General features: G+C 44.6%; 50 protein-coding genes (2 of these 50 cut by a window edge). 40 read left to right on the top strand and 10 right to left on the bottom strand.

What is annotated here, in order from left to right; all coding sequences use genetic code 11:
* Both IAE45_RS10075 and IAE45_RS10070 read right to left on the bottom strand, forming a co-directional pair.
* On the bottom strand, positions 1-1020 hold the 5' portion of the coding sequence (locus tag IAE45_RS10075) for an FAD/NAD(P)-binding protein (RefSeq protein WP_200126356.1). 822 nt of this gene lie to the left of the window's left edge; only the first 1020 of its 1842 coding nucleotides appear in the window; it begins with the start codon at positions 1018-1020; its stop codon lies off the left edge, out of view.
* Between the two features lie 37 nt (positions 1021-1057).
* A complete protein-coding gene (locus IAE45_RS10070) occupies positions 1058-2053 on the bottom strand; it encodes an ROK family protein (protein WP_200126354.1) in 996 nt (331 codons plus the stop codon).
* Positions 2054-2225: 172 nt separating this feature from the next.
* Here IAE45_RS10070 and IAE45_RS10065 point away from each other — a divergent pair, with 172 nt between their 5' ends.
* Complete coding sequence (locus tag IAE45_RS10065; RefSeq protein WP_200126352.1) at positions 2226-3032, top strand: Cof-type HAD-IIB family hydrolase; 807 nt, start codon at positions 2226-2228, stop codon at positions 3030-3032.
* Positions 3033-3117: 85 nt separating this feature from the next.
* Here the strand turns inward: IAE45_RS10065 and IAE45_RS10060 are convergent, their stop codons facing one another.
* Together IAE45_RS10060 and IAE45_RS10055 are read right to left on the bottom strand one after the other, a co-directional pair.
* Positions 3118-5268, bottom strand: coding sequence for a GH92 family glycosyl hydrolase (locus IAE45_RS10060; RefSeq protein ID WP_200126350.1), 2151 nt, complete (start codon positions 5266-5268; stop codon positions 3118-3120).
* Positions 5269-5273: 5 nt separating this feature from the next.
* Entirely contained in the window at positions 5274-6326 is a 1053-nt protein-coding gene (locus IAE45_RS10055) for a GntR family transcriptional regulator (RefSeq protein ID WP_010747776.1), read from the bottom strand.
* Positions 6327-6481: 155 nt separating this feature from the next.
* Here IAE45_RS10055 and IAE45_RS10050 point away from each other — a divergent pair, with 155 nt between their 5' ends.
* From IAE45_RS10050 to IAE45_RS09970, 17 genes are all read left to right on the top strand, one after another.
* Complete coding sequence (locus IAE45_RS10050) at positions 6482-7771, top strand: glycoside hydrolase family 125 protein (protein WP_142967119.1); 1290 nt, start codon at positions 6482-6484, stop codon at positions 7769-7771.
* Between the two features lie 73 nt (positions 7772-7844).
* A complete protein-coding gene (locus IAE45_RS10045) occupies positions 7845-10523 on the top strand; it encodes an alpha-mannosidase (RefSeq protein ID WP_200126348.1) in 2679 nt (892 codons plus the stop codon).
* A gap of 3 nt (positions 10524-10526) precedes the next feature.
* Positions 10527-11402, top strand: coding sequence for an ROK family protein (locus IAE45_RS10040; RefSeq protein WP_200126346.1), 876 nt, complete (start codon positions 10527-10529; stop codon positions 11400-11402).
* Complete coding sequence (locus IAE45_RS10035; RefSeq protein WP_200126344.1) at positions 11395-12786, top strand: glycoside hydrolase family 1 protein; 1392 nt, start codon at positions 11395-11397, stop codon at positions 12784-12786. Before IAE45_RS10040 ends, IAE45_RS10035 begins: the two co-directional genes overlap by 8 nt.
* 240 nt (positions 12787-13026) lie before the next feature.
* A complete protein-coding gene (locus IAE45_RS10030) occupies positions 13027-13908 on the top strand; it encodes an ABC transporter permease (RefSeq protein WP_086294872.1) in 882 nt (293 codons plus the stop codon).
* A gap of 13 nt (positions 13909-13921) precedes the next feature.
* A complete protein-coding gene (locus tag IAE45_RS10025; protein ID WP_200126342.1) occupies positions 13922-14842 on the top strand; it encodes a carbohydrate ABC transporter permease in 921 nt (306 codons plus the stop codon).
* A 27-nt stretch (positions 14843-14869) separates the two neighbouring features.
* Entirely contained in the window at positions 14870-16339 is a 1470-nt protein-coding gene (locus IAE45_RS10020) for an ABC transporter substrate-binding protein (RefSeq protein ID WP_005225517.1), read from the top strand.
* 278 nt (positions 16340-16617) lie between these two features.
* On the top strand, positions 16618-17238 hold the full coding sequence (locus IAE45_RS10015; protein WP_115232105.1) for a DUF624 domain-containing protein: 621 nt from the start codon (positions 16618-16620) through the stop codon (positions 17236-17238).
* Positions 17231-18979 (top strand): sensor histidine kinase, encoded by a 1749-nt coding sequence (locus tag IAE45_RS10010; RefSeq protein ID WP_015509311.1) that lies wholly within the window; start codon positions 17231-17233, stop codon positions 18977-18979. Before IAE45_RS10015 ends, IAE45_RS10010 begins: the two co-directional genes overlap by 8 nt.
* On the top strand, positions 18972-20456 hold the full coding sequence (locus IAE45_RS10005; protein ID WP_005225520.1) for a response regulator transcription factor: 1485 nt from the start codon (positions 18972-18974) through the stop codon (positions 20454-20456). Before IAE45_RS10010 ends, IAE45_RS10005 begins: the two co-directional genes overlap by 8 nt.
* Before the next feature lie 107 nt (positions 20457-20563).
* Positions 20564-21163, top strand: coding sequence for a YczE/YyaS/YitT family protein (locus tag IAE45_RS10000; protein WP_005225521.1), 600 nt, complete (start codon positions 20564-20566; stop codon positions 21161-21163).
* Positions 21164-21351: 188 nt separating this feature from the next.
* On the top strand, positions 21352-22572 hold the full coding sequence (locus IAE45_RS09995; RefSeq protein ID WP_200126340.1) for an MFS transporter: 1221 nt from the start codon (positions 21352-21354) through the stop codon (positions 22570-22572).
* Positions 22573-22694: 122 nt separating this feature from the next.
* Entirely contained in the window at positions 22695-24026 is a 1332-nt protein-coding gene (locus tag IAE45_RS09990; RefSeq protein WP_010747783.1) for an APC family permease, read from the top strand.
* On the top strand, positions 24023-24982 hold the full coding sequence (locus IAE45_RS09985) for a D-2-hydroxyacid dehydrogenase (RefSeq protein ID WP_200126338.1): 960 nt from the start codon (positions 24023-24025) through the stop codon (positions 24980-24982). Before IAE45_RS09990 ends, IAE45_RS09985 begins: the two co-directional genes overlap by 4 nt.
* A gap of 168 nt (positions 24983-25150) precedes the next feature.
* Entirely contained in the window at positions 25151-26182 is a 1032-nt protein-coding gene (locus IAE45_RS09980) for a YibE/F family protein (RefSeq protein ID WP_074932165.1), read from the top strand.
* Entirely contained in the window at positions 26179-26940 is a 762-nt protein-coding gene (locus tag IAE45_RS09975) for a YibE/F family protein (RefSeq protein WP_128488198.1), read from the top strand. Before IAE45_RS09980 ends, IAE45_RS09975 begins: the two co-directional genes overlap by 4 nt.
* A gap of 17 nt (positions 26941-26957) precedes the next feature.
* Positions 26958-27479 (top strand): GNAT family N-acetyltransferase, encoded by a 522-nt coding sequence (locus tag IAE45_RS09970; protein ID WP_200126336.1) that lies wholly within the window; start codon positions 26958-26960, stop codon positions 27477-27479.
* Positions 27480-27561: 82 nt separating this feature from the next.
* Here the strand turns inward: IAE45_RS09970 and IAE45_RS09965 are convergent, their stop codons facing one another.
* Positions 27562-28560: a LacI family DNA-binding transcriptional regulator gene (locus IAE45_RS09965; protein WP_123834121.1), complete on the bottom strand. Its 999-nt coding sequence runs from the start codon at positions 28558-28560 to the stop codon at positions 27562-27564.
* 254 nt (positions 28561-28814) lie between these two features.
* Here IAE45_RS09965 and IAE45_RS09960 point away from each other — a divergent pair, with 254 nt between their 5' ends.
* From IAE45_RS09960 to IAE45_RS09945, 4 genes are all read left to right on the top strand, one after another.
* Entirely contained in the window at positions 28815-30086 is a 1272-nt protein-coding gene (locus IAE45_RS09960) for an extracellular solute-binding protein (RefSeq protein WP_200126334.1), read from the top strand.
* Between the two features lie 139 nt (positions 30087-30225).
* Positions 30226-31461 (top strand): carbohydrate ABC transporter permease, encoded by a 1236-nt coding sequence (locus tag IAE45_RS09955; protein ID WP_016608233.1) that lies wholly within the window; start codon positions 30226-30228, stop codon positions 31459-31461.
* Positions 31462-31464: 3 nt separating this feature from the next.
* Positions 31465-32319 carry a sugar ABC transporter permease gene (locus IAE45_RS09950; protein ID WP_010747791.1) on the top strand — a complete coding sequence of 285 codons (855 nt, stop codon included), beginning with the start codon at positions 31465-31467 and terminating at the stop codon, positions 32317-32319.
* A 9-nt stretch (positions 32320-32328) separates the two neighbouring features.
* A complete protein-coding gene (locus IAE45_RS09945; RefSeq protein WP_200126332.1) occupies positions 32329-34395 on the top strand; it encodes a beta-galactosidase in 2067 nt (688 codons plus the stop codon).
* Between the two features lie 83 nt (positions 34396-34478).
* On the opposite strand, the gene IAE45_RS09940 is transcribed toward IAE45_RS09945, so the two are convergent.
* A complete protein-coding gene (locus IAE45_RS09940; protein WP_200126330.1) occupies positions 34479-35993 on the bottom strand; it encodes a flavocytochrome c in 1515 nt (504 codons plus the stop codon).
* Between the two features lie 574 nt (positions 35994-36567).
* Between IAE45_RS09940 and IAE45_RS09935 the strand changes: the two genes are divergently transcribed.
* On the top strand, positions 36568-37290 hold the full coding sequence (locus IAE45_RS09935) for a metal ABC transporter ATP-binding protein (protein WP_060791832.1): 723 nt from the start codon (positions 36568-36570) through the stop codon (positions 37288-37290).
* A gap of 1 nt (position 37291) precedes the next feature.
* Positions 37292-39049 (top strand): metal ABC transporter permease subunit, encoded by a 1758-nt coding sequence (locus IAE45_RS19285; RefSeq protein WP_005225531.1) that lies wholly within the window; start codon positions 37292-37294, stop codon positions 39047-39049.
* A gap of 28 nt (positions 39050-39077) precedes the next feature.
* On the opposite strand, the gene IAE45_RS09925 is transcribed toward IAE45_RS19285, so the two are convergent.
* From IAE45_RS09925 to IAE45_RS09915, 3 genes are all read right to left on the bottom strand, one after another.
* Positions 39078-39251: a hypothetical protein gene (locus tag IAE45_RS09925; RefSeq protein WP_010747796.1), complete on the bottom strand. Its 174-nt coding sequence runs from the start codon at positions 39249-39251 to the stop codon at positions 39078-39080.
* A 134-nt stretch (positions 39252-39385) separates the two neighbouring features.
* Positions 39386-40246 (bottom strand): metallophosphoesterase, encoded by an 861-nt coding sequence (locus IAE45_RS09920; protein WP_200126328.1) that lies wholly within the window; start codon positions 40244-40246, stop codon positions 39386-39388.
* Positions 40247-40419: 173 nt separating this feature from the next.
* On the bottom strand, positions 40420-41136 hold the full coding sequence (locus IAE45_RS09915) for a hypothetical protein (RefSeq protein ID WP_200126326.1): 717 nt from the start codon (positions 41134-41136) through the stop codon (positions 40420-40422).
* Between the two features lie 185 nt (positions 41137-41321).
* Between IAE45_RS09915 and IAE45_RS09910 the strand changes: the two genes are divergently transcribed.
* The 15 genes from IAE45_RS09910 (at position 41322) to IAE45_RS09840 (ending at position 55562) form a co-directional block, all read left to right on the top strand.
* Complete coding sequence (locus IAE45_RS09910; RefSeq protein WP_074932156.1) at positions 41322-42092, top strand: TatD family hydrolase; 771 nt, start codon at positions 41322-41324, stop codon at positions 42090-42092.
* Positions 42085-42657, top strand: a complete 573-nt coding sequence (rnmV, locus tag IAE45_RS09905; protein ID WP_118214878.1) for a ribonuclease M5 — start codon at positions 42085-42087, stop codon at positions 42655-42657. Before IAE45_RS09910 ends, rnmV begins: the two co-directional genes overlap by 8 nt.
* Positions 42654-43541 (top strand): 16S rRNA (adenine(1518)-N(6)/adenine(1519)-N(6))-dimethyltransferase RsmA, encoded by an 888-nt coding sequence (gene rsmA / locus IAE45_RS09900; protein ID WP_005225536.1) that lies wholly within the window; start codon positions 42654-42656, stop codon positions 43539-43541. The genes rnmV and rsmA overlap by 4 nt, the downstream gene beginning before the upstream one ends.
* A 117-nt stretch (positions 43542-43658) precedes the next feature.
* Positions 43659-44270: a hypothetical protein gene (locus tag IAE45_RS09895; protein WP_005225537.1), complete on the top strand. Its 612-nt coding sequence runs from the start codon at positions 43659-43661 to the stop codon at positions 44268-44270.
* Between the two features lie 138 nt (positions 44271-44408).
* Positions 44409-45179, top strand: coding sequence for a C39 family peptidase (locus tag IAE45_RS09890; protein WP_015509325.1), 771 nt, complete (start codon positions 44409-44411; stop codon positions 45177-45179).
* A gap of 399 nt (positions 45180-45578) precedes the next feature.
* Positions 45579-46547, top strand: coding sequence for a homoserine O-succinyltransferase (locus tag IAE45_RS09885; protein WP_010747802.1), 969 nt, complete (start codon positions 45579-45581; stop codon positions 46545-46547).
* Positions 46537-47736, top strand: coding sequence for a MalY/PatB family protein (locus IAE45_RS09880; protein WP_200126325.1), 1200 nt, complete (start codon positions 46537-46539; stop codon positions 47734-47736). Before IAE45_RS09885 ends, IAE45_RS09880 begins: the two co-directional genes overlap by 11 nt.
* Entirely contained in the window at positions 47726-48820 is a 1095-nt protein-coding gene (locus tag IAE45_RS09875; protein WP_015509328.1) for an aminotransferase class I/II-fold pyridoxal phosphate-dependent enzyme, read from the top strand. Before IAE45_RS09880 ends, IAE45_RS09875 begins: the two co-directional genes overlap by 11 nt.
* Positions 48821-49076: 256 nt before the next feature.
* Complete coding sequence (locus IAE45_RS09870; protein ID WP_002307592.1) at positions 49077-49907, top strand: MetQ/NlpA family ABC transporter substrate-binding protein; 831 nt, start codon at positions 49077-49079, stop codon at positions 49905-49907.
* Positions 49908-49958: 51 nt separating this feature from the next.
* The gene (locus tag IAE45_RS09865) at positions 49959-51539 is read left to right on the top strand and encodes an ABC transporter substrate-binding protein (RefSeq protein ID WP_081116608.1); all 1581 of its coding nucleotides are present in this window, start codon (positions 49959-49961) and stop codon (positions 51537-51539) included.
* A gap of 72 nt (positions 51540-51611) precedes the next feature.
* Complete coding sequence (locus IAE45_RS09860) at positions 51612-52571, top strand: ABC transporter permease (protein WP_200126323.1); 960 nt, start codon at positions 51612-51614, stop codon at positions 52569-52571.
* On the top strand, positions 52571-53401 hold the full coding sequence (locus tag IAE45_RS09855; protein WP_002314376.1) for an ABC transporter permease: 831 nt from the start codon (positions 52571-52573) through the stop codon (positions 53399-53401). Before IAE45_RS09860 ends, IAE45_RS09855 begins: the two co-directional genes overlap by 1 nt.
* 3 nt (positions 53402-53404) lie before the next feature.
* Positions 53405-54283: an ABC transporter ATP-binding protein gene (locus IAE45_RS09850; RefSeq protein WP_060791841.1), complete on the top strand. Its 879-nt coding sequence runs from the start codon at positions 53405-53407 to the stop codon at positions 54281-54283.
* Positions 54283-55173 (top strand): ATP-binding cassette domain-containing protein, encoded by an 891-nt coding sequence (locus tag IAE45_RS09845; protein ID WP_002316738.1) that lies wholly within the window; start codon positions 54283-54285, stop codon positions 55171-55173. Before IAE45_RS09850 ends, IAE45_RS09845 begins: the two co-directional genes overlap by 1 nt.
* Positions 55170-55562 carry an OsmC family protein gene (locus IAE45_RS09840; RefSeq protein ID WP_200126321.1) on the top strand — a complete coding sequence of 131 codons (393 nt, stop codon included), beginning with the start codon at positions 55170-55172 and terminating at the stop codon, positions 55560-55562. The genes IAE45_RS09845 and IAE45_RS09840 overlap by 4 nt, the downstream gene beginning before the upstream one ends.
* 54 nt (positions 55563-55616) lie before the next feature.
* Here the strand turns inward: IAE45_RS09840 and IAE45_RS09835 are convergent, their stop codons facing one another.
* Positions 55617-56273: a Crp/Fnr family transcriptional regulator gene (locus tag IAE45_RS09835; RefSeq protein ID WP_015509334.1), complete on the bottom strand. Its 657-nt coding sequence runs from the start codon at positions 56271-56273 to the stop codon at positions 55617-55619.
* A gap of 222 nt (positions 56274-56495) precedes the next feature.
* Here IAE45_RS09835 and IAE45_RS09830 point away from each other — a divergent pair, with 222 nt between their 5' ends.
* Positions 56496-57671, top strand: partial view of an MFS transporter gene (locus tag IAE45_RS09830; RefSeq protein ID WP_200126319.1) — the 5' portion only. 90 nt of this gene lie beyond the right edge of the window; only the first 1176 of its 1266 coding nucleotides appear in the window; the start codon lies at positions 56496-56498; the stop codon falls past the right edge of the window.

Raw genomic sequence — 57671 nt, 5'->3', positions numbered from 1 at the left:
CTGATCTTTGTCCAGCAGCTGTTTTTCTAAAAGCAGCGTCTCATAATAGACGAGTTCTGCCTCTTTTTTTAAATAGAAGAGCAGGGTCTTACCAGCAACCGTTTTGGCTGCTTGCCAAGCAGCGAGGCGTTCAGGGGTCAAAAAAACGGGCTTTCGCTGCTGCGTCGGTGTTTTTTGATTGCGGCCACGAGGATGATACGGGACACCCCGACGAGAACCTGCGATGATTTGCGGTTCTTCACCAGAAGGTTGATAGACGAGGGATCCATTGACTTTGACGAAGGTTCCGCCCCGACCGCTGGTCAAGCGGGTGACGTAATCGTAAAAGGCAAGTCCTAGTCCCCGTAAAATCACAGGTTCGCCAGCTTTCACCGCCGTTAGATCCGTATCTGCCGCATTGGCTGGCGGTGTATAAAACCAGCCATTATTTTCTGCGGCCGCCGCCAATCGTTGTTCTGCTGCTGACAGTTGGGCTTGTGAATGGCCTGTAGCTAAGACGACGGCATCAACAAGAAATGTGTGGTGAGCCGTCGTCAACTGGTAGCGATTTTTGGAAAGAGGGGTCAAGGAGCTGACACTGTCTGACAGATGGTTGACGGTAATGGATTCAGGCAGCTCTTTTAATAGCTGCTGATAAAACCACTGCTGATAGAGGCCATATAACGCCCGCGAGCAATGCCCGTTAGGATCAAGTGAATCAAGTGCTGTGCATTCCGCAACGAGCTCAGGGGCATGCGTGGCTGCGAAATGTTTCCCTTCTGTCACTGCCCATTCGTATAAGGTAGGTCCTTTGACCACGGGACCGCCGGTGCTTAATGTGTCATCCGTGAAAAGGGTGACTTGACTGGTTACAGAATTCAATAGCAGATCCGCCGATTGGTCCGTGCGCCAAACTGCCCCAGGAAGAAAGGGATCAAACAGCAGCAAGTCGATGGCTTGTTTGTTTTGTTTGCTATGAGCGATCAGTCGTTCTGAAAGTGAAAGTCCACGAGGACCAGCACCAATGATAGCTATTTTCATATCACACCGCCTCAATTATTCTATGGTCTTTGTGTCATCAACGGGCTAAGTCAAAAGGTGTCTTGCGGAAAATCAGCCAGTGCATGCCTAGCACCATGGCTTCCTCGATGGCATCGATATAATGAAAAGCAGGCTGATTGGGTTGTTGCTGCAGCAATGGATTTTTTTGGATCGCGTCTAAGAGATCGGTTTTTACTGCATCACTGCTGGCTAAAATAATACAGTGGGGGGCAAAAGCTGCATTATAAAATGGCAGTAAGCTTGTCAGACGCTGAACCAAAGCCGTGCGGTCTTGCGGTGCCCCTTGATCCAAGTAGCCGGGCAAAAATTTTGCTTCTCCTGCTAGGGCATCTTTTCCTTCTAAAAGTGCACCATTGACCAGGAGCGTGATACCAGGCATGCTTTTTTCGGGATTGTACATGCCGACGATGGTTTGCTGCAAAGAGATCTGTTGGGCGATGCAATAGCCGATCGTTAAAATATGGGCATCGTTTTGACAGTAGAAGGGCAGTGCGGTGACCTCTGCCACGAGAGCTGCCAGCTGCCAGCCATTGAATTTTTCATACCAGCTGGAAGTCACGGTTCCTCCACTGATTTTTCCTGGTAAAAAGAGGGCGATCTGTTCCACAGAGGGAAATAATGCTAGCTCGTTCGTTACACATTCTTGAAAGCGATGAGGGGCAACATCAGGAAACGGCTGGTCGTGTTTTGCCAAAACCTTCCCCTTGCGGTCGATCAGCATGGACCAAAGAGCCAAGGAACCATCGTGATCAATAAAGCTAAGCAAAAGAGAATGGCCTCGGTCTTGGTTGAGCTGATAGGTCACAGCAGGCCGCCCTAGCTCTTTTTGCTCCAGCGGACCTTTAGTGATTTCTTCCTCTGCCAACAATTCTTTTAATAATGAGTTAGTGGTGACCATGCTGATGCCGGTTTTCTTTACTAAATCGGAGGCGAATAATGCGCCGTTTTGAAATAAGGTTTTTAAAACCAGCTGTTTGTTTTGCTGGCGAATGGAATGGTTGGTAGAAGCCATAGGTGTTCTCCTTAATGAAGTGATTTAATTAAGTATACCGACGGGATGAAACGATGTAAAGTTTTTAAAAGACTGACTTGACGGAAAACTTGAAAATAAGTATACTTAATTAACAACGTTAATTAAGTGATTCGCCATAAAGAGGACGCGAGGTAGAGGGGAAGAGAAACGTATGATCAAATTAGTCATCACAGATTTAGACGGCACATTTTTGAACAGCCAAGGCAGTTTTGATCAGCCTTATTATGAACAAGTCAGCCAACAAATGAAAGAAGCGGGTATTGCTTTTGCTGCGTGTACCGGCAAACAGTGTGAACGAGTGGAAGAACTGTTTGGTGAAGCAGCAGCGGATGTTTGGATTCTTGGGGATAGCGCGACCCGCATCAAACATCAAGGCGAATACATCTTTGAATCACTGCTGCCAAACGAATTAGGGCGGCGGATCATTGCGAAGCTCGCTGCGATTGCGCAAGATCATGTGATCATCGCCTGTACACCGACTGCGGCGTACATTGCTGAAACGACCAATGAAGCAGATGCCCAGAAAGTTCGGGGCTCTTATCGGGTGGTCAAAACGGTGACGGATTATCAAACCATCACCGAAGATTTTGTGAAGCTCACTATTTTTGATCCCAAACTACGTTGCTTTGAGCATGTCCAACAGTTAGGTGAGTTTACAAACGACGCCTACATCGTGGCTTCGGAAGCCGCTTGGATCGATATCACCAATCAAGGCGTCCACAAAGGAACGACTGTGGCACACTTGCAAGAATTGCTGCACGTCACACCAGAAGAGACTATGGTCTTCGGAGATGGCTTGAACGATTTGGAGTTAATGGCAGCTGGCACGTTTAGTTTTGCCATGAGCAATGCCTTTGAGGAAGTCAAGGCAGCGGCAGCGTTTGTGACCAAGTCAAACGATGAAAATGGCGTGCTGAAAACCATCGAACGTCTGTTACCGCTACAAATGAACCAATAAAAAAACCGCTCCCTAGCAGGGATAGCACGTACTTTCATTTGACTGAAAGTAGACTGCTGCCTGTTGCTAAGGAGCGGTTTTTTCGTTATGCATGTGGTTGACTGACGCTATAAGGATAGGCATCGGCTGACCACTCTTTGTTGCGAGGGACGATACCTAGCTGGAAGTTCAATGTACCACCGGCAGTCAATTCTTGGTGGGTGAAAAACAATCGCTCGAAGGGTTCTTCGTTCAATGTGATTTTATCCACGAAGAGCTGTTGCGGCGCATTGGGCTTGCTCTTGACCACTAAGTCTTTGCCTGAAGCAAGATGTAGTGTTGCTTGATCAAATAATGGCATACCGATGACATATTCCCCCGTCCCTGGTGTGACTGGATAAAAGCCCAAGGAGTTGAAAATGTACCAACCAGCCATGCTACCGTTGTCTTCATCGCCAGGAAAGCCTTTGGGCGAGTCATTGAAGCATTGTGTCAATAGCTGCTTGATCAAGGGCTGTGCCATTTCTGGTTTGCCCAAATAGCTGAATAGATACGGATAGTGGAAGCTTGGTTGATTGGAGATCGCTAGCTGACCAAAATCGAGTGCAGCCATCTCGCTCATTTCATGGATCTCAAAGCCGTAGCCTTCTGTCGTATAGCGAGGTTCTTGATTGCACAAGTCGATCAGTTTTGCTTCAAAGGCCGCTTTGCCGCCGTGTTCGGCGATCAAGCCAGCGAAATCATGGTAAACAGCAAAACTGCTTTGCCACGCACTGCCTTCTGCATAATCTAAGCCCCAGCGTATGTCACTGAATTCTGGACGAAAGGCACCATCGGGATCTTTTGCCCGCATAAAGCCAGTTTCCTGATCGAAAATGTTGCGGTAGTTTTGCGATTGCTGCTGATAATAGTCTGCTTGCTCGTCACCCAGCTGTTGTGCGACTTGTGAGATACAAAAATCACTGTAACAATAATCAAGGGTGTGATTGACCGATTCATGATGCGTCAATGGCACATACCCGTAAGTCAAATAGTCCGTCGTGCCGCGCCGACCATAATTGGGATTTTCACTTTGGACGGTGGCGCCTTTTTTCATCGCTGCTAAAAATTCGGGCATCAAATCGAGACGAATGCCTTTTACTGCGGCATCAGCGATCACGGCATCGATCAGCGTCCCAGGCATCAATCCACGCTCATCTGGCGATAGCCATTTTGGTAAAAAGCCGCTTTCGCGATAACTGTTCAAAAAGCCTTCCAGCATGTCTTCCAATTGTTCGACAGCCAAGAGTGAAAAGAGCGGGTAGACAGTTTTATACGTATCCCAAAAGCCGTTGTTTGTATACAGTGGTCCTGGTTTGATTGCTTTTGCCAAGGTATCCCAATGCATTTTGCGGCCCTCTTGATCGATTTCGAAGAAGGTTTGAGGAAACAAGAATAAGCGATAAAAATTATGATAAAAAGTAGAAACTTGTGTTTGATCGTGATGCTCAATCTCGATTTTTTGCAAAAAATGATTCCATTGCTGTTGGACAGAAGCCAGATAATCGGCAGGAGCCCATTGCTGTTCCCGTTGCAAGTTCAAACAAGCTTGTTCGCGACTGAGAAACGAGGTCGCAAAACGGATCGTCTGTGTTTGGCAATCATCAAAGCGTAGAACGACGAAGGCTTCTTTGCCTGTCAAGGTACCTTCGATCGCCGTGATGGGTGTTTCAAAACGATAGACGAAATGGAAGGTGAAGCGTTCATCTTCGCACCCTGAAAATACGATCAGTTGACCAGCCATTGTTTGTTCATCCAACTGTTCTAAGACATAGTCACCCGGCAGTGACAAGCCAAGACCTGGCTGATCCCCGCAGTTTTCAATAGTCAGCACACCGCCATACATACTGGGGATCAAAGTCGTTGTTGTTAAATACCGCTGCGTCTTGATTTTAAGAAAGGCTGGATTAAAGGTGCTTTCTTCGGGACGATACGAGCTTTGCGCATGGAAAAGGGTATTTTCAGAAAGCGTGCCGTTTAGCGGCAGCATCGTCAGATGGCTGAAATCTCCCATCCATGGGCTAGGCTGATGGGTGATGCGAAAGCCCTGAAAGGTTCGATCTTCTGGATGAAACCACCAACTGCCGCGTTGATCGCTGGTTTGCGGGGCAAAGTAGTTCATGCCAAAAGGAACCCCTGTATAAGGCAGGCAGTTGCCGTGGGAAAAACTATATTGGTTGTCTGTTCCGTGTCGTGTGTCGATCATTGATACGTTCACTTGGTTCACTCCTTTAATTGGGTTGATTCTCTTTTGATCAAAGAAACCGCCACTAGATGGGTGGTCGTCTCCGTTGGTACTGGGGTTGCTGCCTTCGCAGCGTTGATTTTCTCAATCACTTGGTTTCCTGCCAAGCGCCCCATCTCGGCAAAATTCTGCCCGATAGTCGTTAGTGCTGGATCAACGAGGGCTGCGGCTTGGATATTATCGAAACCAACTAGGGAAATGTTGGCAGGGACGTGCAAATCTGCTTGGCGCAAAGCACGCATCAATTCAATGGCGATCAAGTCATTTTCACAGACGGCTGCCGTGACCTGATGTTCTTCCAAGTAGGCAAGCGCATTTGCGATGCTGGCAGCCGTGTCGTCGAGCTTGGTGCGAAAGGTTCTTTGGGCTTTTTTCAGCGCATCGATGTAACCTAGATAACGCTGACGGACGGATTGCGGATGATGGGTATCACCAAAAATATAAGCGATCCGGTGATGCCCCAACGCAAGTAAATGCTCTGTGGCTAGCTGTCCACCTTGAAAGTTATCTGGCATCACCGCTGGGAAATTAAACTCATGCAGCTTTTTATCTAAGGTCACGATAGGAAAGTGCTTTTCAGCACATTCGAACAGCAAGTCATAGTAAGAAAACGTATTGCTGGCGTAATAGATCAGGCCGTCGAATTCTTGCATCAGCTCAGCTGCCGTCGTTTTTTCCAAATAATCCACTGGTGTCATCAAAAGTTCAAAGCCGTGTTCTTGCATCACGGGGTAAATGCCTTCGGTAAAGTTTCCTAAAGAGAGATCATTGGCAAAGGGCAAGACAAACAAAATTCGTCCAGTCGCTTTTTTTTCCTTCAATTCTCGGACAAAGCTGCCGCTGCCTTGCACGCGATAGATCAGCTGATTTTGTTCCAGTTCCGTCAAGGCTCTTTTAGAGGTGATCCGACTGACTTGGTATTGTTCAGATAGTTCTTTTTCAGTAGGGACACGACTGCCAGGCGCTAATCGCCCTTCAACGATGGCTTCGTGAAGCTCCGCGTAAATTTTTTTATATAATGGTTGTTTCATAAGAAAACCCCTTTTGATATATCATATTTGTTAGCATACCATAAACCAATAAAAATGAAAACCCTTTAATTATTTTAAAAAAGCGCTAGACATTCAATTAATTCATGATATACTAGGTTCGTAAATTGATATATCAAATCAGGGAAGGTGATGGAATGGTTTATAAAGAAATACCAACTTCAGTAGCAACATTTATGGAAACGATTACGGATCTATGCGGAGAAACGCATGCCGATTGGGCGAAAAATTTTAACGCAGCTTTCGCCAATACACTATTAACGACGGTCAAGCGTCATGAGGATGGCACGACCTTTTTACTGACGGGGGATATTCCAGCGATGTGGCTGCGAGATTCCACTGCACAAGTTCGTCCGTATTTGGTGATCGCCAAAGAAGATGAAGACTTAGCAAGCATGATCAGCGGGTTAGTTAAAAAGCAATTCTACTATATTACGATCGATCCTTACGCAAATGCCTTTAACGAATCAGCCAATGGCGCTGGCCACCAAACAGACGATACAGAAATGAACGATTGGATCTGGGAACGTAAATATGAGATCGACTCTTTGTGTTATCCGATCCAACTGGCCTATCTGCTCTATAAAAACACAAGCAGAACCGATCAGTTCAATGATGATTTTGTAACAGGTATCAAAAAAGCCTTGGAGGTGTTTGTGACAGAACAAAATCATGAGGAATCTCCATATCGCTTTGAACGGGATACCTGGCGAAAAGAAGATACCTTGACTCATGACGGCAAAGGCGCACCAGTGAAACCTGTCGGCTTGACTTGGTCAGGCTTTCGACCAAGTGATGATGCCTGCAAATACGGCTATTTGATTCCCTCCAATATGTTTGCGGTGGTGGTCTTAGGCTATATCCAAGAAATTTTTACGACGGTTTTAGAAGACGCAGCGATCGTGGCACAAGCGAAAAAACTACAAGCAGACATCGAAGCAGGGATTAAAGCATATGGGTTGACCACGAACCAAGCTGGCGAAGAAGTCTACGCCTATGAAGTGGATGGATTCGGCAATGGCACCCTGATGGATGACAGCAATGTGCCGAATTTGATCGCCGCCCCTTACTTGGGGTATGGCAGCATGGAAGATCCCCTTTATCTTCAAACCCGTAAAACGTTGTTGAGCAGTGAAAATCCGTATTTCTATGAAGGGAAATACGCCAAAGGCATTGGTAGCTCTCATACGCCAGAAAATTATGTGTGGCCGATCGCCATGGCAATGGAAGGGATGACCACCACTGACAAAGAAGAAAAGAAACGAATTTTGGATCAGTTAGTGGCGACAGATGCGGGTACAAATTTGATGCATGAAGGGTTCGATGTCGATGATCCTTCGCAATACACGAGAGAATGGTTCTCGTGGGCGAACATGATGTTTTGTGAATTGGTTATGGATTATTTCGATATCCGAGTGGAAAAATAAGCAGCACGACCCACCACCATTCGAATGACACAAAAAGCAGTCCAACGACGCAAACAGCGAGGAGTAAAAATCAATGAAGAAACAAGTTTATATCATCTCACACAGCCACTGGGATCGGGAATGGTACATGCCTTACGAACAGCATCACATGCGGCTAGTGGAATTGATGGATGATCTTTTAGAATTAATTGAAAATGACCCTGAGTTCCACAGCTTCCATCTAGATGGACAGACGATCATCTTGGATGACTATTTAGAAGTGCGGCCTGAAAAACGCGAGGCGGTCAAAGCGGCCATCAAACAAGGGAAATTACAGATCGGTCCGTTTTATATTTTGCAAGATGACTTTTTGATCAGTGCCGAATCAAACACCCGTAATATGCTGATTGGAATGGCAGAAAGCAAAAAGTGGGGCACCCCCGTTATGTTGGGGTATTTCCCAGATACCTTCGGCAATATGGGACAAACTCCGCAAATGATGCTGCAAGCCAATCTTGAAAGTGCTGCATTTGGGCGTGGTGTCAAACCGATCGGCTTTGACAACGAAGTTTTACCCGATGATCAATTTACTTCCCAATATTCTGAAATGCATTGGGAAGGTCCAGATGGCAGTCAAATCTTTGGTCTACTCTTTGCCAACTGGTACTCCAATGGCAATGAGATTCCAGTGGATAAAGCAGAAGCCAAAGCTTTTTGGACGCAAAAACTGCAAGATGTAGAAAAATTTGGTGCCACCAATCATTACTTAATGATGAATGGGGTCGATCATCAACCTGTCCAAAAAGACATTTCGGCAGCGATTCGTACAGCCAACGAGCTATTCCCAGAGTATGAATTCAAACACGCCAGCTTTACCGAATACCTTGAAGCGGTGCAAGCAGATCTGCCAGATGACCTAGGAACTGTCACAGGTGAATTGACCAGTCAAGAAACCGATGGTTGGTATACTCTAGCCAATACCGCCTCTTCCCGAGTTTATCTAAAACAATGGAATACAAAGGTTTCCCGCCAATTAGAAAATGTTGCGGAGCCATTAGCAACTATGGCTTATGAAGCAAGCGGCAGCTATCCTCACGATATGTTGGATCATGCGTGGAAAACCCTAATGCAAAATCATCCTCACGACAGCATCTGTGGCTGTTCAGTGGACGAAGTACACCGAGAAATGATGCCGCGCTTTGAAAAAGCCAATGAAATCGGCAAGTTCGTGGCAGATGAAGCGTTACGCAATTTAGTAGCAGCCATCGACACGAGCCAGTTTCCTGAGGAGAGTCGCCCCTTCGTGGTCTTCAACACCACTGGCAGCACCCGTTCTGGTTTAGTGGAAGTCGTGATCGAACTTGAGCGTAAAACATTCCGTGAAGGATTGCCAAGCAAGCTTTACCACGAATTGTTGGCGAAGCCAAAAGGTTCTTATTCGGTGATCGATGAAGAGGGGAACCCTGTTGCTGCGATCATTAGTGAAGAAGAGGTTCTTTTTGACTATGAATTGCCTAAAGATGCTTTTCGGATTCCTTTCATGAAACGCTTTGTCAAGGTCCAAGTTGAAGCAAATCAGTTGCCAGAATTTTCATGGCAGACCTTTGCCCTAGTAGAAAAAGCCGCTACGCCAGTAGAGAGCGCCCCGATCGTTTCAGAAGGAGGGCGCAAACTTGCCAACGCACATTTGGAAGCCGTCATTACTGAAAACGGCAGCTTGACGATTACAGACAAAGTAACCCAAAAAACGTATCGCAATTTACTGGTTTTCGAGGATGTGGGGGATATCGCCAATGAGTACATCTTCAAACAACCAGAAGGGGATCAAGCAATCTTATCGACACAATTTCCGCATCACGTGACGATCGAACAAAACGATCCACTGGTGGGGATCGTGCGACTGACGCAAGAATTGCAGATTCCCGTTTCAGCAGATGACCGTTTGTTAGAAGAACAAAAAGCTGTCGTCGATTTCCGTTTCCGTAAGGCACAGCGGAGTCAAGAATTGGTTGCTTTCAAGATCGAGACGGAGATCCGTTTAGAACGAACCAGCAACCGCCTGGCATTTAAAACCACCGTCAACAACCAAAGCAAAGATCACCGACTGCGAGTGTTATTCCCAACAGGGATCATCACGGATTTCCATGAAGCTGACAGCATTTATGAAGTCGTAAAACGGCCGAATCAGGTTTCCAGTCATTGGGAAAACCCAACAAATCCGCAGCATCAGCACGCCTTTGTCAACTTGCATGATGAAACTAGCGGCATGACGGTTTCTAATTTTGGTTTGAACGAATATGAAATCGTGAAGGATCAGATCTGCTTGACCTTGTTGCGCTGTACGGGAGAGCTAGGCGATTGGGGCTACTTCCCAACACCAGAAGCGCAATGCTTAGGCAGCCACACCTTTGAATACGGCGTAGCCTGTCATGGGGCTCCTGAAGAACGTTATGAAACGTATCGCCAAGCACAAGCTGCCCAAGTTCCTTGGACGGCAAGTCAGACCGACAAGCATCAAGGCAAGCTAGCCAGCAGCAACCAATACATGGAAGCTCATGGATCGACGGTAGCTATCACCGCCTTAAAACGCAATCGCCAAGACCAGCAGATCGTTTTGCGGGGCTATAATTTGGCGGATCAAGCCACTGCCTTTCACGTGCAAAAAGAGCAGGCGACGCTCTGTCTGTTGAACCTTTTAGAGGAAGAACAAGCATCGACCGTCAATCAGCAATTACACCCATATGAAATTCGTACCATTGGAGTAAAGGAGTGAGTAATGATGGTTTATGGAGGAATTGAAGCCGGCGGCACAAAAATGATTTGTGCCGTTGCCGATGACCAGTTGACGATCATCGCCCAAGAGTCGATCCCAACGACAACACCAGAGGAAACGTTAGCGGCGATCTTTGCCTTTTTCGATCCCTACGATCTCGTGTCATTAGGGGTCGGTTCCTTTGGTCCGATCGGGATCGATCCAACCCAAGCGACCTATGGCCACATACTAGCGACGCCGAAACAGGGCTGGCAGCAGTTCGATTTTCTCGGTGCATTGAAGAAGCGCTACTCAGAGACAGCATTTGCTTGGACAACAGATGTCAATGCTGCCGCTTATGGCGAATTACGCCAAGGAGCTGCGCAAGGCAAAGACAGCTGTGTCTATTTGACAGTAGGAACCGGCATTGGCGCAGGAGTCGTTCGTGAAGGAAAGATTTTCGAGGGGATCGGTCATCCAGAAATCGGTCATACCTATGTCAAACGCCACAGTGAAGATACGTATGCTGGTACCTGCCCTTTTCACGGCGACTGTCTGGAAGGATTAGCCGCAGGGCCTTCTTTAGAAGGACGTACGGGGATCAAAGGACAAGACTTGCCGCAAGCGCACGAGATTTGGGGGTTGCAGGCCTTTTATCTAGGGCAAGCGCTGGTCAATATCACGTTGACCTTAGCACCTGAGAAAATCATTTTAGGCGGCGGGGTCATGAATCAGCCGCATCTACTCGCTCAAATCCAACAAGCCTTCCAAAATCAAATGGCAGGCTATATGGAGACACCACCAGTGGAGGACTACATCGTCACTTGGGGCTTGCCGAACAAAAGCGGGATTATCGGCTGTCTCTTGTTAGGCAAAGAGCAGGTGACTGCCCATGACTAACCTGCATTTTCCTAAAGATTTTTGGTGGGGAGCCGCCGCCAGCGGTCCGCAAACTGAAGGACGAACGGCCGATGATGGCAAAGGCGATTCGATTTGGGACTATTGGTACGCAACGGAGCCAGAACGTTTTTATCAAAAACGGGGACCAAAAGATACCGTCCAGCTGCTGCAGCGTTACCCAGAAGATGTGGCGTTGATGAAAGAGATCGGCTTTAATTCTTTTCGAACCTCGATCCAGTGGAGTCGCTTGCTGCCAGAAGGAAGAGGAGCGGTCAATCAACAAGCGGTGGCGTTTTATCGCGAGTACTTCGCCACTTTGATCGATCATGGCATCGAACCCTTCATCAATTTGTATCATTTTGATATGCCGATGGCACTGCAAAAAGAAGGCGGCTGGCTCAATCGCGAGACTGTCACAGCATTTGCAGATTATGCCGCTTTGTGTTTTGAGTTGTTCGGTGATCAAGTCCGTCATTGGTTCACGCAAAATGAACCGATCGTGCCAGTGGAGATGGGGTATTTGTATCAACAGCATTACCCAGCAGAAATCAACTTGGCACATGCGGTGCAAGTCGGCTACCATGAAGCACTCGCCAGCGCCTTAGCGATCCAACGCTTCCGTCAATCTCAGCAATCAGGCGAAATCGGCATCATCTTGAATTTGACACCGACTTATCCGAAAGATCCGAACGATGAAAAAGATGTCCAAGCTGCGCAACTGGCAGATGCTTTTTTTAACCGATCCTTCTTAGATCCAGCGGTCAAAGGCACCTTTCCTGTAGAATTGATCGCTGTCTTAAACGAGTTGGCGATCATGCCAGAAACCAGAGCAGAAGATTTGCAGATCATTAAAGAAAACACGGTCGATCTCTTGGGGGTCAACTATTATCAGCCACGGCGGGTGCAGCAAAAGCGTTCTGCCAAAACAGCGGACACACCAATGCCAGAAGATTACTTCGATGTGTATGATTGGCCAGAAAAGAAAATCAATCCCCATCGAGGCTGGGAGATCTATGAACGAGGCATCTATGATACCTTGATCAACCTACGTGACAATTACGGCAATATCCCCTGTTATATTTCAGAAAACGGCATGGGGGTCGAAGATGAAACACGCTTTATCGATGCCAGCGGTCAGATCCAAGATGAGTACCGCATCACCTTTATCAAAGATCATTTGCGGTATGTTCACCAAGCCATCCAAGAAGGCAGCCAATGCCGCGGGTATCACATGTGGACCTGCATGGACAATTGGTCTTGGCTGAATGAATTCAAAAATCGTTACGGGTTTATTGCTGTCGATTTGGCTACCCAAAAACGGACCATCAAAAAGTCTGGTGAGTGGTTCCACGAAGTGATTCTACAAAACGGCTTTGTCGACTGATCATTCATAAAAAACAAATCAATGAAGCGTCCTATCTTGCAAAAGGTAGGACGTTTTTCAGGTTTTTAGAGAATAAAAACAAAATATAAACAAAGACCTTTAATTTGTTTCATTTTATCTTTAGTTTGTTCCTTATTTTTTAGGGATGAAAGCGTTATTCTAGTAGCATGAAGGAGATGATGAGATGTGAAGAAAAAGGGGTTTTGGAGGAATGTCTGGCAATACAAAGCATTGATATTGATGGCTTTGCCAGGTGTTGTCTGGTTTATCTTTTTTTTCTATATACCTGTATTCGCAAATGTGGTGGCGTTCAAAGATTTCCACATTTCACCAGACGGCTTTTTTGCCAGTTTGAAACAAAGCCCATGGGTCGGCTTTGATAACTTTAAATTTTTATTTGCATCCAATGATGCTTGGCTGATCACTAGAAATACCCTACTCTACAATATCGTATTTTTAGCATTCAACCTATTCTTTGCGATTGCCTTTGCCATTATTATGAGTGAGCTGCGCAATAAGCGCTTGGTAAAAGTGTATCACACGATGTCCCTGTTGCCGTACTTCCTTTCTTGGGTGGTTATTTCGTACTTTGTCTATGCCTTTTTGAGTCCAGACAAAGGGATCATCAACCAATGGATCACCGGTATGGGCGGTGAAGGAATCAACTGGTATGCTGATCCGAAATGGTGGCCGTTTATTTTCGTCTTTATGAATGTCTGGAAGAGCTTAGGCTACAACAGCATCATCTATTATGCGTCAGTGGTCGGGATCGATCAGACGTATTACGAAGCCGCGATGGTCGATGGCGCCAGCAAATGGCAGCAGATCAAAAATGTGACGTTGCCACAGCTGATTCCAATGATTTCTGTTTTGTTGATTTTGAACATCGGTGGGATCTTCCGTGCCGACTTCGGACTTTTCTATCAAGTCCCACGAAACTCTGGGGCATTGTACCAAGTCACCTCCGTTTTAGATACGTACATTTATAATGGACTGACTGCCACAGGCGACTTCGGGATGACCGCAGCTGCTGGCCTTTATCAATCAGTGGTTGGGGCATTACTATTACTAACAGCGAATTTGGTTGTTCGTAAACTAGAACCAGATTCAGCATTATTCTAAGGAGGATGGATAAATGAAGAAAAAAGTAACGAAAGTCGAGATCCGCTCCTTTAACCCAACGGTCAACCTGATTTTTAATATCGTGATCGGTCTGTTCGCGATTTCCTGTGTCTTGCCGTTTCTCTTTGTGATCGCGATCTCATTGACCAGTGAAACCTCTTTGGCAGAAAACGGCTATCGCTTTTGTCCACAAGAATTTTCGTTCGCAGCGTATACCTACCTGTTTAGCGGACAAATGAGCAGCAAAATTTTTCAAGCATTTGGCGTATCTATTTTTATCACTGTTTTTGGTACCTTCGTCAATGCAACGATGACTTCGCTATATGCCTATGTCATCTCTCGCTCAAATTTTCCATTCCGTCGTTTCTTTACGATCTTCGCTTTGATCACCATGTTGTTTGCGCCAGGGATGGTTGCCAATTACTTAGTGATGGTCAACTTGATCCAATTGAAAGACACGATTTGGGCATTGATTTTGCCCCTTGCCTTAGGGCCTTTTAATATCCTTGTTATGCGGACCTTCTTTAAAAAGACGGTACCAGATAGTATTATAGAATCTGCGCGCATCGACGGTGCCAGCGAAATGAAGATTTTTCTGTCCATCGTGTTGCCGTTAGCCGTTCCAGGGATCGCAACGATCAGTCTATTTGCCGCTCTTGGCTATTGGAATGACTGGTTCAATGCATTGTTGTATATTCAAAAAGACTCTTTAGTGCCGTTACAAGCACTTTTGATGCGGATTCAAAGCAACTTGGACTATCTAGCCAAAAGCTCTGGTATGGCTGCCCAGATCCAAGGTGGTTTGGCCGCTTTGCCAAGCGAAACTGCTCGCATGGCAATCGTTGTTGTTGCAACCTTACCGATTGCGATCACCTATCCATTCTTCCAACGGTATTTTGTCGGTGGTCTGACAATTGGTGGCGTCAAAGAATAATCAAATAAGTATAGGGAGGAAACAAAAATGAATTTGTGGAAAAAAACAGCTTTTGCTGGGATGGCCGCAGCGGCAACTTTGGGAATGGCTGCCTGTGGGTCGAACGGCGCAACATCCGACTCAGAAAACAATGCAGACGGCGTAACGACTTTATTGATGTATCAAGTTGGGGACAAGCCAGAAAACTTTGATCAATTAATGGAGATCGCCAATAAACGCATTGAAGAAAAAACCAACGCTCGCATCGATCTGCAGTATATCGGCTGGGGTGATTGGGATCAAAAAATGAGTACCATCATTTCATCGGGTGAAAACTACGATATTTCCTTTGCCTCAAACTATGTTGCGAATGCGCAAAAAGGCGCGTATGCAGATTTGACGGAGTTAGCACCAAAATATGCCAAAGAAGCGTATGATCAATTAGACGAATCTTATATCAAAGGCAATACGATCGACGGAAAATTATATGCCTTTCCAGTCAACGGCAATATTTATGCCCAACAAGTCTTGACCTTCAATAAAGAGTATTTAGATAAATATGATTTGGATATTAGCGGGATCGAATCTTATGCAGATGCCGAAGACGTGTTGAAGAAGTTTAAAGAAGAAGAACCAAACATCGCACCGTTTGCGATCGGACAAACCTTTAATGTTTCTGGAAACTATGATTATGTGATCGGGAAAGATTACCCATTTGCTGTTAAATTGGACGGCGATACAACGAAGATCATCAATCAATACGAAGATGATGAACAAATGGAAAACTTGAAATTGATGCACAAATGGTACAACGAAGGCTTGATCCCAACTGATGCAGCCACTAATACGACTGGTTACCCATTAGAAGGCAACACATGGTTCATGCGTGAAGAAACCCAAGGACCAATGGATTACGGCGATACGATCTTAAGCAATGCCGCAGGTCATGAATTGGTTTCACGTCCAATCACGAAACAATTAAAATCAACAGGCCAAGCGCAAATGGCAAACTTTGTCGTAGCGAATGTTTCGAAAAACAAAGAAAAAGCAGTGGAAGTGTTGGGCTTGTTGAACAGCGATCCTGAATTGTTGAATGGATTGGTTTGGGGTGTTGAAGGCGAAGCATGGGAAAAAATCGAGGGCGAAGACAACAAAATCCGTCTCCTTGATGGCTACTTGCCAAATACCCGCATGGCTGCTTGGAACACTGGGAACAACATGATCCTTTATACACAAGAATCCATCACAGACGATATGATCAAAGAGCGTGATGAAAATATTGCTAACGCTGAAGCATCACCAATCTTAGGGTTCAACTTCAAGACTGATAATGTGAAAACAGAAATCACGAATATCGCCAATGTCATGAACCGTTACAAAGCAAGTTTAGCAACGGGAACGATCGATCCAGAAGAAAATGTTCCGAAACTAAACGAAGAATTAAAAACTGCTGGCTGGGAGAAAGTCCGCGATGAAATGCAAAAACAATTTGATGAGTATCGTGCAAGCCAAGAATAAGCAACAGGCGCCGCTCACCAATCAATAGATCAAGTAAGCCGGAGGCTAAACGCATCAGGACCAATGGTTCCCACGTCTAGCTTCTGGCTGCTTTTTCTTTAAAGTAAGTAGCGGAATCTTTGATGGAAAAATAACGTTACTTTTGTTTTTTAACCTTCAAGCAGCAAGCATAGTGCCTCTAAAACGTACATAGCATTAAAAGATTCTCAGGTAGCTTGAGTAGGAAGCTAAAATCATGCTACATTTTCGATAGGGAACAAATAAGGGAGGAATTTTAAATGGAAGAAACAGCAAATAGTGGGTTGGTCAAGGGCTTTCGCTTGATTTGGGCGATCGTGAAGTTGAATTTGTTTTTCGTCGTATTGACATTGGCAGGTGGCGGAATCTTAGGGATCGGTCCAGCGTTTCATACCATTAGTACCTTGATCCACGAAGACGGTTTAAATTATGAGCAGCAAAGCTTTCGCAGCGCATGGCGCATTTGGCGCAGCGTCTTTGTCAAAGCCAATAAACAGTTTTATCTTTTCTTCCTACTGACAGGTTTCTTAGTGTATAACTTGTATTTAGCTACCCAGATCCAAGGCTTGATCTGGCTGATGATCTCTTTTGTTTTAGTTGTCGTCAGCGGATTGAGTATCTTACTGTACTTACTAAGTGTGGTTTTTGACACATCCTATGAGATTTCCTTGTGGAATAACCTGAAATTGTCCTTCGTGTGTCTGTTTCTTCATATGGCGACCTTTTTAAAATTGTTAGTGGGGATTGCCAGTATTTTCGCTTTTACTTGGATGATGAAAGGGCTCTTGCTCTTTGGAACCTTCAGTCTATTGATTTTGTGGTGCCACGTGGCGATCAGTCAGGAAAAAACCGTCATTGATCGGGACTTGGCACATGACTAAGCAGCGCTTTCGTTTGTTTAAACATGACTTTTTGATCAATCAGTTGATGCAGTTGTATAGCGTCCTTTTGGTGATCATCTCGATTATTATCATGCTGGTTCTGACGGCATATACTGGGGCAGACCGCTTCAATAGCAGCGAACGCCTCGTGGAAGCTACCAGTATGCAGCTGGATGCATACGTGCAGGATCAAAACGCGGTCGTTTCAACGGTATTAGGCGAATTTACCAGTTCGGATACTGCTTTTGAATCGCTGCGCAATTATTTACAGCTTTCATTGCCAGACTATTTTTCCTATAGTAATGATATTTTTCGCCAGACGGGACAAAGTGTGTATTTGCCAAACATCCTCTATCGCTTGATCCGTAATCATCCTAGTATCGAAGAGATCATTATTCAACTAGATGAAAGCAATGAGACACTAGTGGCAACCCCAGATACCCCTTATGGAGAAAAACGCAGCGGCAAGCAGATCGATTTGAAAAATCGTCTGTTTTTTGTTCGTTCGATCGCCCAACCAAGTAATTATGCGCAACCGTTAGGGCAAGTCTACGTGATTTTTCACTCAGACGATGTCTTAGCCAATCGACAAGAAGACAACCAAGCGCATGGTATTAACAGTTTTTTGTATACCTCCAATGGTCAGCGGCTATACAAGGATGCCGCGAACCTTAGCAAGCAGACCTTAGCGAAAATTGATCAGGCGGTGGCTCATGGAACTATTCACGACACTCTGTCGAAAGACTTTTATATCAAAAAACAAACGACCGTCAGCGGAGAGTTGTCACTGATCTTGTTGTCAAAAGGTGTGATCTGGCGGGATATTTTTTCTAGCGCCATTTGGATCTTTAGCTTTGGGATTGGGATTCTCTTATTAGTCCTATGGGTGCTCCATCGGACCTTCAAGCGCTATACCTCGCAAGTACAGCAGATCGTCTATGCGACGAAAGAAGTCAGTCAAGGGAATTTTGATAAGCGGATCGATACCGCCAATGTCCAACAAGAGCTGAAAGAAATCGCAGAAGCCATCAATCAAATGACTTACAGTATCAACGAGTATATCAAAGACATCTACACGTTAGAGATCAAGCAGCGAGACGCCGATATGCGGGCGCTGCAAGCACAGATCAATCCGCATTTTCTGTATAACACGTTAGAATACATTCGAATGTATGCCTTGAGTCGCAACCAAGAAGAGCTGGCGGATGTCGTCTATGCCTTTTCGGCACTGCTACGGAACAATACGACGCAAGAAAAGACGAAGACCTTAAAAGAAGAAATCGATTTTTGTGAAAAATATGTCTACTTGTTTCAGATGCGCTACCCAGATAAGATCGCCTATCATGTAACCATCGATTCGGCATTAGAACAGTTGGAATTGCCGAAGTTCACGCTGCAGCCGCTTGTCGAAAACTATTTTGTTCACGGCATCGATTATCAGCGCAATGATAATGCCATCAGTATCAAGGCTTATAAAGAAGTCGATCAGATCGTGATTGAGGTCAAAGACAACGGCAAAGGCGCAGATGCACAGCAGTTGGCGATGATCCAAGAAGAACTGCAAAATCAGGAGATCGGAGCCCAAACCTCGATCGGGATCAAAAATGTTCACGAACGGTTGCGGGGCATGTTCAACGGCGCCTATCAAATGGACGTTACGTCTCAGGCAGGTGCTGGGTTTACGGTCAAGATCCGCTTAGATGAGAAACGTTTGCAAAGGGGGCATGAGACAGATGTATAAAGCAATGTTCGTTGATGATGAATACATGATCTTGCAGGGGCTGCAAATGATCTTGCCTTGGCAAGAACTGGGCTTTGAAGTGGTGCATACAGCGAAAAGTGCTAGTGAAGCCCTCGAGTACTTGCAAGAGCATTCCGTTGATTTGCTGATCACGGATATTCGGATGCCAGAAATGAATGGCATCGATATGATCCGCCAAGCACAAGCGTTTGGGAATCGATTTTTCTCGATCATTCTATCAGGCTATCAGGAGTTTGCCTTTGTCAAACAAGGCATGGCGTTAGGTGTGCGTAATTATCTCGTCAAACCTGTTAACAAAGAAGAACTACGCAGCAGTGTACAAGCAATTGCAGCTGAGTTAGAGGAGCAGCAAAAACTGTTGGCAGAAAAAGAACTGTATCAAGAGTCAAGCCTGCTGCTTTGGTTGAATGATGAATTGAACGAAAGCGAGTACCTCCATTTGCTGGCGCAACAGCGGGTGCCACTAGCAGCACCCTTTACCGTTTTGCAGTTCAATGGGACTGCTGAGATCTTACAAAAAATCACGACGTTTTTTCAGCAACACGATCAGCCATTGATCTTACCAGGGCGATTAGATGAAAACCAAGTGATCATTACTGCTGCTGGACCAAGGCAGCAAATCAACGCTGATCTAAAAGCACTGGCACAGCAGCTCAATAGTACTGACTGGCAGTTGATTATGAGCGAGACCATCAACGAGTGGGAGAATTTGTATAAAGCCTATGAAAAAATCAAGCAGGTTCAGTCACTGCAAGCCTTCTACCCAGATCTGTTCTTACAAGAACAGACGATCCACGTGGATATTTTAGAGCGAAACGAAGAACTCCCGTTTCTGTCTTTTAACAAAGCACTGACCATTGGGGATGTCAAAACGATCCAACATGAGCTGGATAAAATGTTCGCTATTTTGGAACAAACCCAAGCAGACCCTGAGCATGTTCGCTATGTTTCGTTCTTGTTGTTCAATGATATTTATCGGCAGCTGCCAGTACTTTCCCACGAAAACCATGAACAGATTTTGGCACGGATTCGTGAGTCTAATACACTGGCAGATTTGCGGCAGCTCTTTGATGATGTGCTGGAGTTGGCGAAATCGCAGCCGCCGCAAAAACGCTATTCAGAGATCGTTCAAAAGACGATCCAGTTGATCGAAGAAGGCTATACCCATGATTTGACGGTCAAATCAGCGGCTGAAGAACTGCATGTCAGTGTCGTTTATTTGGGGCAGCTCTTTAAGAAAGAAACGGAAATGAGTTTTAATCAGTACGTCAATCTGGTGCGGATCAAGCAAGCCCAGCAGCTGCTGCTTCATTCGAAAGCCACGATCAGTGAGATCGGTGATCGTATTGGTTACAACAATACCAACTATTTTTCCAAAATGTTTAAGAAATTGAATGGTCTGACCCCCAAAGAGTTTCGCGATACCTATGAACAGCATTATGAATCCCTTGATTGAATTTAGATTTCTTCAAAAAAAATCTGGTTTTTGTGATTAAATGATAGTAATTGTGACGCTTTCACGGTAAACTAAGAGAGGAAAAATAAAGAAGAGAGCGTGATGTTGTGAAAGAAACCAAAAAATTTGCACAAGTTTTGATAGGTACCGGGCTGATTGCGTTGGCCATTTCCTTATTGATCACCGCCCATCAAGGATATGATACGATCAGTACGTTTTTACTAGGAATTTTGAATTTCGTCGATGTCCCTTTTTGGATTGCCAGTTTGTGTTTTAATATTATTGTTTTGTTGATCGTTGCAGTCTTTGATCGTGCTGAATTAGGCATTGGCAGTTTTATCAATGGGATTGGCTTAGGCCTGTTGATTGGGATCTTTGAACCAGTGATGGACAAAGTATCGATTCATTTGCCTTTTTATCCTTGGATCGCTATTTTCGCTGCACCGATCTTATTTGGGATCGGCGCTGGTATCTACGTTTCTTCCAACAAAGGATCAGCGGCGTTAGAAGCCTTGACTGCCTTGATCTACAAACGAAGCAAATTGACGCAAAAAACGATCCGTATCGGCTTGGATGCAGCCATGGTCTTGATCGGTTTTGCGTTAGGCGCCAGTGTTGGGTTAGGTACTCTCTTGTGTATCGTCTTTATTGGCCCAATCTTTGAAGCCACCATGAAAACCATCGCTGCTCGGAAGAAAAACGCCTAGCCTTGAAAATAAGTCGGAAAAAGCTGTCTGTGAGGACAGCTTTTTTGCTGCTTCCATTTAAGGGAATTATCTGAGGGAAGAAAAATCCTGATTTCCTTAAGATTCTCTGGGTAAAAAAAGTGTTTTCTCCATGGTTACTGTCTTATTGGACTTGGTATACTGATAAGACGAGTAAAGGAGAAGTGAAAATGAAAAGTTATCGTTCGACGATTGCGGCTTGCTTTGTAGGGTACATCGTTCAAGCCGTCATCAATAATTTTGCCCCCTTATTATTTTTGACCTTTCAAAGCCAATACCAGCTACCGATCAGCCAGATTACTTTGCTGGTTAGTTTTAACTTTTTGACCCAGTTAGCCGTCGATTTTGCAGCAATCTTTTTTGTAGACCGCATCGGCTATCGAGTGTCGATCGTAGCCGCGCATTTTTTTGCAGCGATCGGCTTGATTGGTCTAGCCGTTTTTCCCTTATGGTTTCCGACCCCGTTTAGCGGATTGTTAGCAGCGGTTTTGTTGTATGCCATTGGCGGTGGCTTGCTGGAAGTCTTAGTCAGTCCCATCGTTGAAGCCTGTCCAACGGAACATAAGGAAAAAACGATGAGCATGCTGCACTCGTTTTATTGCTGGGGGTACGTGGGGGTCGTTTTGTTCTCAACTGCGTTCTTCATGGTGTTCGGTATTCAACAGTGGCCGATTTTGGCGATCATCTGGGCGCTGATCCCGTTGGTCAATTTGTTTTTCTTTACCAAAGTCCCGTTGGCGCCAATCGTTGCCGAAGGAGAACGAGGGTTGACCACTCGGCAGCTCTTTTCCTTGAAAAGCTTTTGGCTGTTTCTGGTGATGATGGTCTGTGCTGGAGCCAGCGAACAAGCAGTCAGCCAATGGGCATCGACCTTTGCCGAACAGGGCTTAGGCGTTAGTAAGACGCTAGGCGATTTAGCAGGGCCAATGGTTTTTGCCTTGATGATGGGGATCTCCCGCTTGCTTTACGGCAAGTTTGAGGAACGCATCGATTTGAAACGCTTTATGTTTTTGAGTGTTTTGCTTTGCCTACTGGCGTATATGATGATCGGCTTTGCTTCATTGCCATTGATCGGGTTCCTTGGCTGTGGCTTAAGCGGTTTTGCCGTAGGGATCATGTGGCCAGGGGTCTTTAGTCTTTCTGCGCAATACATTCGCAACGGCGGAACGGCGCTATTTGCTTATTTGGCATTAGCAGGAGATTTAGGGTGTTCAATCGGACCCGCTGTCGTCGGCAGTATCGTCGAATGGACGGGACAACAGCTGCAGGTTGGGATTCTAGGGGCGATCGTTTTCCCGATCATCTTGCTGGCAGGAATTTATTTGGTTCAACAAATGCACAAAAAACGACAGCTTCCGTTGCTGGTTTTTCAAGAATCCACAAAAGAATAAAAAAATTTGGAGCAAATGCCGTCTTTTCATGGTATTTGCTTTTTGTTTTCTGAAATTCCTCTAGTCAAGATAGTTTCTATCCGCTATACTTTGACTTATTCATTTAAAAAGGAAGTGATGTTGTGAAAAGTCAATTGAAAAAAGAAATCAGTTTTTTTGGGGCATTATCGACAGTAATGGGAACGGTGATCGGCGCCGGCGTGTTTTTCAAAGCAGCGGCTGTGGTCCAGCAGACCCAATCCACCGGTTTGACCTTGTTGGTCTGGCTGCTTGCCGGCTTTCTAACGATTTGCGGCGGTTTGACGGTGGCGGAGTTAGCGACGGCGATTCCTGAGACTGGCGGACCCATTCGATATATTGAAAGAATTTATGGAAAATTACCCTCCTTTTTATTAGGCTGGGCACAAAGTATCATTTACTTTCCAGCGAACGTGGCGGCTTTAAGTATTATTTTTGCGACCCAGTGTTTGAACTTATTTCATCTACCCAGCAATTATTTGCTTCCTTTATCGATTTTGACCGGAACGAGTGTGACATTGATCAATCTTTTGGGAACAAAAGCCGCTGCTCAAGTCCAGTCCGTCACGTTAGCAGTCAAGCTGATTCCGATTGCGGTGATCATCGTGGCGGGCCTGTTGACACCAGGGCAAGTATCGGTCTCATTGGTGGATTTTTCTTCCAATACTCAAGGATCGCTTGCAGCTGGCATCAGTAGTGCCCTCTTAGCAACCCTTTTTGCTTATGACGGCTGGATGGGAGTCGGTAATGTCGCTGGGGAAATGAAGCGACCCGAAAAAGATTTACCAAAAGCCATCATCTTTGGGTTGAGTTTTGTTACCTTGGTGTATGTGTTGATCAATGTTGCCTTTTTAAAAACATTGCCGATCGATCAAATCGCTGGTAATTTGAACAGTGCTTCAGAAACTGCGATGGCCTTGTTTGGCAGCTTTGGCGGAAAACTGGTCACGATCGGTATCCTGATCTCTGTGTATGGCGCATTGAACGGCTATACAATGACTGGCTTGCGGGTCCCATATGCCATGGCGTTGGAAGATGAGATTCCTTTCAGCAAGACCTTTGCCACTTTAAGTAAAACCACCAATGCACCCTATGCGGCGGCTTTTTTACAATTAGGGATCGCGTGTATCATGATGCTTTTAGGCACCTTTGATCTCTTGACCGATATGCTGGTTTTTGTTATGTGGTTCTTTAGTGTATTATTATTTGTAGGAGTTTTTCGTTTGCGAAAAACAGAACCGCAGATGAAGCGTCCGTATAAAGTTCCCTTCTATCCAATCATTCCCTTGATTGCGATCTTAGGTGGCTGTTTTATCTTGATTATGACCTTGATCACTGACACGTGGTTAGCAGTCGTGGGAATTGGCGTGACGTTACTAGGAATTCCCGTTTTTTATGGAAAAGCAAAAGGAAAAGCGAGAGGAGCGAAAGAATGAAGATCGTTGTACTTGATGGCTATGCGTTGAATCCAGGAGATTTGTCTTGGCACGGGTTTGAAGAATTAGGAGAGGTGACGGTGTATGATCGTACCTCGTATACAGATAAACAAGAAATTATTGAGCGAATCGGCGATGCCGAAGCAATTTTGACAAATAAAACACCGATCACCGCAGATGTGCTCAAAGCATGTCCGCAATTGACCTACATTGGGGTCTTGGCAACTGGATACAATGTCGTTGATTTGGCAGCAGCGAAGGAACAGGGAATCACCGTGACCAATATTCCTAGCTACAGTACCAATGCAGTGGCACAAGCGACCTTTGCTTTGCTGCTGGAAGTGACGAATCAAGTGGGACACCATAATCGTTCCGTGCATCAGGGCGACTGGCAAACCAGCAAAGATTTTTCTTATTGGCAGACACCATTGATGGAATTGGCAGGCAAAACGATTGGGCTGATTGGATATGGTGCGATTGCTCAAGCAGTTGCCACGATCGCTCATGCGTTTCAGTTGAAGGTGATCTACTTTAATCATCGACCAAAACCAGCACAAGCAGATTGGGCAAAACAAGTTTCGCTGGCGGAATTGTATCAAGAAGCAGATATCATCAGCCTTCATGTTCCGCAGTTTCCTGAAACAGAAAAAATGATCGATCGCACAGCATTGGCACAAATGAAATCTTCTGCGATCCTGATCAATACCGCCCGTGGCGGCTTGATCAATGAAGGGGCAGTTGCTGAAGCGCTGCATACTGGGCAGATCGCAGCCTTGGCGGCAGATGTCGTTTCAAAAGAACCGATCGCAGCTGACAATCCCTTATTACAGGCGCCAAATTGCTATTTGACACCGCATATCGCTTGGGCACCCGTCGAAACGCGGCGTCGTTTGATGGGGATCGCTGTGGCGAACTTAAGCGGTTTTAAAGCAGGTACACCGCAAAATGTCGTGTAAGCAAAACGAGCAAATAAAAGGACTTTGACAAAGCAGGCGACTAGCAAAGCAGTTAGTCTCGCCGACACAGTAACCATTTCGACCAGTCATCCAGCCTCACAAGGTGATTGGTCGTAGGACTGGTGGTTTGTCTAAGTCTTTTTTTGCTGAAAATGAAAGGAGACGGTCTTGAAAAAGTATTATTATCTAGTGGCCTTTGTTAGCGTGCTGGTCTTTAGCTGGCTGATCCAAACCCAAAGTAGCCGCTTTTATGCACAACCGATCATAGAAGTACAAACGGTTCAAGTCACCGCCGACCAGCAGCAGATCCAAGGGATCGTTCGTAACGGAGAAGAAGCTGGGGTACTACGGACAGTCACTACGCAATACACCCCGAACGGTGCGATTCATCCGTTGTATCAGACCGGACAACAGCTGCTTTTGCAAAAAGAAGGGGATGGCTGGCAGGTACAAGCACAAAAAAGGGATGGGTATCTCTTTTTCTTTCTTGCCTTATTTTTGATGGCAGTAGTCGCAATTGGTGGCAAAAAGGGCTTGCGGGCTTTACTTAGTATCTTTGTGAATACTGGCTTGCTGCTCCTTTTTCTTTGGTTTCACAAAGGCAACAGCTCCTTTTCATTGGTCTTTTTGATGATCGTTTTTACGATCGTCTCGTTGGTTTTGACGATGGGGATTTCCTATGGCTTTCGTACGATCGACAGTCGCAAAATCATTGCCTCGTTAGCCAGCGTCCTCTTGGCGTTTTTTCTCTGTCGGTTCGCCATGGATCTTTTGCAAGATCATGGGTTGCGCTATGAAGAAATGTCGTTTCTGACCCGTCCGTATCGCAGTGTCTATCTAGGGAGTCTGCTGATTGGCGCGATTGGTGCCAGCATGGACAATATTGTCATGCTGATTGCCAGTCTAGATGAGATCCAGCGCATCAATCCCCAGACTAGCCGCAAGGAACGATTAGCGATCGGTCGGTCCATCGCGCAAGATACGACTTCTTCGATGATCAATGTCTTGTTGTTTGCTTATTTAAGTGGGAGTATGCCAGCGCTATTGTTTTACCTAGCAAATGGCTGGCTGCTGTCGCAAGCATTGCCGATGCATCTTTCTTTAGAAATAGTGCGTACATTATGCGGCGGCTTTGCGCTGGTTTTATCGGTACCGTTGACGCTCCTTTGCTTTGAACTACAAAGGAGGAAAGCAGGATGAATGTTTTGTTTGTGTTGATCTTGCTTTTTCTCTTGCTGACTTTCGCTGTTTTTCGGATCGAAGGGCTGTTTCAAGTTACTGGTCTGTTTATGAATGTGGCTGTCTTTCTAGCGCTGCTGGTCCTGATTGACCGAGGGACACCGATTTTACCAGCGGCTTGTGTTGCCTTTTTAGCCGTGGCGGCGATCACCTTGTTTTTCGTGAACGGCGTCAATCAGAAAACCAAAATTGCCTTTGTCTGTGTGTTGGTCTTTCTAGGGCTTTTTCTACTACTATTTCCGCTTGTGCTCGCTGCAATGAATCTGCATGGGTTTTCGGCAGAGGAACTGGATGAGTTGGCGATGTATTCCTTTGATGTAGCCATCGATTTTAAGACATTGATGACTGCGATCATTTTGATGAGTTTTTCGGGGGCGGTGGCAGATGGGAGTATGGCAATCAGCACTGCGACCTATGAACTTTTTCAAGCAAACCCGCAAGTCTCGATCAAGGCATTAAGTAAAAGTAGTATGACCGTGGTATCAGACGTATTGTCTTCGACGATCAATACCTTATTGTTTGCCTTTATGGGAAGTAATCTGGCGTTGATTGCGTGGTTTCAAGATTTGTCGATCTCCTTTGGTGAAATGCTCAATTCGAAGGCGTTCGTCTCAGAATTGGTCGTTTGTTTGATCACGGGTCTGGCAGCGGTGATTATTTTACCCATTACCGCATGGGCAGCGAGTTGGTATTTTTTGAAAAGAAACCGAATGGAATAGGAAGGAGCGCAACCACCATGGAACCACTAATTGAAACTAAGCGATTAGTGCTGCGAGAAATGAGTCATGACGATCGACCAGCGATTGAAAAGATTTTGCAAGATCCAGAAGTTATGATTGCCTATGAAGGACCCTTCAGTGAGCAAGAAGTCACTGGTTGGATCGACAAACAGCTGCAACGCTATCAAAACGATCACATTGGCTTGTGGCTAGTGATAGAGAAAGCATCAGGGCAAGCGATCGGTCAATGCGGGTTGACATGGCAAGACGTCAAGGGAGAAGCCGTTTTAGAAATTGGGTACTTGTTTCAAAAGAACTTCTGGCATCATGGGTTTGCCACAGAAGCCGCCCAGGCTTGTAAAGACTATGCGTTTGCACCGCTGAATGCCGCCATTGTTTATTCGATCATTCGTGAGACCAATCAAGCCTCCATAAATGTGGCATTGCGCAATGGAATGAAGCTGGTGGATCGCTTTGTCAAACACTATCGGCAAGTGGACATGCCGCATCTTGTGTATGCTGTGGCGAAAGAGATGTGAAAAACGTAAGAATGCTTTTTTCGATTTAGACAATGAAACGCCCTTAGAAAGTTAGCTTTTTCTAACTTTCTAAGGGCGTTTTTTATGCTTGCGTAAAGCTTTTTCGTTCGATGAGTTCAGCCCCTAAAAGGACTGTTTTGGTGATCGCTCGAGGATGAACGATCTGATCCACCAATAAATCGATTGCGGTTTTGGCGATTTCCTCCACATCAATGTTAAACGTTGTTAGAGGGGGAGCCACAAATTTTGCGATCTCATTGTCGTTGATACTGATTAATTCCAAGCGATCAGGAATGATGATGGATCGTTCATTTAACGCTTGGAGCACACCAACTGCGATGGTGTCAGAAGCCACAAAGAGCGCCTCTGGCAAATTATCACCAAGGGATTCCACCATTTTTTTCGCCAAACGATAGCCGGTTTCAACGGAAAAATTGCCACCACTAAATAAGAACGCCTCATCGAGCGCATCTCGACGAGCCAGCGTTTGACGGAAGATGACCTCGCGACTATCCATTTCTGCACGTTGGGTATCAGGATTTAGATAAGCACCACCAATAAAGCCGATCTTTCGGTATCCTTTTGTTAAAAATAGATCGATCGCCAGTTGCGTCATTCGATCAGTATCAGGTTTGACCGTATCGAACAGCTCTGGACAGGGGTTGATTTCCAAAAGGACGCCATAGGGGCAAACGGATTTGAACTGCTGCGTTTCTTTCTCAGTGAAAGAGCCAATCCCAATAAATCCGGCGACTTCTTGCAGTGTTTCTAAAACATCATCTTCATGGGTGATCAGTTGAATTTCCAAATTGTTGATTTTCGCATATTTTTCTAAAGAGATACGCAATTGTCGAAAATAGACATCTTGCAGCTCTTCTTGTTCTGTCAGCCAGAAAAGGACGGCGATTTTTTCTAGTGTTGTTTTTATTTTTGAGCGATCATAACCTAGTGATAAAGCGGTATGAATAATTTTTTGGCGCGTATCGGCTGCGATCGACAACGATTCGTCGCCTTTTAATAATCGGGAAACAGTCGCTTGTGAAAAGCCTGATTGCTCGGCAATTTTTTTTATTGTAACCAATCTTCTTCACCTCTTTCTTCTAGTATACGCTAACAACTTTATCAAGTAAATGAATTTACTAAATATATTTACTCAATAGTGAAAGTTTAGAGCGTGTAGGTATTTTGAAAAAATATTTGTGAGAAAAACCTTGATTTTATCCGTTTATTTACTCCGTTGAAGAAATTAATTTAGTAAAACTATTTACATATTAAGTAAAATAATTTATTATAAACGAGAAGATAGCGTTTGCAAAATAAAGAAAAGGTGGAGAAATGATGATGAAAAAAATGTCTCGAGTTCTTTTTTTAAGTGTAGCAGCTTTAGGATTAGGTGCTTGCGGTCCACAAAGTGAAGGGACAGATAGTACTGCAGCAAATAGTGGCAGCAATAAGGACTATGATCTATTGGTCTGGGAAGACCAAGCAAAATCAGCTGGGATTGAAGAGGCAGTCAAACAATTTGAAGAAGAACACGATGTGACGATCAAAGTGGTCGAAAAAGCCTATGGTGGACAGATCGAAGATTTACGATTGGATGGCCCCGCTGGTACAGGTGCGGATATCATCACGATTCCTGGCGATCAAATCGGTACAGCCGTTACCGAAGGTTTGTTGAAAGAATTAACAGTCGATCAAACGCTACAAGAGCTGTATACAGAATCAGCAATGCAATCGCAAATCGTTGACGGCAAAGTCTACGGCTTACCAAAAGCGGTTGAAACACAAATTTTGTATTATAACAAAGAACTAATTTCCGAAGAAGACTTGCCACAGACAACGGATGAGTGGCTGGAGTATTCCAAGTCTGTCTTAGATGCTGACAGTTATGGGTTACTGGCATTATGGGATCAAATTTATTACGCACAAGGTGTATTGAGCGGTTATGGCGGTTATGTTTTTGGCGAGAATGCCGATGGATCCTATGACCCTGAAGATATTGGATTAGCTAATGAAGGCGCGATCGAAGGGGCAGACTATATCCAACAGTTTTATGATGCAGGTGTTTTTCCATCGGGATTGGTCGGCGAACAAGGAATCAATGTGTTGGACTCTTTATTTACGGAAGGAAAAGCTGCCGCTGTCATCTCGGGACCATGGAACTTGTCTCCATATAAAGAAGCGGGCATCGACTATGGTGTGAAAGAATTGCCATTATTAGGCAATGGTGAACATATGGGCTCCTTTATCGGTGTCAAAAGCTACAACGTAAGTAGCTATTCCCAAAACCCTGAATTAGCTGAAGCATTCGTCAAATTTATCAGCAATGAAGAAAATTCAAAAGTTCGTTATGAAAAAACACAGGAAGTACCAGCGGTTGCTTCATTGGCAGATGATCCAGCAGTTCAAGAAAGTGAAAGTGCTGCAGCCATTGCCGCTCAGTCCCAACACGCAGAACTAACGCCTGGGATCACTGAAATGAATTCAGTATGGGAACCAATGGATGCCGCATTGCAAACTATTGCTACTGGAAAGGCTGAACCGAAAACAGCTTTACCACAAGCAGTCGAACAGATCAAATCAGCCATTGCGGCAATTCAAAACTAGAAAGTCGTCTCAAGGACAAACGTTTCGGGTGGTCATTCATCACTAGGAATCAAGTAAGGCCGAACGAAACGTTTGTCAGCGGCTTTTTCTTACAGGGGGCGAAAATGTGAAAAACACGCAGTCGTATGCAAAACGAGCAATGCTATTCTCGATCATACCAGGATTCGGTCAATTCTATAATCGGCAAAAAATCAAAGGCGCTTTATTTTTCTTCTTTTTTGCTATGTATCTTGTCGTCTTTAAAGATTTATTTAATATGGGACTTTGGGGCATCGTGACATTAGGCGTGGAAGTGCCGAGAGACAATTCCATCTTTTTATTAGCAGAAGGATTAGTTGCCTTGATCGTCATCGGTTTTGGTCTGTTGTTCTATTATTTAAACATCCGTGATGCCTATAAAAACGGTGAATTAAGAGACAATGAGCTACCAGTCAACTCTATCCGTGAAAGCTACCAGGCACTATTAAGAGAAGGCTATCCTTATTTAATGAGTAGCCCAGCATTTTTCTTACTCGTGTTTTCTGTTATTTTTCCGATTCTCTTTAGTATCGCGTTAGCTTTTACGAACTATGATCTGTATCATTCTGCACCTGCCAATTTAGCAGATTGGGTGGGATTAGAGACCTTTAAGAAGATTTTTACTGTCGATATTTGGCGTAGTACCTTCTTCAATGTTCTGGGCTGGACAGTTATCTGGACCTTGATCGCCTCAACGTTACAAGTTTCTATCGGAATATTTTTAGCGGTGCTGGTGCATCAAAAAGAACTACGACTCAAAAAGTTCTTTCGAACGATTTTGATCCTCCCATGGGCAGTTCCGGGATTTGTTACGATCTTGGTGTTTTCAGGAATGTTCAATGATTCCTTTGGTGCGATCAATCATTCGATTTTGAATTTCTTCCAGATTTCACCGATTCCTTGGCTAACGAGTGCGAATTGGACCCGTTTAGCTTTGCTACTGATTCAAGGCTGGCTAGGCTTTCCGTATATTTTTATCGTGACTACAGGGACGCTGCAATCCATTCCGGATGATTTGTATGAGGCTGCGACCATCGATGGTGCTTCAGCTTTACAAAAATTTCGCCGAATCACATTGCCATTATTGCTTTATGCAATGGCACCGATTTTGATTACGCAATATACGTTTAACTTCAACAATTTCAATATCATTTATCTGTTTAATTCTGGTGGACCAGCAGTTCCTGGTTCGACCGCTGGTGGTACCGATATTTTGGTTTCGTGGATCTATAAGCTCACGATGCAAAATAGTCAATATGCACTGGCAGCAGCGTTGACGATTCTCTTATCGATCGTCGTGATCGCGATTGCTTTATGGCAATTCCGCCGAACAAATTCATTCAAGGAGGTTGGATAAGATATGAAGGCAGCAAGTATGAAGAAACAGAAATTTGTCCGCCTATCCTTGACGTATCTCGTACTGATTTTTACGGTAGTAGTGATCGTCTACCCTTTACTTTGGACGATCGGTGCTAGTTTTAATCCTGGGAACAGTTTAGTAAGTACGAGTTTGATTCCGACGAGTCCGACATTAAGTCACTACACGAAATTGTTTGCTGGTGATAACTCGCTTTATTATAGTCAATGGTATTTGAATTCATTAAAAATCAGTGTATGCACCATGTTCTTGTCACTGATTTTTGTCTCCATGACGGCGTATTCCTTTTCACGGTTTCGTTTTACAGGCCGTAAAAATGGGTTGATGCTGTTCTTACTACTACAAATGATCCCGCAGTTCTCTGCCTTGATCGCAATTTTTGTGTTGGCGCAAATGCTCGGCTTGATCAATAGCCATTGGTTGCTGATCTTGATTTACGTTGGGGGCCAGATTCCCATGAACACGTACTTATTAAAAGGGTATTTTGACTCGATCCCGTTAGATTTAGACGAGAGTGCCAAGATAGATGGCGCAAGCAATACGCGAATATTCTGGCAAATTTTGATTCCTTTATCACGACCAATGCTGGCAGTCGTTGCCATGAATGGCTTTACTGGACCACTTGGAGACTTTGCCCTGTCTTCTGTGATTTTACGTAATCCTGAGTACTATACATTACCCATCGGGTTATACAAATTAGTCACGGATAAAATGGGAGCCAGCTATACGACTTTTGCGGCAGGGGCTATTTTGATCAGTATTCCGATCGCACTCGTCTTTATTGCATTACAAAAACATTTTGTCTCCGGTTTGACCGCTGGTGGCACAAAAGGATAGGAAGAGAAGATGACAAGATATAACTTAGAAGAACGCTTTTTACATGGTGGGGATTATAATCCTGACCAGTGGCTAAATTATCCCGAGATCTTAGCCAAAGATTTAGAACTAATGGAAAAAGCTCATGCTAATACATTTTCCCTTGGTATTTTTGCTTGGAGTGCCTTAGAGCCAGCAGAAGGGGTGTTTGAATTTGAATGGTTAGACAAAATCATGGATGAGCTCGCCGAACGAAACAGCAACGTCATTTTAGCGACGCCAAGCGGCGCGCGTCCTGCCTGGTTGTCTAAAGCATACCCTGAAGTTCTACGGACCAATGAAAAACGGGAAAAAATGTTACACGGCGGGCGTCACAATCACTGCTTTTCTTCACCGATCTATCGTGAGAAAGTGGCGATCATCAATCGGAAATTAGCTGAACGCTACCACGATCACCCAGCACTATTGATGTGGCATATTTCCAATGAGTATTCTGGAGATTGTCATTGTCCCATTTGCCAAGAAAACTTTCGTCAGTGGGTCAAGCAGAAGTACCAAACATTAGCAGCCTTGAATGAGGCCTGGTGGGGACCTTTCTGGAGCCATACGATCACCGATTGGTCGCAAATCGAATCTCCTTCACCGATCGGCGAAATGCAAGTTCATGGACTAAATCTAGACTGGCATCGTTTTGTGACCGATCAGACCATTGATTTCTATGAACATGAGATCAAAGACATTCGTCGTTTGTCTCCAGATGTACCGATCACAACGAATTTCATGGCAGATACCCGAGATTTGATTCCCTTTTATAGCCTTGATTATGGAAAATTTGCCCAGCATGTAGATGTCATTAGTTGGGATTGTTATCCTGCTTGGCATAATGATTGGGGAACGACCGCTGATTTGGCAAGTAAGGTTGGGTTTATCAATGATCAGTACCGTAGCTTGAAAAAGCAACCCTTTTTGATCATGGAATCAACCCCTAGTGGTGTGAATTGGCATCCAGTCAATCGCACGAAACGCCCCGGGATGCATCTGTTGTCTTCTATGCAATTTATTGCTCACGGTTCAGATAGTAATCTTTATTTCCAATGGCGAAAATCAAGAGGCTCGTCTGAGAAGTTCCATGGGGCCGTCGTGGACCATGACAACGACGAACAGAATCGTGTTTTTCAAGATGTAGCAGAAGTGGGAAAAGCCTTAGAAGAAATCAAAGAAATCAAAGGATTGCACAAAAAAGCCAAAGTGGCGATCATCTATGATTGGGATAACAATTGGGCGCTCAATGATGCGCAAGGTTTTGGTTTGGAGAGCAAACGCTACCCACAAACGTTGCAAGAGCATTATCGCTATTTTTGGGATCATGACATCGCGGTTGATGTCATCACGAAAGACCATGACTTTGATGCTTACCAATTGATCATCGCTCCGATGCTTTACCTTTTACCAAAAGAAACTATGAAAAAGTTTCAACAGTATACGAAAAATGGCGGGACGCTGGTTTCCACTTATTTGACGGGGATCGTGAATGAAACGGACTTGACCTATTTAGGGGGCTGGCCCCAAGAGTTAGAAGAACTGTTTGGTGTGTCTGTGAAAGAAATCGATACGTTATATCCGAAACAAAAAAATTTGCTTTTAATGAAGGAGCAGCAGTACCAAATTCATGATTATTGTAGTGTTGTTCAAACAAACACTGCCCAAACGTTAGGGGTCTACGGTGCTGATTTTTATCAAGGTCAAGCTGCAGTGACCGTAAATGATTATGGTGAAGGAAGTGCCTACTATCTTGGGGGACGGACGGATCAAGCCTTTTTGGAAGACTTCTATCAAGAAGTAACACAACAGCTTCGCATACAAAATGAGTGGGTCCGTCAAGGTTCAACGAACGTGTCGATCCAAAGTAGAGAAAGTCAGCAAGAGCAGCTCGCTCCGACCACCTATTATTTTGTGATGAATTTTTCCGAAGAAAATCAAGAAGTAGAGGTAGCAACTTCAGGAATCGATTTGCTTACTGGAAAAACGACAAACCAAAAGCTTCAGTTGGCGCCTTATGAGGTGCAGATTATCAAAGTGACAGCACCAGAACAATAAAAACTATTGTGTCAATTATATGAAAAAAGAAGTACTTACGTTGATGAAAAAAACGTAAGTACTTCTTTTTTATAGAGAGTGTTTTAATTTTCTTGCGCAAATTCGGCAGCTTTTGTTCCTGCTTGGCGTCCGAAGATGATGATATCGGCAACGGCATTTCCGCCAATTCGGTTTTCACCATGCAACCCACCAGTTACTTCACCGGCTGCAAAAAGACCTGGAATGATCTCGTTATCCGTATCGATCACTTCTGTGTTGGTGTTGATCTTCACGCCGCCCATCGTGTGGTGGATACCAGGAGCGATGGCAATGGCATAGTAAGGTCCTGTTGACAAATCGTTGTCCATTGCTGTGCTGCGTCCAAAGGCTTCGTCTTCACCAGCAGCCACACTGCTGTTCCACGTAGCGATCGTGTCAGCAAGCGCTGCTTCTGGCATGTCCAATTCTTTTGCTAATTCTTCGATCGTGTCAGCGGATTTGACTAACCCTTGTTGCTCGTAAAAATCAATGGCTGTCACGCGTTCTTTGACACCTGCATCAAAAACTAACGTTGCTGATTTTTCAGGTAGGGCAATGATCGCTTCAGAGACTTTGTCTCGTGTTTCCATTTCATTGAAGAACCGTTCGCCTTCTTGATTGACCAAGATCGCGCCTTCTCCACGGACAGCTTCAGTGATCAACAGTGATTTAGACTGATCCACTGTTGGGTGGATTTGGATTTGCTCTAAATCAACCGTTTGTCCACCTAATGCTTCGATCATTTTGATCCCATCACCAGTTGAACCCTCTTGGTTCGTTGTCACGTAGTCTGCCAATTCTGGTTTGTATTCGGTGATCATGTCGAAATTGGCACCGAAACCGCCTGTTGTAACGACAACTGCTTTGGCATCAATGGTTTGTTCGGTTCCTTCCACTTCAACCGTCACCCCGTTGACTTGGCCATCTTCTTCATTGATTTCTTTGACATCGGCATTCACAAAAATTGGGATTTCCAATTCATGGATGTTGCGCATCAAGCCATCAACTAAGTATTCCCCAACAGCAGAACCATCAGATGGACGGTGCGTTCTTTTTTCACTCATCCCGCCAGTCGTTGTTAAGTTGTCTAAAGTGATACCCATGGAATCTAACCAATCGATCGCTTCTGCTGAATGATCCACAAAGTAGCGCAACAATTCTTCATCATTGGTGTTGTGACCGCCAGCTAATGTTTCTTCATAAAATAGATCGTTTGAATCTTCGATGCCTTCTGCTTCTTGGAATTTGGTTTCTGAAGCGTTCATTCCTGCTGAAGATTTCAATGTATTCCCCCCAGAAATTGGCATTTTTTCTAAAATAACTGGGTTTGCGCCAGCTTCTTTTGCTTGGATCGCAGCGGCCATTCCAGCGCCACCTGCACCGACGATCACGACATCGTAGCTGTCTGCAAGTTCGCTAGGGTCTGTGTATTCTTGACCAGATGCAGCGGAAGTTGCATCTGTTTCTTCATTAGCAGATGAACCAGTACTTGAGCTGCTGCTTGTTTGTGAATCAGCGCCACAAGCACTCAAAGTTGCTAACGAGGTTAGGACTAATAGTGTTTGGAAAATTTTCTTCATTGTTTTTATTCCTCCTAAAACTTTTTCCAAATCAAAGACTAACATAGTTGTCATGTTATTTTTAGCTTTTGTTCGAAAAATCACATAATAATTAGAAAAGTTTAATTTATAAAGCGTTTTAGTCGAGGTGAAAGGGTTTCTTGGTCATCATAAAAAAGAGTGAATTCGTGAATTTATGGAAATAGAAGAATTATTGATTCTTTGATTTGTTTGGTATTAATCATGAAGGGAAAAAGCGAAGAGGCTTTGATTCGCCTCTCTACTGTTATTGAAAAAACGTACGTCACTGAGGTGCCGAGGAATGATCTCTTTTATTAAGAATAAATCAAATGCTTTGCGCTCAAAAGATAGAAAGAAATTGATGGCATCCGTGTTTGTGGGCACCAACTTTTACTCAATAAATAAAGATAGAATCTTAGTTTTCAAGAGTCATTGCCAAGAAACTGTGGTGTTTCTTAAAAAAATCAAGAGAACTGTCTTGCAAAACAAATCCTTTCTTGTATAATAAAAATAAGTTAGGTCTACCTAAAAAAATAAATAAACTATCCTTAACTATGGAAATGGAGTGAAAATAATGATTACTTTTTCAGAAATATCCGCAGCCTATGATGGCGATCATCAAGTGATCTCGGATTTGTCGTTTCAAGTAGAAAAACCGTCGATCGTAGGGATCATTGGTCCAAATGGGGCAGGGAAGTCGACGCTGATCAAAGCGGCGTTGAAATTGATCCCTTCCAGTGGGAACATGAGTGTCGACAAAAAAGCGTTAAAAGACTTTCAAAAGGAAATTGCCTATGTCGAACAAAAGACCGCGGTTGATTACACGTTTCCGATCACAGTCAAAGAAGTCGTATCTTTAGGCTTGTATCCTAAGATGCGCATGTTCCAAAGGATGTCGGCAAACGATTGGCAGAAAGTGACAGCCGCTCTGGCAGCGGTAGAAATGGAATCCTTTGCGGAACGTCAGATTGGGGAATTGTCCGGCGGGCAGTTTCAGCGGGTCTTGATTGCTCGAACGTTGGTGCAAGATGCCAACTATATTTTCCTCGATGAGCCCTTTGTAGGGATCGATGCCACCAGTGAAGCGATTATCGTCGGCCTGTTGCGTAACTTGCGAGATGCTGGCAAGACGATTTTTATCGTTCACCATGATCTGGGGAAAATCACCGAATACTTTGATTACTTGGTTCTGCTCAATCAAACCCTGATCGCTGCTGGACCAGTCAGTGAAGTCTTTACCGAGAGCAATTTGAAGCAAACATTTGGCGATGCGATCATCGTGAAAGGAGGCGTTTAACATGTTGACAAGCTTTTTTACGAGTTTAAGTAACTATCATTTCTTGCAAAATGCCTTGATCACGGCAGTCGCGATCGGGATCGTGGCAGGGGTGATCGGTTGTTTTATTATCTTACGAGGGATGTCCTTGATGGGGGATGCAATCTCTCATGCGGTCTTACCAGGGGTAGCCTTGTCTTATATCTTCGGCGTTCATTTTTTTGTCGGGGCGATCTTCTTTGGGATCTTGGCTTCCATGATCATTACCTATATCGCCAATAACAGCCTAATCAAAAGCGATACGGCGATCGGTATCACCTTTAGTTCGTTTCTAGCTTTAGGGGTTATCTTGATTGGAGTAGCAAATAGTTCGACTGATTTGTTTCACATTTTGTTTGGGAATGTGCTAGCGGTGCAAGACAGCGACAAATGGCTCACGATCGCTATCGCTATCCTTGTGCTGGCAGTGATCATCCTCTTCTTCCGTCCACTGTTGATCACGTCTTTTGATCCGATGATGGCAAAGGCCTTTGGGATGAAAGTGCAAGCCTATCACTATTTATTGATGTTCTTGTTGACTTTGGTTTCAGTGACAGCGATGCAAAGCGTCGGAACGATCTTGATCGTGGCTCTGTTAGTCACTCCAGCAGCAACGGCTTATCTTTATACAAAACAATTGAAGCATATGATGGTCATCGCAGGGGTTTTAGGTGGTTTCGCCTCATTTATCGGCTTGTTTATCGGGTACAGTTTTAATATTGCCGCAGGATCAAGTATCGTTTTGACCGCAGGAGCCTTTTTCGTGATCGGTTTCTTGTTCTCACCAAAACAAAAGACCAGTCCAGTCAAACGCTGGTCAGCGACGGCGGTTTTAGCAACGGCAGCTGTAGCTGGTGGCTTCTTTTTGGCACAGCAAAACGGACAGATGGCCCAAACAGAAGGGAAACTTTCAGTAGTAGCGACCAATTCGATCATTGCTGATATTACGGAAAACATTGCCGGTGATCGAATCGATCTTCACAGTATCGTACCAGTGGGGCGTGATCCCCATGAATATGAACCTTTAGTGGAAGATGTTCGAAAAGCGACCGATGCCGATCTTATCCTTTACAACGGCTTGAATCTAGAAACTGGCGGCAATGGCTGGTTTACCAAATTGATGAACAATGCCAATAAGGTAGAAAATGAAGATTACTTTGCCGTCAGTGATGGCGTGGATGTGCTTTATCTTTCTGATGATGAAGACCACAGCAAAGCCGATCCTCATGCCTGGTTAAATCTAGAAAACGGCATGATCTATGCCCGCAATATTGCTCAACGCTTGAGCGAAAAGGATCCTGACAATCGCTCTTTCTATGAAGAAAACCTTGAACGCTACTTGGCTTCATTAGAAGAACTGGATCAGCAAGCGAAGGAAAACTTCCAATCGATTCCCGAAGAGAAGAAATTGATCGTCACCAGTGAGGGAGCCTTCAAATACTTCTCCAAAGCCTACGGTGTACCCTCTGCCTATATTTGGGAAATCAATACCGAAGAAGAAGGAACCCCTGCGCAAATCAAGAACTTAGTGGATCAGCTGCAAAACTCAGCCGTCGCTTCCTTATTTGTCGAAAGCAGCGTCAATACTCGTCCGATGCAAAGTGTTTCTCGTGATGCAGGTATTCCGATATTCGGAACCGTCTTTACCGATTCGATTGCAGAGCCGGGAGAAGAAGGCGACAGCTACTATAACATGATGAAATGGAATCTCGATACGATTTATCAAGGCTTGAATCAATAATGCAAAAAACATCCTTAGCTCGTTCTGGCTAAGGATGTTTTTTCGTCGTATTTTTGTGCTGGAGAAAAGCAAAGAGATAAAATCCGCAGCCCATCAAAGCAGCAAGAAAAGCGATGACAGGAAAGTACAACCCCTGACCGTATACATAGGCTGTATAAGCGAAGAAGGCGATCAAAAACCAAAGCGTTCCCGAGATGAGCATTTTTTGGTTCCTCCTAATTGTTGAAAAGTGTTTATTTAGTATATTTTAACACGGTAGGCGCAAAAAGAAAATCAGCGAATCGAACGTTTGCTGAAACGAGTCGCTGATTTTTTCCCAATTGCACCGATGAACAGTTAAGAAACGTTCAATTGCTGTTGCGGTTCTAAATGGTAATAAAGGATCTCAGGTGGGACACCGAGTCGGGCGGGAATCTTGGTCATACCAACCCCGCTGGAAACACTTAATAAGGTCTCATTGCCTAAAAGGTAGAGCCCATCGGTATATTTCAACGCGCCCTTTGTTTTCGCATAATAAAAAGGCAAGCGAATCTGCCCGCCATGGCTATGGCCAGAAAGAATCAAGTCGTAGTTTGGCAGATTGGTGATCCGAGCAACATAATCGGGTTCATGGAGCAAAAGCAGCTGCCATTCTGCTAAGGTTGCTTCATAGGTAAAACTGACTTTCGGACTTTCTATATCGATACCGACAATATTCATCGACGTCTTGTCATCAGAACCAAAAACCGACTCATTATCAAGTAAGGTAAACCCTGCATGCTGGTATATTTCCTTAACAAAGTAATGCCCGTCATTCAAATGGTCATGGTTCCCCATAACTGCGATCTTACCCAGAGGCGCTTGCAATTTTTTCAGCTTTTCGATCAGTCGCTTGGTTGAACGATGCGGCCATTTTTTATAATTATCGATCAGATCCCCCGTGATGATGATCAGATCCGGCTTGTTTTGGATCGTTGATCGAATGATGCGATTCATTCGCCGTGGTTTGTACCAACGAGAAAAATGAAGGTCGCTGATATGGGCGATCACGAGATTGTTTTCTGCTTGATAAAGATCGTAAGCCTTTGAAATATCTAAGACGGTGCGCTTGTCTTTTTTTATGAGGTAGTGCCGTTGTTTGAGAAGATGCGGTTCAATAATAAAGGAGTAAACTAGCAAGCCCGTAAGGAGGAATGCAATAAGAATGAGGGTGTACATGGCGTGGCTCCTTTTTTGATTTGCTAGTTTCTAGCATAGTAGATTCTTACAAAAAAAGCAATCATGCGAAAGCAAAAATAACAAAAAATATCCATCGTATTTCGTTTGTTTCTTCCATGAAAAAAAGATACAAAAGGGGCTGTAATAGCCGACTTTTGTATCCTAGATCGCAATTATTTGCTTTTCACCAAACGTTTGAAGCGTGCTTTGTGTTTGACGGGGATCAAAGCCATGACACAATCATAAGGGACGGAGATGATCGCCCATGCGAGACTTTTACTTGAAGCAAAGGGATAGTTTTGCTTTAAGACAAAATGGCCACTGATCAAGGCAAAACCGATACTGCCGACCCACAGCCATTGCGGGTCCCAATTCGTAAAGTGTTGGAGGGCTGTGATGACAAACGGATAGCCGTAAAAGTACAATGCAGTCAAAACGAAAGTGACATTTTTGGTTAATTGACGCAGGGTCAGTAAGAAAAATAAGCCAGAAAGAACGATACCCAATGGCGGGAACAGACTAACTAAGAAGGAATACACGATGCCCCATACGATCATGCCAGGTCCTTTGACGAGAGCGGCTAAGACAAAGACAAAAAGTAGGAATAAGAGCTGTTGCGAAAAACTTGCTGCTGTCAAAAGTCCGAAGAAACCAACCAATAACCAGTGAGAAAAAGTCGCTGTTTGATTCTTTTGTGGTGTCTGTTGCTGCAATTTTAGCCAGTTAGCAAAATTCGGGAAATCATGCTGGAAATTTCGCTGAAAATCGCTGTTGAATGCTTGATGGGCATTTTGCTGCCGATAGTAATGATATTGATGTTTTAACGTGCCTTTCGTGGCTGCTTTTTGGCCAGAAAAAAAGCGGCCGGGATCAATTTTTGATCGTTCCATATTTCCACCTCCATACGATTTCGTTACCCTCAGTATAGAGAAAATCAGCTTCGGCGTCCTCCAACTTTGGGCGGATTTTTTTTGCTTGCTGAAAGTTTTCTTAAACTGCTGAAAAAAGCGAAGAGGATTCGTTTCTTAAACCGTCAAAATATGCTAGAGTATAGAAGGACTAAGGAGGAGATTTCATGATTTTTGATTCTCATACACATTTGAATGCAGAACAGTTTAACGAAGACATTCCCGAAACGGTCGCCCGTGCGCAAGAACTAGGAGTAACGGAGATGGCGGTCGTCGGTTTCGATCAGCCAACGATTGAAAAATCGTTAGCATTAAGCAAAGAATATCCTGGCATTTACAGTATTATCGGTTGGCATCCAACCGAAGCTGGTTCTTATACCCCACAAGTGGAAACCTATTTGCAAGAGCGCTTGGAACGACCAAAAGTCGTTGCCCTAGGTGAAATCGGTTTAGACTATCACTGGATGGAAGATCCGAAGGAAGTTCAAGAAAAGGTCTTTCGTCGGCAAATGGCGATCGCCCGTGAACATCAGCTGCCTATCAGTATTCATACCCGTGAAGCCTTAGAAGATACCTATGCGATTTTAAAGGATGAAAAAGTCCAAACGATCGGCGGCATCATGCACAGCTTTAGTGGGGACGGCGAATGGGCGAAAAAGTTCTTGGACCTAGGAATGTATATTTCCTTTAGTGGTGTCGTGACCTTCAAAAAGGCGACGGAGGTACAAGAAGCTGCGCAAGTCGTGCCACAAGATCGGCTACTCGTTGAGACTGACGCGCCGTATTTAGCCCCTGTTCCTTATCGTGGCAAGCGTAATGAACCGGGCTATACTCATTATGTAGTGGATAAAATCGCGGAGCTGCGGCAAGAAGCGGTGGCTGATGTTGCGGCCTACACGACAAAAAATGCCCATCGCTTGTTTAGGATCAATGACTAATAAACCGAAAATCGAAGAAATCATTGTCGTCGAAGGCAAAGACGACACCCGTCGGTTGCAAGAAGTGTTCGATGTAGATACCATCGAGACGATCGGTTCGGCGATCGATGACACGATCCTTGATCAAATCGAGCACGCCCAAGAGACACGAGGGGTCATCGTGTTTACCGATCCCGATTTTTCGGGAGAAAAGATCCGCAAAATCATTATGGAAGTCGTTCCTGATGCCAAGCATGCCTTTTTACCGCGCAGTCAGGCAGCACCGAAAAGCAAGGGCAGTTTAGGTGTGGAACACGCCAGCCATGAAGCGTTGAAAGAAGCCTTGCGAAAAGTCGTAACCCCGATTGCTTCAAATGAAGTCAGTGAAGGGACCATTGATCGGCAACAGTTGTTAGCGTATGGCTTGATCGCAGGGGCTGGAGCGAAAGAGAAACGAGAGCGGTTGGGGGATCTTTTACGCATCGGCTATACGAACGGCAAACAATTAGAGAAGCGGCTGGCAATGTTTCGTATCACCGATGCAGAGTTGGCAGAAGCAATGAAAATAGTGGAGGAAGAATTGTGAAAGAAGAACGGGATATAGCAACCCCCTCAAGAACCAAAGAGATTTTAGCGAAACATGGCTTTACCTTTAAAAAAAGTTTAGGGCAAAACTTCTTAACAGAACCGAATATTTTACGGAAAATCGTAGAAACTGCAGGCATCGACGAGACGACAAACGTCATTGAGGTTGGTCCTGGAATCGGTGCGCTGACCGAACAGTTGGCAAAACATGCCAAGCAAGTGTTGGCGTTTGAAATTGATGATCGGTTGATCCCAGTGTTAGCCGACACAATGCAGCCATATCAAAATGTGAAAATCATTCATCAAGATGTCTTGCAAGCAGATCTGGCAACGACCATTCAGTCAGCATTCAGCGATACGGCTGCTTCATTAAAAGTTGTCGCAAATTTGCCTTACTACATCACTACGCCAATTATGATGCACTTTTTAGAGTCTCAGGTAAAAGTAGATGAAATGGTCGTGATGATGCAAAAAGAAGTGGCAGATCGAATCTCAGCAGTTCCCGGGACTAAAGCCTATGGCTCGTTGTCGATCGCTGTGCAATACTACATGGAAGCAAAACTGGCATTCATCGTCCCGAAAACCGTTTTTGTGCCCCAACCGAATGTTGATTCGGCTATTTTGAAATTGACGCGTCGATCACAACCAGCAGTCGCAGTCACCGATGAAAAAGAGTTTTTCAAATTAACGAAAGCAGCCTTTCAGCTGCGTCGTAAAACCCTTTGGAACAATTTGCAAAATAGCTATGGAAAAGATGAAACAACCAAACAGTGGTTGGCAGACAGCTTAGAAGCAAGTGGGATCGATCCGAAACGACGTGGAGAAACGCTGTCGTTAGCGGAATTTGCCAAATTAAGCAATGAAATGCAAGCGCGTAAAGGATAACTTCAATAAAAACGGATGTTGAATAAACATTCGTTTTTTGTGTCTTGACACCTCGTGGAAATACCAGTAGAATAAGCAAGACAGAACTGTCATGACACATTGAAGGAGAGAGTATAAATGAAAAATCATTCCATCCGCCATTTAACGATCGCTGCATTGTTGATCGGCATGGGGATCGTCATTCCCATGGTAATGCCCAAAATCGTCATCGGACCAGCATCTTTTACCTTAGCTAGCCATGTGCCCGTCTTTGTGGCGATGTTCTTTTCACCTGCGATGGCGATCGCGGTAGCTTTAGGAACGACCTTTGGCTTTTTCTTAACACTGCCACCAATCATTGCTTTACGGGCATTGTCCCATGTTGTTTTTGCCGTCATCGGTGCCTTTTATTTACAGAAGCACCCAGATATTTTACTAAAAAATGGCAAACCCTCTTTATTGAATATCAAATTTCAGAGCTTTAACTTGATTATCGGACTGATCCATTCTGCCGTAGAAATGGCAGTCGTTGCCGCCTTTTACTTCACAGGAAATGTACCAGGGACCGCATTCGATGGTAATTTCTACTATTTCTTGTTCGTTTTGATGGGGATCGGCGGTTTGATCCATAGCTTGATCGATTTCAATTTGGCTTATTTTGTTGCAGGTGCCTTAAGCAAACAATTTGATATTCGTTCGTTTTCGAAAGCAAAAGGACGCTTTATTCAGAAACAGAAGAAAGCGGCATAAGCGCCAGTTTGAATAGACCCGCTGCCTAAACGGGTCTATTTTTTTGTGTTTAGATTAAGAAAATACTCCTTCCTAAAAAGTTTATTATAGTGAAATAATAAACAGAAATAAGTTATAATATACAAGAGGAGGAAGTAGATGAAGAAGAAAAAGTTAAAACGGTTACTTTTAGGTATGTTCGTCTTGATGCTCTTCTTTCTGCTGATTTTTTATGACAGTAAGAACGGGCAGTCCCCCTTTGAAAAGATAGAGGATGAATTGACACTAGCACTTTCGGATGAAGAACAAACACCAGAGCCTGAATACAGTGAGGTTATTCAATTGGATGTTCCGTTAGAAAATCAATTCGATGAAGTGGCGTTAGGGAACGGCTGTGAGGTAACGGCTTTATCGATGCTCTTGAATTTTTACGGATTTGATACCAATAAAAATCAATTGGCGGAAGAATTAGCGTATGTCCCGCTTTATGAGGATTATTATCACCATGGAGATCCACGAGAAGGCTTTGTTGGAAACATCTATGGCGGCGATAGCGCGATGGGGGTTGACGTAGAACCGATCACCGATGTCGCCGAAAGGATTGTAAAAGAGCAATACGAAGTTGTTAGTGGACGAGACAAAAGCTTTGATGAGATCGTCAAAGTACTACAATCTGGGAAACCAGTTTGGATGATTGCGACGTTAGAATTACAAGTACCTACCGATGCGGATTTCTTTCAATGGAATACCCAAAATGGCGAAATCCTTGTGACGGCATTGATCCATTCGGTGGTGATCACAGGCATCGATGGTGATACGATGTATGTCAACGACCCTTATGGACATAAGGATCGTGAAGTCAGCAAAGAAGACTTAGCAGCGATCTATGAGAAAATGGGTCAGCAATACTTATATTTAGAAGAAATCTAAGAAAAACCCCTAACTTGCCGTTGACAGTAAATGAAAAAACAATTATAATTTTTTAAAATTAAACAAAGAAATCGATAACGTTGAAGAGAAGAGTAGCAGATCAACAAAGGTACAGAGACTCCGGTTGGTGAAAAAGGAGACATGCGGTGATCAGTGAAGATGAGCTCTGAGTTTTTTTGTTGGTTCACGCCAGCAAAACGGCATGCGCCCGTTACAGCGCCAAGTATCATAGTGTACTGTTGAGGTGTTATTTGTGAGAATAGCACGAATTAGGGTGGTAACGCGCATCAAGTCGTCCCTTTTATCCGTAAGGATAAAAGGGCGGCTTTTTTTGTTTCTCACAGCCGAAACTATTCGCCTTCTTTTCAACAAGAAATTTATCTGTAAGGAGTTGAAGCAATGCCGATCATTATTCCCAAAGAACTACCCGCTGCAGCGGTCCTGCAAAAAGAAAATGTCTTTGCCTTACTGCAGCATAAAGCGGCGAAACAAGAGATTCGTCCCTTGAAGATCGCAATCGTCAATTTAATGCCGAAAAAGATCGCCACAGAAAATCAATTGCTGCGCCTGCTTTCCCAAAGTCCGCTGCAAATTGAAGTAACTTTACTGAAAATGAAGTACCACGAAAGTAAAAACACGTCTGTCGATCACATGGAAAAGTTTTATCAAGAATTCTCAGTGATCCAGTCCCAACGATTCGACGGCTTGATCATCACTGGTGCCCCTGTTGAAAAAATGGCCTTTGAAGCCATTGATTATTGGCAAGAACTGCAAGAGATCATGGATTGGAGCCAGACGAATTGCACTTCAGTCCTGCATATTTGTTGGGGGGCACAAGCTGGTCTTTATTACCATTATGGTATCGACAAAGTGTTGTACCCAAGCAAATTGTTCGGTGTCTTCGAACAAGCAGTCACGCATTTTCATCCGCTCGTTCGCGGATTTGACGACGTCTTTTATACGCCCCATTCGCGCTATACTGGCATCGATGAAGGCCAGCTCGCCCAAGCGCCTTTAGAAATCTTGGCAGCGGGTGTTGAAACAGGGCCTTCCATCTTCGTATCAGAAGATCATAAAAATGCCTTCTTGCTAGGGCATTTTGAATACCACACAACGACCTTGAATGAAGAGTACTTGCGAGACATGGAACGGGGCTTAGCTACCGCATTGCCTAAAAATTACTTTGCCTATGACCGTTTAGGCGGAAAGATTACCAACCGTTGGCGGGGACATGCCTCTTTGTTTTTCAGCAATTGGATCAATGAAACCTATTTGCGAACGCCTTATGACCTGTCCGTCACGCCGACGAAAGAAGGTTACCGAATTGGCAGTGAGCCAGAAGGTCGGGTGAGTATCAATGACGATTGAGCATTTTCTCTCCCACTATGCTAGACAGCGAAAAGGCACTGATTCTTTAAAATGGGATTTTGTGGATCAACGGTTCCAAGGAGAAAAGCTTTTGCCTTTATGGGTAGCTGATATGGATTTTGCTGCGCCAAAGGCAGTGGAAGAAGCCTTGCAGCAACTGGTTGTTCAAGGAACCTTTGGCTATGCGATTCCCCCCTCAGGCTATTTTTTAGCCTATCAAGCTTGGCAAGATCGCCACTGGGGGACGAAATTCGAAGAAAAATGGCTCTCGTTTTCCACAGGGGTCGTCCAATCTTTGGTTGATTTGCTTCATTGTTTCACAGAACCAGACGATGGCATCTTGATCCAGCCGCCCGTCTATTATCCCTTTTTTGACAGCATCAAAGAGACGAAAAGGCGCTTGATAGAAGCACCCTTACAAAAGGTGGGGAATTCTTATCAAATCGATTTTGCTGCTTTTGAAGGCAAAATCATTGAAGGAAAAGTGAAACTATTTATTCTCTGCTCCCCCCACAATCCAGTAGGGCGGGTCTGGCAAGAGAAAGAACTGCATCAGTTATTGGCCATTTGCCAAAAACATGAGGTTGTCGTGATCGCCGACGAGATCCATTGTGAGCTGATACTCGGTGAGCAGCAATTTGTTTCAGCCGTGACAGTGGCACAGGGGGTCGGCTTTGAGAAGCTGATCGTTCTGGATTCGCCCTCAAAAACCTTCAACTTAGCAGGATTATTGCTCTCTCATGTTTGGATTCCTGATTTAGAGATGCGCAGAGCCTATCAGGCTTGGTGTCGACAATACAAGCAGACGGAAGTCAATCGTTTGGGATTGGTGGCTGCGAAAGCCGCGTATGAATCGGGGGATCAATGGCTAGCGAACCTGCTTTTGGTGATTGCTGCCAATGAACAAATGGTCCGCCAGCAACTGCAAGAAGCATTTCCCAAAATTGAGCTCCTGCCATTAGAAGGAACCTATCTTCTCTGGGTCGATCTGCGGCAAGTCATTGCCAAAGAACGAACCAAGCACGTGATCCAAGATACTGCCGGTCTGGCAGTCGACTATGGGGAATGGTTTTCACAAGACGGTCAGGGCTTGATTCGTCTGAATCTTGCGACAACACCGACGATCATTCAAGAAGCCCTTGATCGCATGATCGAGGCAATCAAAAAGGAGGAACGACATGACGATTGATACAGCAACTTTTCTGGCACAATTAGGCAATCATTCGGATCAGCAAACTGGGGCGATCAGCCCACCGATCTATCTTTCCACGACCTTTGCTCATCCTGCGTTAGGGCAAAGTACAGGCTATGATTATACCCGTACCAAAAACCCGACCCGTGATATCTTAGAAGCAGGTCTTGCTGAATTAGAAAAAGGAGCTCGGGCAGTAGTGACCAGCTCTGGCATGAGTGCGATCGCTTTGATTTTTGACTTATTTACCAGCGGGAGTCGCTTTTTGGTTTCTCGTGATTTGTATGGCGGTAGCTTTCGCTATTTTGCGGAATTGGAAAAAAGCCAACGGGCATTCTTCGATACCTTCAGCACTGTAACAGAATTAAGTGAAAAACTAACTGACGAGGTAACGGCTGTCTTTTTAGAGACCCCAACGAATCCTTTGATGACCGTGACGGATATTGCTGAAACCGCCAAACTTGCTCACGACCATGGGGCGCTACTGATCGTAGATAATACCTTTTTGACGCCGTTACGGCAGTTGCCCTTAGAAGAAGGCGCGGATCTAGTGATCCATTCAGGCACCAAGTTCTTATCAGGTCACAATGATATTTTGGCTGGCGTCGTCATCGCCAAAGATGCGCAAGTAGGGGAGCGCTTGAATTATTTAGCCAATACTTCAGGCCCGACCTTGAGCAGCTTTGATACGTGGTTATTCATCCGAAGTTTAAAGACGCTGCCGTTGCGCTTTGAACGGCAAGAAGCCAACGCCAAGGAAGTTGGCCGCTTTTTACGAGCCCATCCGGCGATCAAAGAGGTGCTGTACCCAAATGCAGGGGCGATGATCAGTATTCGGGTGCTTGATGAAACCAAAATCAGCGGCTTCTTAGCGGCATTAAAGGTCTTTACCTTTGCGGAAAGCCTGGGTGGTGTGGAAAGTCTCATCACGTATCCAACGACACAGACCCACGCAGATATTCCTCAAGAGGTACGAGAATCTTATGGATTGACGCCGGATCTTTTACGGATCTCCATTGGGATCGAAAGCAGTAAAGATTTGATCGATGACTTAGAAAATGCACTGAAGATATTCAAATAACCCAACTACAGATCAGCTAGTGAAAAACTTACTTTTGTAGAGTAATTTTATTGACAGTTTTAGTTGTATAGGATAAAGTTACACTACATATGAATAGTGAGTCCGATGTTTTCGGTTGACGGCAACAGGGATTAACCATTTCTCCTTTGAAAAAGTAGGTTGTTTTGAGAAGCAGAGGGGAAATTGGTCTAGTTGGGCCATTCGACAAGGAAATAGGACGATTGATCTGAGGAGGGAACAAAAGGGGAAAAAAGGAATGAAAAGAAATGTAGTAAATGTGTTGACGACAGGAGTGATTGGGCTGCTTGCCTTGTTTAGCTTGGCTGCCTGTGGCACCAACCAAGCGGATGAAGAAACGACCGTCGTCAAATTAGGTGTCGTTGGCGAACAAAATGAAGCCTGGGAACATGTGCAGGAAGAATTGAAGGAAAACGAAAATATCGACTTGCAACTGGTGAAGTTCACCGATTATCGCCAACCAATCGTCGCACTAGAGGATGGGTCAATCGATCTTCACGCAGCATTGACGGAAATTTTTATGGATAATGTCAACGAAGAAAGTGGTTATTCCAACACGACGATTGCGTATACGACATTAAACCCACTTGGTATTTATTCCGATAAAATCACTGATGTCAGCGAATTGGCAGATGGTGCTACGGTGGCTTTACCCAATGATGTGTCAAATGAAAGCCGCGCACTATTACTCTTACAAACGGCCGGTTTGATCACTTTGGATGAATCAAAAGGGTTACTGCCAACAACCAGTGATGTCACTGAGAATCCCAAAGCCTTGAAATTTGAGCTGCTTGATTCCAATCAAACGGCTCGGGCAATGACCGATGTCGACATCTCTTTGATCAACAACGGCATGGCAGTCGATGCTGGTTTGGTTCCTACAGAAGATGCGATTTTCTTAGAACCTGTGGCTGACTCCTCCACGCCCTATTATAATGTCATTGCTGCGCGAGCAGACGAAGCAGAAAATGATGTGTACCAAACGGTCGTAGCGTATTACCAGACCGATGAAGTAAAAGCAATTATTGACGAAGTTACCAAGAAATCAAGTATCCCTGTTTGGGAATAAAAAGCAAAAAATCTACTATAATTATATAGGAACAGGAAGTAGGATGGAAAAATGATCAATTGGAAAAAAGGTTTAGCAAGTGTTGCCGTCGTCGGACTAGGATTCGTTCTAGCAGCCTGCGGTGGATCAAATACAGAGGAAACGGCAACCAGTAGTGCAGCTGGTGCTGGCGATGATGCAACATTCACTTATGCCATCAGCGGGGACCCATCGTCCACCAACCCGATCAACACCAGTGATCGCTGGGGCTTGACAGTGACAAACATGATCTATTCTCCACTCGTTACAGTGGAAGCAGATGGAACAACACAAAATGCGTTAGCAGAATCAGTGGAACCGGCGGAAGACGGCCTTTCATTGACCGTGCATTTGAAACAAGATGTCAAATGGTCAGATGGCGAAGATTTTACTGCCGATGACGTTGTTTTCACGTATGAACAAAAAGTCAAAAAAGAAAACGGGAATGCCGATTCGCTTTGGGTCGACGACCAGCCGATCGCGATCGAAAAAGTGGATGAATACACCGTGAAATTTGTGTTGCCAACACCGAGTGCAGCAGCAATCAGCAATATCGCAACCGAAACATACATCATTCCAGAGCACATCTTTAAAGATGTTAGCGACTTTTCGGTCAGTGAACTGCCTGAAAAACCAGTTGGTACGGGTCCATATCAATTGAAAGAATACAAACGTGGTGAGTACTTTACTTTTGAAGCCAATGAAAACTATTATGGCGGCAAGCCTTCGATTCAAAACGTGACCTTGCGGATCATTGAAAGTACTGATACGGCCAAAGTTGCTTTGCAAAAAGGGGAAGTTGACGCAGCCGTTGTTTTGCCTTCAGATATCGAAGACTTAGATGATACGCAAATTTCTGTTTATCCCTATACAGAAAACCGCATCGGATACTTAGGCTTAAATACTCATTCAGATGCATTACAAGATGTGAAGGTCCGTCAAGCAGTCTTGTATGCTTTGAACAAAGATGAATTAAATCAAGCAGCGTATTTAGATGAAGACTATTATGCAACACCGTATTCATTCTTACCACCGAACAATCCATACGTCACCGAAGATGTCGAGAAATATGAAACAAATGCTGAAAAAGCAAAAGAGCTTTTACAAGAAGCAGGTGTCACTGATTTGTCATTGAACTTGGCGTTCAACTCAACTGACCCAGCTCAAACGATCCAAGCTACGTTGATCCAACAACAATTGCAACAAGCAGGCATTACAGTTACCCTTGAAGGGGGCGATGGTACTGCGATCTTCACTGAGTTGAAAAAACCTGATTCAACGAAATACAACCTGTTCCTTGGCGGGTATATCATGGGGAATGACCCTGACTTATACGGCAGTTTATTCGAAACTGGCGGCAGTGCCAACTACTTCCAAAGCAATAGCGAAACCATTGACAATTTGTTTGCGCAAGCAGCAGTTGAATTGGACACAGACAAGCGTGAAGCATTGTACGATGATCTGCAAAAAGCCATTGCTGACGAGGCGATCATTTACCCAATCGTTGACAACAAGAAAATCTTAGCGGTCAATAACCGAATTGGTAATGTAGAAGATGCAGGCTTGATCCCAATCTATACATTCGAAGATATGTCTAAATTGACAATCAAGTAAATCCATTGGCTGTGATAAAGAGGAATCTTTTTTATCACAGCTTTTTTCTATGAAAAAGAAAGAAGGTCAATTATGTTTCGATATATTGCAAAACGAGTATTGCAAGCAATCCCTTTGCTATTTGTGATCTCTTTTATCGTATTTTCACTAATACATATCGCCCCGTATGATGTGATCGATTCCATCACGACACCGAATATGTCACAAGAGCAAATCGATCTGTTGCGGCAGCGCTATGGCTTGGATCAACCCTTTTTGGTTCAATATTTTCTTTGGATCAGAAATGTTCTTACTGGTAATCTTGGCTTTTCGTTGGTTTCTCAAAGCAGCATTTCACAAGAACTTGCGACTCGGATCCCGAATACGATGCGGCTAGTGATCCCTGCATATTTGACCGCTTTATTGCTGGCGATCATTTTGGGTCTGTTAGCGGCTGCCAACAAAGGAAAGATTTGGGATCGGATCATTGACGCTGTAGCATCTCTAGGGATCGCCGTGCCGACCTTCTGGTTTGCGATGATCTTGATTTATGTATTTGGTTACTTATTGAATATGTTCCCGATCATTGGCATGTATACAGTCGGCAAAGAAGGGAATTTTGGCGATTTTCTGCAGCACTTTATTTTGCCTTATATCACATTGACTGTCGCCTTCTTCCCAGATTTGACAAGGTATATTCGGGCATCAGCGACTCAGCAAGTATCAGACGACTACGTGATGGTGCAACGGGCATTCCACGCCAGCAAATGGCAAATCTTCAGTCGTCACATCAGTCGCAATATTTTGATTCCCGTTGTCACCCAAATCGGCTTGGCGTTACCGATGTTAGTTACCGGTGCGATCATTACAGAAACGATCTACGGCTGGCCGGGCGTCGGACCTTACTTGATGAGTGCAACGAAAAGCCTCGATTATCCTGTGATCATGGCGATCATGCTGCTGTCAGCAACACTGGTCATCTTAGGGAATTTGTTAGCGGATGTATTATATTCCGTGGTTGATCCACGTATCCGTAAAGGAGGGAGCAAGTAATGAAACGTTTCAAAAAAATCAGTGAAGTCATGCTTGCTTCGCCCATCTATACTTTTTCTGTCGTTTTCTTGACGTTATTGATCGTGTTATCGCTCGTTGCGCCTTTGATCCCGATCGATCCCAATGCAACGGATGTCAGCAACATGTCACAGCCACCAAGTTGGTCTCATTTATTTGGAACTGATGAAGTGGGGCGGGATTACTTTATTCGGGTCGTCTACGGCGGTCGGGTGTCCTTGTTTGTAGGTGTTTTGGCAATGATCACTGCGACGTTTATCGGGACCCTTGTCGGTCTTGTTTCTGGCTACTTTGGCGGATGGATCGATAATTTGCTGATGCGGCTCGTCGATGTGTTGTCATCGATTCCTTGGCTGGTGTTAGTGATCGTTTTGAGCGTCTTTTTACGTCCTGGACTAACCACGATCATTATTGTGATCGGCGGGTTTTCATGGATGAACATCGCTCGTTTGATTCGTGGTGAAACGTTAGCAGCGAAAGAACGGGAGTATGTTGCTTACGGGAAATTTATCGGTCGTTCTTCATTCAGTATTATCGTGAAGCATGTTTTCCCAGCAGTACTGCCAACCTTGATCGTTGCGGCATCCGCAAGTATTTCTGGGGCGATCATGACCGAATCAGCATTGAGCTTCCTCGGATTAGGCATTCAGCAGCCGATGGCTTCGTGGGGCAGTCTGTTGCAAAATGCGCAAAACAGCTTGCAGCGGGCACCATACATGGCGATCCTTCCAGGGCTCTTTGTTATTTTCACCATCTATTCCTTCAACAACATCGGCGACATGATCAAACATGTCTTGCAAAGGGAGGTGTGACCGATGAAGACAGAATTATTAGCGATCGAAGCGTTGAATGTGACGTTTCACAGCAAAACCGGTCCGAAACCGTTAGTCAAAAAGCTGGATCTAGTGATTCCAAAAGGCAAAGTGGTTGGGATCGTCGGCGAATCTGGTAGTGGCAAAAGTATGACCATGAAAAGTGTCATGGATCTTTTGCCTGATAAGGTGACCGATCACTATGCCAGTTATACATTTGAAGGAGCAGCAGTGACCGATCGTCGAACATTACCGATCGCCATGATTTTTCAAGACCCGATGACTTCGCTAAATCCTTTGCGTACGATTGGCTATCATTTGATCGAAGTGATTCGCCGCTCACAAAACGTATCGAAAAAAGCAGCTCAAGAAATCGCCGTCAAAGAGTTAGAAAAAGTCGGCATACCTTTTCCAGCACAACGTATGAAACAATATCCCCACGAGCTATCAGGAGGGATGCGTCAGCGGGTGATGATCGCCATGGCTTTATTGGCGCAACCGAAATTACTGATCGCAGATGAACCGACGACGGCTTTAGATGTGACGATCCAAGCACAGATTTTGGCATTGATCAAAAACCTGCAAAGAGAGAACCAGCTTTCCGTCGTCCTTGTGACCCATGACTTTGGGGTCGTTGCAGGAATGTGCGACTTTATTAAAGTGATGTATCAAGGTCGAGTCGTGGAAGAAGGCACCACAGAAGAAATCTTTTATCAACCTGCGCATCCTTATACGAAACAATTATTGCAGGCGGCCCATTTAGGCGACAAGCATGCCGAATTAAAAGTCTTTGACTATCATGAGACATTGGCAGATGAGTTGCAAGAAACGCAGTTATCTAAGACCCATCGCGTTTGGCGCAATCAGGAGGTGACAGAATAATGGAAGAACTGATTCGCGTAGAACATGCGACGAAAACCTTTCGCAGCAAAAACTGGCGCGGCACTGTCAGTGAAGTCCGAGCGGTCGAAGATGTCAGCCTAACGATCCATCGGGGCGAGACATTGGGGCTAGTAGGGGAATCTGGGAGTGGGAAAACCACTTTAGGACGCAGTATTTTAAATTTAGAGACCTTAACAAGCGGGGAGATTTTCTTCGAAGGCAAAGAGCTAACAGCATTGACGGCAGAAGATCGCAAAGCAGCGTATCAGCAAATGCAGATCATTTTCCAAGATCCGTATTCATCATTGAATCCCCGCATGACGGCACTTGAACTGGTGATGGAGCCATTGTATCATGAAACGAAAGATGCTGCCCGAGCGAAAGCCAAAGAAATCTTAGCGATCGTCGGGATCACGGGTGATGATGTCCATAAACTGCCCCGCAGTTTCAGCGGCGGACAACGACAACGGATCGGCATCGCTCGTGCGGTGGTCAATCGCCCGGCGTTCGTCTTGTGTGATGAACCGACTTCGGCATTAGATGTCTCCATTCAGGCTCAGATCATCCAATTGCTGCTGCGTCTGCAAAAAGAGTTTTCGTTGTCTTATTTGTTCATTTCCCATGACTTGTCCGTGATTCGTCATATCAGTGACCGAACAGCCGTCATGTATCAAGGGAAATTAGTTGAATTGGCACCCACCGACCGTTTGTTTGACAATCCGCTGCATCCTTACACGAAGAAATTATTAGCAGCAGCGCCGATCGCTGATCCTGTGTTAGCAAGAGGTGCGATGGAACAAACGGAAATTCAAAGCACGATTACTTTGACACCATTGTATGAATGGGTCGAAGTTGAACCAGATCATTTTGTGAGGAGAGAAAAACGATGACAGTAGAAACATTGACGATCCATCAAGGAAGCGACAAATTTGAAATGACGACCTCAACTGGCAATTGGGTGTTAGCACGGGAAAAAGGCTATTCGCCAGTCCAAATGCTGGTGAGTGCGGTCGCTGCTTGCGGCGGCTATGTATACGCATCCGTCCTAGAGAATTCAAAAATCACAGCAGAAATCGAAAAGATCGAAGTCAGCTATGACCGAGACGACAACAAAAAAGCCCAACCAGTCAGTGCCATCCACATTCAGTTTTATGCGAAAATCGCTGAAACCGACCATGACAAAGCGACCCGTTGCCTAAAACTCGTTTCACCAAATTGCCCCGTGATCCAATCATTAGATCCAGCGATCGAAGTGACGGAAACGGTGACGTTTATTTAATCGAAAAAGACTTTGTGTGCCTGAAATCAATAGGCGTACAAAGTCTTTTTTTGATCAATAAATAATATTCTCCCGAATAAAGTCGATATCTGTCACTAATAGTTTGCGATCGACACTTTTTAGGGCGCCAGATTCTCGTAATTTTTGCATCATTCGATTGACACTGCTGGCAGAGGTAATGCCGCAAAAGCGAGCGATCTCCTCATTGGTGACTTCAAAGTCAATCAAGACACCATCTGTTGTCTTGATTCCGAACGTTTCATACAGCTCATTGATTTGGGTACAGACAGCACCAAATTTGCCGTTCATCAGCATTTGCTGCATCTTTTTCATCGTATCCATCAAGTTTCTTCGATAATACTCTTTGACATAATCCTGCAGCAGGCGATCACGATTGACATCTGCCCAAAATTGATCCCGCACGATTTTGTATAATTCGGCTTCTTCTGATTCAACCCGCACATTAAAAGGGGCTTCGACTTCTTGAGAGGATTCGTCTTTAAACAAAGAGACGATCTCAAAATCCGTCAAATAGCGCAAGTTGAATTCGCGCCCTTCATGGGTCACTACGCTAGTTTTGATGATGCCTTTTTTTAAAATATAGACGTACCGATCCGGGATACCTTCATATGTCAAGTAACTCTTTTTCTTACGGATAACGACCGGTATTGCTTGTTTTTCTAGATAATCACGTAATATCTGTTTCTCCACCCACGTTACTCCTTCACTTCATGCCAACCCAACATTTTCTGAAAAAAATCTGAAATTTCCTCTATTCATGCTTCATTAAAAGACATTTCTGGTGAAAAAGCAATAACAAATGTTAATGTTTCTTGTTAATGCTCTTTTTTAACAGCAAAAGCGCATTTCAAGCAGAGGAAGTTTCGGTATAGTAAAACGCATCACAGCACAAACAGGAGGAATGGAAGAAACATGTCAGATAGGAAAACCAATCAAGAAGGAGTCGTCAGCTCGTTGCCGTCAACTAAAAATGAAAAACTATGGAACAAAGGGTTTATCACGATTACCTTGATCAATTTTATCGTCTTTCTCGTGTATTATTGTTTTGTCGTCATCACCGCGAAATTTGCCGCGCAGGAGTTAGGGGCATCCACTGCACAAGCTGGCTTGGCAGCGGGGATCTACATTATCGGGACCTTGATCGCTCGCTTGTATGTTGGGAAAATTTTAGAATTAGTTGGTCGTAAAGCCGTTTTGCGCTGGGGGATATTGTTTTATGTCATTACCACCGCTGCTTATTTGGTCTCAGTCAACATTTATATTTTAGATGCGGTGCGCTTTTTCAATGGCTTTGCTTATGGTGCCGTCTCGACTGCGGCTAATGCGATCGTCACCGCTTATATCCCAGCTTCCAAACATGGCGAAGGGATCAATTACTATGGATTAAGTACTAGTTTAGCAGCGGCGGTCGGACCTTTTATTGGTATGCTATTACTACCGACGGTCGGCTTTGATTTCATTATTTGGTTAGCAACTATTTTATCGATCGCAACAGCCATCGCTTGTTTCTGGTTCCCAGTCAAAAACATCCCATTGACGGAAGAACACAAAGCACAGCTGCAAAAATGGTCCGTCAAAAGTTTTGTCGAACCAAAAGTTTTTTTCATTTCTGGGATTGCCTTTTTGATCGGGTTGGCTTATTCCAGCGTTCTCGGCTTCTTGTCGATCTACGCCAGTGACCTTGGGTTGGAAACGGCCGGTGCCTTTTTCTTCATCGTCTATGCACTTTCTGTGACCTTCACACGGCCAATGACGGGCAAACTGTTTGACCGCCATGGCGCAGATGCAGTCATGTATCCTAGCTTTCTTTTCTTGACCCTGGGTCTTTTCTTATTGAGTATTACTGGCAACAGCTGGATGTTGTTGCTTGCGGGTTGCTTTGTCGGCTTGGGCTATGGCACCTTCATGTCCAATGGCCAAGCCGTCTGTCTGAAAGAAGTCGATCCTCACCGTGTCGGCGTAGCGCTCTCCACTTATTTCATCGGGCTGGATCTCGGCTTAGGCGTAGGTCCCTATGCACTAGGAAGCTTACACGGTCTGTTTGATTATTCGCAAATCTACATCTTATGCGGACTGATCCCAGTCGTC

Source organism: Enterococcus sp. S53, from assembly GCF_016516865.1.
Classification (GTDB): Bacteria; Bacillota; Bacilli; order Lactobacillales; family Enterococcaceae; genus Enterococcus_D; species Enterococcus_D innesii.
Note: the sequence above shows the minus strand (reverse complement) of the source record. Positions and strands in the feature narration are given on the sequence as shown.

Bases quoted from the DNA above. Each gene is read 5' to 3' on its own strand.
- IAE45_RS10025 (WP_200126342.1), top strand. From the start codon at position 13,922: ATGAAGAAAAAAGTAACGAAAGTCGAGATCCGCTCCTTTAACCCAACG.
- IAE45_RS09915 (WP_200126326.1), bottom strand. From the start codon at position 41,136: ATGGAACGATCAAAAATTGATCCCGGCCGCTTTTTTTCTGGCCAAAAA.
- IAE45_RS10020 (WP_005225517.1), top strand. From the start codon at position 14,870: ATGAATTTGTGGAAAAAAACAGCTTTTGCTGGGATGGCCGCAGCGGCA.
- IAE45_RS10010 (WP_015509311.1), top strand. From the start codon at position 17,231: ATGACTAAGCAGCGCTTTCGTTTGTTTAAACATGACTTTTTGATCAAT.
- IAE45_RS10015 (WP_115232105.1), top strand. From the start codon at position 16,618: ATGGAAGAAACAGCAAATAGTGGGTTGGTCAAGGGCTTTCGCTTGATT.
- IAE45_RS09860 (WP_200126323.1), top strand. From the start codon at position 51,612: ATGTTTCGATATATTGCAAAACGAGTATTGCAAGCAATCCCTTTGCTA.
- IAE45_RS09865 (WP_081116608.1), top strand. From the start codon at position 49,959: ATGATCAATTGGAAAAAAGGTTTAGCAAGTGTTGCCGTCGTCGGACTA.
- IAE45_RS09885 (WP_010747802.1), top strand. From the start codon at position 45,579: ATGCCGATCATTATTCCCAAAGAACTACCCGCTGCAGCGGTCCTGCAA.
- IAE45_RS09840 (WP_200126321.1), top strand. From the start codon at position 55,170: ATGACAGTAGAAACATTGACGATCCATCAAGGAAGCGACAAATTTGAA.
- IAE45_RS09950 (WP_010747791.1), top strand. From the start codon at position 31,465: ATGAAGGCAGCAAGTATGAAGAAACAGAAATTTGTCCGCCTATCCTTG.
- IAE45_RS10005 (WP_005225520.1), top strand. From the start codon at position 18,972: ATGTATAAAGCAATGTTCGTTGATGATGAATACATGATCTTGCAGGGG.
- IAE45_RS09925 (WP_010747796.1), bottom strand. From the start codon at position 39,251: ATGCTCATCTCGGGAACGCTTTGGTTTTTGATCGCCTTCTTCGCTTAT.
- IAE45_RS09945 (WP_200126332.1), top strand. From the start codon at position 32,329: ATGACAAGATATAACTTAGAAGAACGCTTTTTACATGGTGGGGATTAT.
- IAE45_RS09985 (WP_200126338.1), top strand. From the start codon at position 24,023: ATGAAGATCGTTGTACTTGATGGCTATGCGTTGAATCCAGGAGATTTG.
- IAE45_RS10055 (WP_010747776.1), bottom strand. From the start codon at position 6,326: ATGAAACAACCATTATATAAAAAAATTTACGCGGAGCTTCACGAAGCC.
- IAE45_RS10035 (WP_200126344.1), top strand. From the start codon at position 11,395: ATGACTAACCTGCATTTTCCTAAAGATTTTTGGTGGGGAGCCGCCGCC.
- IAE45_RS09855 (WP_002314376.1), top strand. From the start codon at position 52,571: ATGAAACGTTTCAAAAAAATCAGTGAAGTCATGCTTGCTTCGCCCATC.
- IAE45_RS09870 (WP_002307592.1), top strand. From the start codon at position 49,077: ATGAAAAGAAATGTAGTAAATGTGTTGACGACAGGAGTGATTGGGCTG.
- IAE45_RS10045 (WP_200126348.1), top strand. From the start codon at position 7,845: ATGAAGAAACAAGTTTATATCATCTCACACAGCCACTGGGATCGGGAA.
- IAE45_RS09975 (WP_128488198.1), top strand. From the start codon at position 26,179: ATGAATGTTTTGTTTGTGTTGATCTTGCTTTTTCTCTTGCTGACTTTC.
- IAE45_RS10050 (WP_142967119.1), top strand. From the start codon at position 6,482: ATGGTTTATAAAGAAATACCAACTTCAGTAGCAACATTTATGGAAACG.
- IAE45_RS09875 (WP_015509328.1), top strand. From the start codon at position 47,726: ATGACGATTGATACAGCAACTTTTCTGGCACAATTAGGCAATCATTCG.
- IAE45_RS09895 (WP_005225537.1), top strand. From the start codon at position 43,659: ATGAAAAATCATTCCATCCGCCATTTAACGATCGCTGCATTGTTGATC.
- IAE45_RS09920 (WP_200126328.1), bottom strand. From the start codon at position 40,246: ATGTACACCCTCATTCTTATTGCATTCCTCCTTACGGGCTTGCTAGTT.
- IAE45_RS10065 (WP_200126352.1), top strand. From the start codon at position 2,226: ATGATCAAATTAGTCATCACAGATTTAGACGGCACATTTTTGAACAGC.
- rnmV (WP_118214878.1), top strand. From the start codon at position 42,085: ATGACTAATAAACCGAAAATCGAAGAAATCATTGTCGTCGAAGGCAAA.
- IAE45_RS09910 (WP_074932156.1), top strand. From the start codon at position 41,322: ATGATTTTTGATTCTCATACACATTTGAATGCAGAACAGTTTAACGAA.
- IAE45_RS09935 (WP_060791832.1), top strand. From the start codon at position 36,568: ATGATTACTTTTTCAGAAATATCCGCAGCCTATGATGGCGATCATCAA.
- IAE45_RS09880 (WP_200126325.1), top strand. From the start codon at position 46,537: ATGACGATTGAGCATTTTCTCTCCCACTATGCTAGACAGCGAAAAGGC.
- IAE45_RS09955 (WP_016608233.1), top strand. From the start codon at position 30,226: ATGCTATTCTCGATCATACCAGGATTCGGTCAATTCTATAATCGGCAA.
- IAE45_RS09890 (WP_015509325.1), top strand. From the start codon at position 44,409: ATGAAGAAGAAAAAGTTAAAACGGTTACTTTTAGGTATGTTCGTCTTG.
- IAE45_RS19285 (WP_005225531.1), top strand. From the start codon at position 37,292: ATGTTGACAAGCTTTTTTACGAGTTTAAGTAACTATCATTTCTTGCAA.
- IAE45_RS09845 (WP_002316738.1), top strand. From the start codon at position 54,283: ATGGAAGAACTGATTCGCGTAGAACATGCGACGAAAACCTTTCGCAGC.
- IAE45_RS10030 (WP_086294872.1), top strand. From the start codon at position 13,027: ATGGCTTTGCCAGGTGTTGTCTGGTTTATCTTTTTTTTCTATATACCT.
- IAE45_RS10070 (WP_200126354.1), bottom strand. From the start codon at position 2,053: ATGGCTTCTACCAACCATTCCATTCGCCAGCAAAACAAACAGCTGGTT.
- IAE45_RS09995 (WP_200126340.1), top strand. From the start codon at position 21,352: ATGAAAAGTTATCGTTCGACGATTGCGGCTTGCTTTGTAGGGTACATC.
- IAE45_RS10040 (WP_200126346.1), top strand. From the start codon at position 10,527: ATGATGGTTTATGGAGGAATTGAAGCCGGCGGCACAAAAATGATTTGT.
- IAE45_RS09970 (WP_200126336.1), top strand. From the start codon at position 26,958: ATGGAACCACTAATTGAAACTAAGCGATTAGTGCTGCGAGAAATGAGT.
- IAE45_RS09940 (WP_200126330.1), bottom strand. From the start codon at position 35,993: ATGAAGAAAATTTTCCAAACACTATTAGTCCTAACCTCGTTAGCAACT.
- IAE45_RS09960 (WP_200126334.1), top strand. From the start codon at position 28,815: ATGATGATGAAAAAAATGTCTCGAGTTCTTTTTTTAAGTGTAGCAGCT.
- IAE45_RS09850 (WP_060791841.1), top strand. From the start codon at position 53,405: ATGAAGACAGAATTATTAGCGATCGAAGCGTTGAATGTGACGTTTCAC.